The sequence below is a fragment of the Aeromonas sp. 600479 genome, assembly GCF_049175515.1.
Taxonomy (GTDB): Bacteria; Pseudomonadota; Gammaproteobacteria; order Enterobacterales; family Aeromonadaceae; genus Aeromonas; species Aeromonas veronii_A.
In genome coordinates, this window is sequence record NZ_JAAKVF010000007.1 from 114,997 (window position 1) to 164,725 (window position 49,729).

Consider the following 49,729-nt stretch of genomic DNA (forward strand, 5'->3'; position numbering starts at 1 on the left):
AGGGTCTCCTGCATCAGATCGAAGCTGACCAGATCCCCCTCGACCCGGGTGACGGTCAAGCAGCAGCCGTTGTGGGCAACCGAGGCACCGAGGGCCAACCCTTCCCCCCACGCCGGGCTTGGCATGCGGATCACATGGGTACGGAAGTTGGGTTGCTCCTCGATGGCCACCAGTTCGGCGGTCCCCTGCACTATGCCAGTGAACATCTCTCGTCTCCTGCTACGGCAAAAAGGGCAGGTTAACCTCGGGCAGAGGGTGAGACAAGGGTACAGGCTGACAAGCTTGCGCCCGATCGCTATAGTGACGCCGTTCACATCCGGGTAAACAAGGAAAAAGAAATGCAGGTATATCAATGTTGTGAAGCGATCCGCATCGCCTATAACCAGATTGGCTCCGGCGAGCAGGGCTATGTGCCAAACGCCATCGCCGCTACTATCCGCGCCCTCAACGCGGTCGCCGCCGATGAGCGGGTGCCCGCCGAGCTGCGCGAGCAGGCTGCCTATGCCGCTGCCAACCTGCTGATCAGCGATCACGAAGACGCCTGATCCTGCCCCTCGGGGCGGCAACTATTTCGTCCTGGCTGAATTTCAGGCTAGAATGCCTCCCCCACCCTTTGCACTTTCGTCCGAAAGTGCAAAGGCTCTTCCCGATTTCCGCTCTTTTTTACTCTTATCTGATCCACTCGGAGGTGTCAGTGCAACGTTATTGGTCCGAGGCGAAGCAGCTCGTCCGTCTAGCCAGCCCCATTCTGGTCGCCCAGGTGGCCCAGGTCGCCATGAACTTCGTCGATACCGTGATGGCGGGACAGGTGAGTGCGGTCGATCTGGCTGCCGTGTCGGTGGCGTCCAGCTTCTGGCTACCGGTGATCCTGCTGGTGCAGGGGATCATCATGGCGCTCACCCCCATCGTCTCCCAGCTCAATGGTGCCCGTAAACGGGATCAAATCCGCCCGGCCGTCCATCAGGGCTTCTGGCTGGCGCTCATCGTCACCCCGCTGGCGATGATTGCGCTCTATTACAGCCCGCTGGCGTTGCAGTTCATGGATGTGGAACCGGTGATGGCTGCCAAGACCACTGGCTATCTGCATGCCATCCTGTGGGGCCTGCCCGCTTTCGTGCTGTTCCAGGTGCTGCGCAACTTCAGTGAGGGGCTCTCCCACACCATGCCCACCATGGTGATCGGCTTTGTCGGGCTGGCGGTCAATATTCCCGCCAACTACATCTTCATTCACGGCCACTTCGGCATGCCGAAACTGGGCGGGGTGGGCTGTGGCGTCGCTACCGCCATCGTGCTGTGGGCCATGCTGCTGGCGATGATCCTCTATGTGAAGCTCTCCCGTCACTTCACCGAGATCCGGCTCTTCTCCCAGCTGGCTCGCCCCAACGGTAGCCGGATCTGGCGCTTGTTCCGCTTAGGGTTCCCCATCGCCATGGCGATCTTCTGCGAGGTGACCCTGTTTACCGTGGTGGCCCTGATGCTGGCCCCCTTCGGGGCCGAGACGGTGGCGAGCCACCAGATTGCGCTGAACTTCTCCAGCCTGGTCTTTATGCTGCCCCTCTCCATCGGGGTGGGTGTCACCATCCGGGTCGGTCACAGCATCGGCGAAGGGCAACCCCATCACGCCCGGGTGGCGGCTCGTACCGGCTTGATGCTGGGGATGGCCATCGCTGCTGCCACTGCCGCCATGACGGTGCTGCTGCGCGAGCAGATCGCCTCCATCTATACCGATGATCAGCAGGTGATCGTCCTGGCGGCCATCTTGCTGTTCTTCGCCGCCATCTATCAAATCTCCGACTCGGTGCAGGTGGTCGCGGCCGCCGCACTGCGCGGTTACAAGGATACCCAGGCGATCTTCTACGTCACCATCGTCGCCTACTGGGGACTGGGGCTGCCAACCGGCATGATCCTGGGTCTGACCGACTGGCTGGTACCGCGGATGGGGCCGCAAGGCTTCTGGATCGGCTTTATCGTCGGCCTCACCAGTGCAGCCCTGATGCTGGGGGCGAGATTGCGCTACATCTACGGCCGTTTTGCCACGCCGGAGGCCTGCACCACCCTGTCGCGGGCCCAGTAACGGGGCTTGGTAAGCAACAACTCGCCTGCAAAATCAACAGGCTGCGCAAGAACTGGGCAAACAGTCTCCTTTGTGCATATGGCCTGTTGACAGCCTTGGGGGGCATGGGTAGTATGCCGACCACGTCAGCAGCGCTGGCGTAGTGAAGTAAGAGAAAGTGGGTTTATAGCTCAGTTGGTTAGAGCACTACCTTGACATGGTAGGGGTCGTTGGTTCGAATCCAATTAAACCCACCACTTTTTCTGTGATGCGTCCTTAGCTCAGCTGGTTAGAGCACCACCTTGACATGGTGGGGGTCGGTGGTTCGAATCCACTAGGACGCACCATTACAGAATACTGATTATGCGTCCTTAGCTCAGCTGGTTAGAGCATCACCTTGACATGGTGGGGGTCGGTGGTTCGAATCCACTAGGACGCACCATTCAGTTTCAAAACTTTGCAGATATTCCAGATGTGGGTTTATAGCTCAGTTGGTTAGAGCACTACCTTGACATGGTAGGGGTCGTTGGTTCGAATCCAATTAAACCCACCACTTCTGCATAAAGAAATAAAAGTCGCATTGCGCACCCTGCGTCCTTAGCTCAGCTGGTTAGAGCATCACCTTGACATGGTGGGGGTCGGTGGTTCGAATCCACTAGGACGCACCAGATTAAAAAAGCCCGCTCATCGAGCGGGCTTTTTGCATTCTGTCCGCCCCCCTTCCCCGCCAATCCGTTCAGCACTGTTCGGCAATGGCGCAAAGCCTTGTTCCCATAAAAAACCCGTGTCATCCGATAAACGACACGGGCCAGATCGATGCCGCCAGCGCCTCAGCTCTGCACGGCAATCTCGTACTTCTTTATCTTGCGATAGAGGGTGGCAATCCCAATCCCCAGCGCCTGTGCGGCCAGTTTCTTGTTGCCGAGCCGCTGCAGGGTCTCTTCTATCATCTGTTTCTCCATGCTCTCAAGGCCGCTCTCACCCGGAACGGGTTCAGGCAGCTTCTCCGGCGTGGCGGCGAGCGGAGCGGTAGCAGGTACATTGAACGCCGCATCCAGATTGGTCACCGGGATCGACTGGGCCGCCACGCGATGGGGCTCCTGATTGCGGATGATGTTGGGGGGCAGCAGGCTGGCGTCAATCACCTCGCCCGCCTGGCTGACGTTGACTAGATATTCGATGAGGTTGCTGAGCTCGCGCACGTTGCCCGGCCAGCGATACCCCTTGAGCAACGCCATCACCTCGGGCGCCAAACCGGGATAGACGATGCCAATGCGGCTGGTGTGCAGGTTGAGGAAGTAGTGGGTCAGCAGCTCCACGTCCCCTTCCCGCTCCCGCAGCGGCGGCAGGTTGAGGGGGATGACGTTGATGCGATAGTAGAGATCTTCACGAAACTTCCCTTCGGCGATGTATTGATCGAGATGCTGGTGAGTGGCGGCGATGATGCGAATATCCACCGGCACCGGTCGGCTGGCTCCGATGGGGGTCACCTCCCGCAGCTCCAGCACCCGTAGCAGCTTGGCCTGCATGGTAAGCGGCATGTCGCCAATTTCGTCAAGGAACAGGGTGCCCTGATGGGCCGCCTGAATCAGGCCCTGCTTGCCACCGCTGGAAGCGCCGGTAAAGGAGCCCTTCACATAGCCAAACAGCTCGCTCTCCAGCAGTTGTTCGGGAATGGCGGCACAGTTGATGGCGATGAAAGGCTTATCCTGTCGCGGACTCAGGCGATGGACGGCGCGGGCCACCACCTCTTTACCGGTACCGCTCTCGCCGCAAATCAGCACGCTGGAGGGACTCTGGGCGATGCGGTGCAGCAGTCGTTTGAGGGTGCGCATCGGCTTGCTCTCGCCGATCAGCTGATCGATCCGCACATCCGGATCCGGCTCCTGAACCTGACCGGAGTGGGACTGGTGAAACGCCATCAGAAAGAGCTGCTGGCCCTGCACATGGTGTAGCTGGCCGATGATCAGCTCCTGACGACCTTCAAAGGTGATGATGTGCTGAAGATGACCACTCAGCCCCTGTTGGGAGAAGGTGAGCGGGCGGATCCCCACTTCGCGCCCCAGCAGCTGTTCCTGCTGGCAACCCAGATGATGGAGTGCCGCCTCGTTGGCGTAGAGCAGTTGACTCTTGTCATCGAGCAGCAGGCAGCCCTGATCCATGTTGGTCATCAGATTGAGGAACACCTTGTTGACCCCGTCCGACAGCCCGCGTGAATCGAGCAACTTGGCCACAAAGATGGTGGAGATATGGCGCACATAGTCACACACATCTTGCAGATTGTTGTTGAGGCGCGCCTGCTGCTCGTCGCTGAAGGCTACCAGACTGATCACCCCGATACAGCGCTCGTCCACCATGATGGGCACCCCGAGGAAGGCGCGCTCACGACAGCTCTCCTTGCAGGTACAGCCGTCACACACGGGATCATCGCTGGTGTGGGTAACGATCTTCTCCCGTTGGTTATCAATCACATAGCGCAGCAGGCGGGAATCTCCCTCCAGCTGACGTCCGAAGAACTTGCCATAGGGCCCGGTGCCAGCCACCCGAACCATATCGGCATCCACAATCTCGACCTCAAGCTGCAGCACACTCGCCAGCATCTTGGCAAAGCGCAAGATGGTCGGCTGGATCTGCATCAATAGACACTGGTTGCTCACGGATCTCATCCATCATTCCTTTTTGTTCTTGTTATCCTCCCCCTAAAGGGAGTCATGCTGGCCAGATACTAAGGGATATCAGGGGGAACTACTTCGGGGGGGATCACGAAAAGGGAAAATGTTCCGCATCCTCCACGACTTCAGAGGTACAGATAAAATTCAATAAAAACATAAAGATGAAAACATATGCAGTGAGATAAACCACTTGGGTCAGCCAAGCCTGCTGATCTGCGGACGCCATCGACGGATCATGCTGAATGTGGGGAAAACAACCTCTGATATGACATTTGGTTCACGCGCCGCGTACCTGTTTCAGGACTTGGCACTCATGGTCGAAATCCGCTTTATCTTGCGGCTGAATGTAACTTTGCCAGCGGGCAAACAGCTCGGCCGTCGGATAACGATGCAGACGAATACCGGTGCGATAGAGTTTGGGAAAGAGTGGGTCTGGCTGGGATCTCACGACCAGACCTCGCAGCATCTCGCCAGAGGGACTGGCAATCACCAGCTCATCCCCCTCCTTCAACCGTATGGCCCCCAGAATGCCTATGCCGCCGATGGCTATATCACGCACCACCACATAGGGTATCGGATTAAGCAGCTCCAGAAACCAGTTGCGACGGCTGCATTGTGCCTTGTAACCACCGCCACTGAGGATAAAACGGCGGTGTCTGCGCCAGTCATAACCGGTAGGCAATGTCGGGTCATAGCGCGATTTTGTCTGCCCCACAGGATCAGATTGCTCACTTGTACTCATCCGGTTTCCCTCACTGGCATTGGTTAAACAGTGTCAGTCAGCTCTTTTTCAACTATAGCTGTCGCCGTTAGGCCCGTTCTAAGGGGCCGGATACAGGGACGGCACATTCATCACAGAGGTAATAATGAACAAAGAGGACATGGAACAGCTTGCTGATCCTGATAGGCTCACTTTTCTAGGCATTGCTAATGTGCGAGCAGCTTCAACGAGGAGAGTCGCACCGCCGCACCAATGCCATCTGGCTTAGCCGGGCAGATGAAGTGCCAGCCAAACCGCCAGCGGGATCACCAGCACAGAGAGGGCATTGCCACCGAGCACGATACTGGCCACCTTGTCCGGCTGACAGTGATACTGCTCGCAGAGCATGTAATTCAAGACCGCAGGGGGCAAGGAAACCGACAACATCAACAGCGGTATCCACTCCGTCTTGAGCGGCAACAGCCAGATCGCCAGCAGCAGCGACAATCCCCCCGCCAGCAGATAGAGCAGGTTGCACTTGAGCGCGAGGCCAAGGTGATCGAGTTCTCCCTCCATCAGGCGAATACCCAGCGCAAAGAGCATCAGGGGCACCGAGATCTGGCCGAGTAGCGAGGCCGTGGTCACCACATATTCCGGCAGCGTAATGTGCAGGTTGGCCACCAGCAAACCGGCCAGCGCGGCCCACAGTACCGGGCTGCGCAGCCACAGCCAGCGAGAGGTATTGGCCGAGAGGATAAACATGCCGACCGAGAAGTGCAGCAGATTGGAGAGCACAAAGAGGATCACGATGGCCCCCAGTTGCTGCTCGCCAAATGCCAGCACCATCAAGGGGATACCGAGATTGCCGGTATTTCGGAACATGGCGGGCAAGATCAGCGCTGCCCGCTCAATCCCTTTGAGTTTGAGCAGCGCGAGCAGCAGACCGGGTAACAGAATAACCAGCGCCCCCGCCGCAATCAGCGGCATATGCTCCGCCAGCGCCAGCGGATACTTGACCAGCGCGGAGAAGACCAGCGCCGGGGTAAACAGCTCGATATTGGCCCGATTGACGTAACCGAGAGCGGCCCCCGGTCGCAATCGCCCATAGAGGGCGCCGAGCCCGACCACACCGAACACCGGGATGACGATATTGAGCAAGGCGCTGAACATGGGCGGCGTCCGTTACAGTTCGCGGGCCGGCTTGCCCATCAGCACCACCGGATCCAGCGTCACTTCCAGTGCGCCGTTACTGACCCAGAGCTGACCATCGGAGATAGTGCAGGTGAGCTGCATGGTGCGCTCGACCATGGCGGTGAGCGGCAGAGTCTGGCTGTCGGAGAGTTCGATGATGCTGAGGTTGTCATGCTGGCTCAGCTTGCCCTGGTTCTGCTTCCACCAAACGCTGGTGCCACGACCACCGTAGAGATAGAGCACCACCTGACGGGCGCGGTTACAGGCCTTTTTCAGCCGTTTTTCATCGGGTTGGCCCAGCTCGATCCAGAGCTCTATTTCGTCCGAGTAGTTCTTGCACCAGAGCTCAGGTTCGTCATCGGCGCTCAATCCCTTGGTGAACTCCAGTCGCTCAGCGGCGTGCCAGGCAAAAGCCGCCAGCCGGATCATCATCCGCTCATCGGTTTCGGAGGGGTGGCGCGCCAGCGTGAGGGAGAAGTCCTGATACAGATTGCGATCCATATCAGACAAACTGATCTGGGCCTTGAATACGGTTGCCTTGAGAGCCATAGAAAACCTTGAACACCTGATAAGAGAAGGGTGAGTGGGAAATACGGGCGCCAGTGTAATCAAAATCGGCGGCAGGTTCGACCATCCTGACCAAAGATTTCCCCTTCCCTACCGGGATAAGTGCTTTAAAAGACACAAAAAACAAATGCCAGTCCGAAGACTGGCATTTGGCGGCATGGAGAAGCGACTCACTTCTCGGCGGACTGTACCCCGAACGCATTCAGCAGCATGCAACAGGTCACTGCCACCGCCACGAATCCGCTCAGAAAGATAAAGGGCATGGCCCCATATCCCAGTACTGTCCAGATGGTGTGTTCAAGAAGACTCATTGTTGTGTCCTTCATCCGGTGAAAGGTGTGTTCCTTCTGGCGGATATTGGCTCCGCTCTTGATGCCTCCATTTGACCTCAATCAGCGGTTGGGTCCTATGCCACCAAAGTGATAAATGCAGGGTTCATTTGCGCTGGATCAAGCTTTTTGGCCAAATATCCATGCAGTTCAAGCAATTACCACCTCCAATCAAGGATAGACACAAACACGGCAGAATAAAAAAACGCGCCGGATGGCGCGTTTCTTGGAGAGCACAGGCAAGGGATCAGTTGTCGCACAGATCGCTTGGCATGTCCTGACGCAGGCGGGTCCAGAGCTTGCCGGACTCGATACCGTACTGACGCACCGTCATGAACACGGCTTCGTGGTTCTTGGTCTCCGCCAGATTGAGCAGGGTCTTGTAGTAGGCATCTGCGGTCTCGCGAGCCTGCTTGTCGGAGAAGTAGTAGCTGCCGACTCTGCTATACAGCCCTTTGAAACCGTTCAGGATCAGGGCGTAAATCGGATTGCCGGAAGCAAACGCCAGCTGGTGGTGCAGGCGATAATCGAACTCGGCATAAGCCTGTGCGTTGTTCTCGACCCCATCTGCGCCACGCAGGATCTCGGCGGCCTGTTCCGGATTGTGACGGATCGCCCCGCGGATAAAGATGGTGCAGATGTGGGTACGGGCGGAGAGCAGCTGAGCTATCAGATCAGGTACCTTGTCCTGATCCAGACGGGCCAACGTCTCCAGAATATTGAGGCCGGAGGTTTCCCAGAAATTATTCACCTTGGTCGGCTTGCCATGCTGTATGGTCAACCAGCCATCACGGGCCAGTCGCTGCAGCACTTCGCGCAAGGTAGTCCGCGTCACCCCGATCAACTCGGATAATTCACGCTCGGCGGGCAGAATAGATCCGGGAGGAAAGCGATTGTTCCAGATGGACTCGATGATGTATTCCTCGGCAAACCCAGCTGGGCTCTGCGCTTTTATAACCATGAATTGACTCTGTTGTAATGCGTAAAAAGGCTGACGAATGATATCAAAGCGATGATGGCTGGCAAGCATAAGGTCAGTCCTCTGCTCACATATGGCAAATATAGTGTTGGGAATATGTATCTAATCGCCACGAGGGAGCCAGCCAACCCCGACAAGGTGGTTATAAAACAGACAGATGGGCAGAGATCCATCGGCTATCATTTATAATCGTCACGCTTTTTGATTAAAATCACGAGGAATCAGACAGATAAAGGCCAACATCCGGAGGCACAGGTCGAATCATCCTTGACTGCATAGAAGCAGATCCTAACAACAAAGTTGAGACCCATTATCATGCCAATAAGCCTAGGGCAGGCATTCGCCAAGAACTTCTTGGGCAATGCACCACAGTGGTATAAAAGCGCCATCTTGCTATTTCTGGTGATCAATCCGATTGCCTTCCACCTTGATCCTTTCATTGCGGGCTGGTTACTGGTCGTTGAGTTTATCTTCACCCTGGCCATGGCCCTCAAGTGCTACCCCCTGCAACCGGGTGGTCTGCTCGCGATCGAAGCCGTGTTGATCGGCATGACCTCCGCCGATCAGGTCAAGCACGAGCTGGTCGCCAATATCGAAGTGCTGCTGCTGCTGGTGTTCATGGTGGCAGGCATCTATTTCATGAAGCAGTTGCTGCTCTATGTCTTCACCAAGCTGCTGATCGGCGTTCGCTCCAAGATCCTGCTCTCCCTCTCCTTCTGTCTGGTCTCCGCCTTCCTGTCGGCTTTTCTCGATGCACTGACGGTCATTGCCGTGGTGATCAGCGTTGCCACCGGTTTCTATGCCATCTATCACAAGGTCTCTTCCGGCAAGGAGTTTGGTCACAGCCATGACCATACCGACGATAAGGAAGTGGCCGAGCGCAATCGCCAGGATCTCGATGATTTTCGCGCCTTCCTGCGCAGCCTGATGATGCATGCCGCTATCGGGACCGCGTTGGGCGGTGTCTGCACCCTGGTGGGCGAGCCGCAAAACCTCATCATCGGCGAGCAAGCCAGCTGGAACTTCGGCGAATTTGCCATTCGCATGTCCCCCGTGACCGTCCCCGTCTTTATCTGCGGTCTGCTGACCTGCGTGTTGGTGGAGCAGTTTCGCTGGTTTGGCTATGGTGCCCGCCTGCCGGACACGGTGCGCGCCATCATGGAGGAGTACAACCGCTACGAAGAGGCAAAACGCAGCCCGCAAGACAAGGCCAAGCTGATCGTTCAGGCATTGATTGCTGTCTGGCTGATCGTCGGTCTGGCCATGCATCTGGCAGCAGTTGGCCTGATTGGCCTCTCGGTCATCGTGCTGGCAACCTCCCTGACCGGGATCACCGAAGAGCACTCGCTGGGTAAAGCCTTCCAGGAGGCACTCCCCTTCACCGCCCTGCTGGCGGTTTTCTTCAGCGTGGTCGCCGTCATCATCGATCAGCAGTTGTTCAAGCCGGTGATCCAACTGGTACTGGCTGCCAAACCGGAGAACCAGCTGGCCCTCTTCTATCTGGCCAATGGGGTGCTCTCCATGGTCAGTGACAACGTCTTCGTGGGGACTGTCTACATCAACGAAGTCAAGACTGCCCTGCTCAACGGCGCCATCGACCGCGCCCAGTTCGATCTGCTGGCGGTAGCCATCAACACAGGTACCAATCTGCCATCGGTCGCCACCCCCAATGGTCAGGCCGCCTTCCTGTTTATGCTCACCTCGGCATTGGCGCCGCTGCTGCGCCTCTCCTATGGCCGCATGGTCTGGATGGCGCTGCCCTACACCCTGGTGCTGGGGCTGATCGGCTTTTTCTCTGTCGAGTTGCTGCTTGGGCCTGCCACCGACTGGTTCTATCAGCACGGATGGCTGTTGATGGAGAGTACGCTGCCAGCGGTACAGCCGGCGCTGCATTAATCCGTTGCGACGGTTTCCGAGGGCCCTTTCAGGGCCCTTTTCTTTTCTGCCCCGCTCTGCTCTAATTCAGCCACTGTTTTTTCTGAGAGATCAATGAGATGATCGAGTTTCTCCGCCGTATCGCCGCCCATCGGCTGGCTTGGGGCCTGTTGGCAGCATCAGCCCTGTTCCTCGAGTTGTGTGCCCTCTTCTTCCAGCATGTGCTGGGCCTCTCCCCGTGCGTGATGTGCGTGTACGAACGCTTGGCGACCCTGGGTGTGCTGGCCGCCGGTCTGCTCGGCATGGTGGCCCCCGAGAAGTGGTATGTCCGCTGGAGCGCCATGTTGCTGTGGGGCTACAGTGCCTTCCGCGGCTTCCAGCTGGCCCTCAAGCATGTGGACTATCAGGTCAATCCCTCCCCGTTCAACGTCTGCAGCCCGTTTGCCGACTTCCCGAGCTGGGCTCCGCTCGATCAGTGGCTCCCCTGGCTCTTTATGCCGGAAGGGGATTGTGCCCAGATCACCTGGCAGTTCTTCGGTTACTCCATGCCCCAGTGGCTGGTTGTCATCTTCGCCGCTTACCTGCTGGTCTTCACCGTGGTGGTCATCGGTAATCTGGTAAAAGGGCGTTGCTGCAACTAATCATCATGCCCATGTGGAAATAAAGAGGGGGAGCCATGATGGCTCCCCCTTTCTCGTTCTGGCTGACCGTATTTCCGGTTACGCTTTGGCTGTGCCCATCTTGGCCTTGACCGCGCCAATCACCATGGGCAGCAAGGAGATGCCGATAATGCCGAAGATCAGCAGGGTGAAGTTGTGACGCACCACCGGCAGATTGCCAAAGAAGTGGCCGGCATAGACAAAGGAGAGTACCCACAGCAGACCGCCAACCAGATTGAACGCAAGGAAGCGCGGATAGGTCATGGCCCCCATCCCCGCCACGAACGGCGCAAAGGTGCGCACGATAGGCAGAAAACGGGTGATGATGATGGTCTTGCCGCCATGCTTGGCATAGAAGGCGTGGGTCTTCTCCAGATAGTCGCGGCGGAAGATTTTGGAGTCCGGGTTGCGGAACAGCTGCTCGCCGAAGAAGTGCCCAATGGTGTAGTTGACCACATTGCCCAGCACGGCAGCAATGATCAGCACGACCGCCAGGGTATGGACGTCCAGCACGCTACCCACGGTCAGCGCACCGGCGGCAAACAGCAAGGAATCGCCTGGCAGGAACGGCGTCACTACCAGCCCGGTTTCACAGAAGATGATCAGAAACAGGATGGCGTAAACCCAGACGCCATAGTTCTCGAACAGCTCTTTTAAATGCACGTCAACGTGCAGGATAAAGTCGATAGCAAAGAGGATCAGATCCATTTTTTCCATACCCATAGAGTGAACGGCGTGGAGTCTACGCCAATGCGATCCGGGTCACAATCTTCGGGACTGCCTCTTTTTCATTCCGCTGCGGCAGAGGTCAAATAAAACCGTTTTACCGCAGATTGCCATGCGATGCATCGAAGCAACCCGAAGAAGCGGACCGCTCTATCAATGAGGCACCTGTTCCAGATCGCTGCGCACGGCGGGGGGAAGGCAACGCTCCCAACCCCACAGCAACACCAGCAGCAGGGTCACGTCATCGAACCAACCCAGCAAGGGCACCACGTCGGGAACAAGATCCACCGGGCTGATGCCATAGAGCAGGATAAGGATCACCAGGCCCCTTGCCCACCAGGGGGTACCGGGATGGCGAAAGCCATGATAGAGACGACACAGTCGTTGCCAGACAACCCAGCGTTTGCGGCTCATGACTCGATCAGCTCGCCGCGCAACCGCTGGATCTGATCCCGCAGTGCCGCCGCCTGCTCGAATTCCAGATCTCGCGCATGCTGGAACATCTGCTCCTCCATCCGCTTGATCTCTTTGGCAATCTCGCTGGCAGAGCGGACATGGTACTCCCCTTGCGGCTCGGCCGCCTTGCGCATCCCCTTGCCTGCTTTGCCTGCAGTGCGGCTGCCTCCCATGTCCATCACATCGCCAACGGATTTGTTGAGCCCTTTGGGGGTGATCCCATGCTTGAGGTTATAGGCATGCTGCAAGGCGCGGCGCCGCTCGGTCTCCTCAATGGCGACCTTCATCGAGTTGGTGATGGTATCGCCGTAGAGGATGACCTTGCCGTTGAGGTTACGCGCCGCCCGGCCGATGGTCTGGATCAGCGAGCGGGTCGAGCGCAGGAAGCCCTCTTTATCCGCATCCAGAATCGCCACCAGCGACACCTCCGGCATGTCGAGTCCCTCCCGCAACAGGTTGATGCCCACCAGTACATCGAACTTGCCAAGGCGCAGATCGCGGATGATCTCCACCCGCTCTACGGTATCGATGTCGGAGTGGAGATAGCGCACCTTGACGTCGTGCTCCGCCAGATACTCGGTCAAGTCTTCCGCCATCCGCTTGGTCAGGGTAGTAACCAGCACCCGTTCCTCGACGGCGACCCGCTTGCGGATCTCGGAGAGCAGATCGTCCACCTGAGTAGTCACCGGACGCACCTCGATCTCCGGATCGAGCAGGCCGGTGGGGCGCACCACCTGCTGTACCACATCGCCGCCGGACTTCTCCAGCTCGTAGGGGCCGGGAGTCGCCGAGACAAACACTGTCTGCGGCATCAGCGCTTCAAATTCGTCAAACTTGAGTGGCCGGTTGTCGAGCGCCGAGGGGAGCCGAAAGCCGTATTCCACCAGGGTCTCCTTGCGGGAGCGGTCCCCTTTGAACATGGCGCCGATCTGCGGCACCGTGACGTGGGACTCGTCGATGATGAGCAGGCCGTCCCCCGGCAGGTAGTCAAACAGGGTGGGTGGCGGTTCCCCCGGCGCACGGCCGGAAAGGTAGCGGCTGTAGTTCTCGATGCCGGAGCAGTAGCCCAGCTCCTGCATCATCTCCATATCGAACTGGGTACGCTGGCTGATCCGCTGCTCCTCCACCAGTTTGTTGAGGGACAACAGCTGCTCGCGGCGGCTGCGCAGCTCTTCCTTGATATGTTCGATAGCTCCCAGGATAGTCTCTCGCGGGGTGGCATAGTGAGTCTTGGGGTAGATGGTGTAGCGCACCACCGTCTGCTCAATGGCGCCGGTCAGCGGGTCGAACAGGGAGAGCCGCTCCACCTCCTCATCAAACAGCTCTACCCGCAGCGCCAGCTTGTCCGATTCGGCGGGGTAGATGTCGATCACCTCGCCGCGTACCCGGAAGGTACCGCGCTGGAAGGCCATGTCGTTGCGGGTGTACTGCAATTCGGCAAGACGGCGCAGGATATCCCGCTGGTTGATCACATCCCCCACTTTGAGATGCAGCATCATGCTCAGATAAGCTTGGGGATCCCCCAGACCATAGATAGCCGATACCGAGGCGACAATCACCACGTCGCGCCGCTCCAGCAGTGCCTTGGTGGCCGACAATCGCATCTGCTCGATGTGATCGTTGATGGAGGCATCCTTCTCGATGAAGGTGTCGGTGGTCGGCACATAGGCTTCGGGCTGATAGTAGTCGTAGTAGGAGACGAAATACTCCACTGCATTATCCGGGAAGAACTCCTTCATCTCGCCGTAGAGCTGGGCGGCCAGGGTCTTGTTGGGCGCCAGAATCATGGTGGGGCGGTTGAGGGTCGCGATGACATTAGCCATGGTGAAGGTCTTGCCCGAGCCTGTCACCCCGAGCAGGGTCTGGTGGGCCAGTCCTGACTCGATGCCGTCGAGCAGTTGGGCAATCGCCGCAGGCTGATCCCCGGCGGGTTTAAACTGGCTGGCTAACTTGAACAATTTGCTCATGAACACTCCCGACACAAAACAGCAGAGGAGCAGTGTAACCGAGGGTTTGGCAGCGGTATACCCGCGCCATCATCCCGCGAATGGCTTGACCACCTCGGACACCTTCTGTATGATGCCCCTCCTTGCATGATGTTCCCCCGTAGTTCAGTCGGTAGAACGGCGGACTGTTAATCCGTATGTCACTGGTTCAAGTCCAGTCGGGGGAGCCAATTCCTCACCATCTCGGTGCAAGTTATCCACTTTAGTGCCCTCTCCTGCCAAATTTAATGCACAAGATCCTTCTTGCTGCCGATGCTCCCTTTTGTTACCAGTTCCGGCTCGACAGAGTTTTCTCCTGTCACACCTAACTATTTGATTTTTATGCAAACATTTTTCTTCCGGTATTTTTTGAACAGCCCTTGCATCCCAGTACTGGCGCGGCTTTGAGGGCGATGAACAAGATTCATAAACAGGGTTATCCACAGATTCTGTGGGTAAGTACAGCAAACCCTGTCAGGACGCGGGATTGCCCGTGATAGCCCCCGACGAAGAGTCATTTTGCTGGCCAACCTGATTTTATGCTGTTTTTTTGCCCCCTCAGGAACAGCGGGGTGACAGGCTCTATTGGCACTTTTCGGAGGTATCTTTTTGCCAACCCTTTCCCCGAGGGCGGGTGAGTAGATATCAACCTGATTTGGCCCTCTGCCAGCAATGACTGCTATCGGTTGAATCTGCTGAAACTGATCCCTGTCGACCGGCTGGACAGCAGAATCTAAAATATCTGCCTGCGCCAAAGAGCTTCGGTAGCGGGCAGCATATTTCACTAATTGACATCGGCAATGGCAGTAAAAATCCCCTGATTTCATTCGCGTGTCTCCCTATCACGCCACCAGCGTCATAAATAGCGCCCAATAACAACCGATTAATCGTCCCTTTGCGCTTCTTTATTGGGGATAGATCCGGCACAATATCGGCCCCACTTTTTTCCTCGGTTTTTCCGGGCATGACCATAGATTTTGTGACACTGCTACATCAAAGCGACTCCCTGCTGCTCTTCGTGGTACTGGCTTTTGGCCTGCTGCTTGGCAAGGTGCGAATTGGCAACTTTCAGATTGGCAACACCATAGGTGTGCTGTTTACCGCCCTGCTGTTTGGTCAGATGGGCTTCGAGTTCACCGCCACGACCGAGAACGTCGGCTTCATGCTCTTCATCTTCTGCGTGGGGATCGAAGCCGGGCCCCACTTCTTCAGCGTCTTCCTGCGCGATGGCATCCACTACATCACCCTGACTCTGGTGATCCTGCTGACCGCCCTCTTTCTGACGGTAGGGCTGGCCAAGTTCTTTAATCTGGGGCCCGGGATGGCGGCCGGCATTCTGGCGGGATCGCTCACCTCGACTCCTGCGCTGGTCGGTGCCCAGGATGCCCTGCGCAGCGGTCTGCTCAACCTGCCCCATCAAACCGACATGCAGGCGGTGCTCGACAACATGGGTATCGGCTACGCCCTGACCTATCTGGTGGGTCTGGTTGGCCTGATGCTGGTCGTGCGATACCTCCCTTCGCTGGCACGGCTCGATCTCAACACCGAGGCGCAAAAAATTGCCCGTGAGCGGGGTCTCTCCGACAGCGACAGTCGCAAGACCTACCTGCCCATCATCCGCGCCTATCGGGTTGGCCCCGAATTGGCAGCCTGGATCGGTGGCCGCACCCTGCGCGAGACCGGCATCTACCCCCACACCGGCTGTTATGTGGAGCGGATCCGCCGCAACGGCATTCTCGCCAGTCCCGATGGCGATGCCGTCATTCAGGAAGGGGATGAGATCGCTCTGGTGGGCTATCCCGAGAGCCACGAGAAGCTGGACGTTAACTACCGCAACGGTAAAGAGGTGTTTGATCGCAACCTGCTCGACCTGCAGATCGTCACCGAAGAGATCGTGGTAAAGAACGACTCCGTGGTCGGCCGTCATCTGGTGGAACTCAACCTGACCGAGAAGGGGTGCTTCCTCAACCGGGTGGTGCGTTCCCAAATCGAGATGCCGTTCGATCGCAACATCATGCTGCAAAAAGGCGACGTGTTGCAGATCAGCGGCGAAAAACAGCGGGTCAAACTGCTGGCCAACAAGATCGGCTTTATCAGCATCCACAGCCAGACCACGGATCTGGTGGCGTTCACCACCTTCTTTGTGCTGGGGCTGCTGATCGGTTCCGTCTCGCTGGTGTTCGGCCAGATTGAATTTGGCCTCGGCAACGCGGTCGGTCTGCTGCTGGCAGGCATTCTGATGGGGTATCTGCGGGCCAACCACCCGACGGTCGGCTACGTGCCTCCGGGCGCCCTGCGACTGGCCAAGGATCTTGGTCTGGCGGTCTTTATGGTGAGCACCGGTCTCAAGGCGGGTGGCGGCATTCTGGACCACCTGAGCGAAGTGGGTGCCGTGGTGCTCTTCTCCGGCATGCTGGTCACCACCCTGCCGGTACTGGTCGGCTACCTGTTCGGGGTCTGGGTATTGAAGATGAACCCGGCCCTGCTGCTCGGCGCCATCACAGGTGCCCGTACCTGCGCCCCCGCCATGGATGTGGTCAACGAGGCCGCCAACAGCTCCATTCCGGCGCTTGGCTACGCTGGTACCTATGCGGTGGCCAACGTGATGCTGACGCTGGCAGGCTCCTTTATCATCGGCTTCTGGTTCTAACCAACTGCCATCAAGTTACCGCTAACAAAGAAGGGAGCCTCAAGCTCCCTTCTTGCTATCTGCCTTTCTCCCAAGATGCGGAGCTGGCTCATTGGTGTGATCTCACCTGACACCAACCATCTGCGCTGTCTGCCCCCTACCCACAATGGTTGATGCTCTGCTCTGCTCTGCTCTGCTCTGCTCTGCTCTGCTCTGCTCTGCTCTGCTCTGCTCTGCAATGAGTGATGGCAGATCACGGAAACAAAAAAAGCGCCCTGAGGCGCTTTTTTCATATCAACCGGATGATCAGCCTTTGAACTTGCTGAACACCAGAGAAGCGTTGGTACCGCCAAAGCCGAAGCTGTTGGACATGACGGTGTTGAGCTCGGCCTCTTCGTACTCGCGCACGATGGGCAGACCTTCCGCTTTCTCGTCCAGAGTCTCGATGTTGATGCTGGGGGCGATAAAGCCGTGCTCCATCATCAGCAGGGAGTAGACAGCCTCGTGCACGCCGGCAGCGCCCAGCGCATGACCGGTCATCGCCTTGGTGGCGGAGATCTTGGGACCGTTGGCGCCAAACAGAGTCTGGATAGCTTCCAGCTCCTTGGTATCGCCAACCGGGGTGGAGGTACCGTGGGTGTTGATGTAATCAACCTTGCCGACACCCTGCATTGCCATCTTCATGCAACGCACAGCACCTTCACCACTCGGGGCAACCATGTCGTAGCCATCAGAAGTAGCACCGTAACCTGTCAGCTCGGCATAGATGTGAGCACCACGGGCCAGAGCATGTTCCAGCTCCTCAACCACCAGGATGCCGCCGCCACCGGAGATAACGAAACCATCGCGGTTCGCATCATAGGTACGGGAGGCTTTTTCCGGCGTGTCGTTGTACTTGGTAGAGAGCGCGCCCATGGCATCAAACTGGATGGTAGAGGACCAGTCCAGCTCCTCGCCGCCACCAGCGAAGACCACATCCTGTTTGCCAAGCTGGATCAGCTCCAGCGCGTGACCGATGCAGTGGGCAGAGGTTGCGCAAGCTGAGCTGATGGAGTAGTTAACCCCCTTGATCTGGAACGGGGTGGCCAGACAGGCAGAGGTGGTGGAAGACATGGTGCGCGGCACCATGTAAGGGCCCACACGCTTGACCCCTTTCTCACGGGCGATGTCCACTGATTCGGAGGTATTCTTGCCGGAGGCACCACCAGAACCGACCACCAGGCCGGTACGCTCGTTGGATACCTGATCTTCCGCCAGACCGGCATCTTCAATGGCCTGCTGCATGGAGAGATAGGCGTAGGCCGCAGCGTCGCCCATGAAACGCATGACTTTACGGTCGATCAGTTCAGACGGATCGAGTTTGATGTTACCCCAGACACGGCTGCGCAGGTTGTGCTGCTCGAACTGCTCGGAATAGGTGATGCCGGATTTACCTGCTTTCAGGGAGGCCAGCACTTCTTCCTTGTTGTTGCCGATACTGGAGATGACGCCGATACCGGTGATCACTGCTCTTCTCATTAATTCATCTCGTCTGGAAAAACTGGCGCCAAGTCTACCCGCTTTCGGCTGCCAAACTGGTCTGCTTTCACGTAGAATGCCCGCGATTTTGTGACGCGAGCCGAGGAAAACGTGAGTCAAACATCCTTACATCATGCCCGATTGGACTGGAATGAAGCGGGAACTCCTGTCTCCAGTGACTTCGGGGATGTGTACTTTTCCAATGATAACGGTCTAAGTGAAACCCGCTACGTCTTTTTGCAGCAAAACCGGCTACCTGCGCGATTTTCGCACCACGATAGTGACAGTTTCGTGATAGGTGAAACAGGTTTCGGCACAGGCCTTAACTTTCTGGCGACAATGCAAGCCTTCCTGGAACAGGCGCCTCAATCCGGCAACGGCTCCCGTCTGCACTTCATCAGTTTCGAGAAATTCCCCCTGACCCGGGACGATCTGCGCAAGGCGTTGGCCGCCTGGCCTGAACTTGGCCACTTGAGTCAGGATCTTGTCGCCCAGTGGCCGCTGCCGGTCTCCGGTTGCCACCGCCTGCATTTTGCGGATGGCCGCATTCGCCTCGATCTCTGGTTTGGCGACATCAAGGATATGCTGCCGCAAGTGCCTCACTGGGCAGAGGGGCTGGTGGATGCCTGGTATCTGGATGGTTTCTCCCCGGCCAAGAACCCGGAGATGTGGACACAGGAGCTGTTTGATGGTCTCGCTCGCCTCGCCCGTCCCGATTGCTCCATCGCCACCTTTACCTGTGCCGGTTTTGTCCGTCGCGGCCTGATTGCCGCCGGTTTTGCCATGAAGAAGGTGAAGGGCCACGGTAGCAAGCGGGAGATGCTGGTGGGGGATCGCACCGACAAGCAGCCGCAGCAGACCATAGTCCCTTGGTATGCCCGTCCTGCCGGACGCGCTGGCGAGGTGGTGATCATCGGCGGCGGCATCGCCTCGGCCATGACGGCGCTCTCTCTGGTGGAGCGGGGTCGCAAGGTGACGTTGCTGTGTGCAGATGGCGAACAGGCCACCGGCGCCTCCGGCAACCGCCAGGGGGCGCTTTATCCGCTGCTCAACGGCGAGCACGATGCCCTGTCACGCTTCTATTCGCTCGCCTTTGGCTATGCCCGTCAGCGGCTGCTGGCATTGGCCGAACGTCATCCCATCGCTTTTGCACTGTGCGGGGTAACCCAGCTCGGCTATGACGACAAATCGGCCGCCAAGCTGGCGAAAATGAGTCAGGGCCCCTTCCCGTCCGAGCTGATGCAACCACTCTCGACCGCGGAAGTAGAACAAGTCGTCGGCCTGCCCTGCGGCCACAGCGGCGTCAGTTACCCGCTGGGGGGCTGGCTCTGTCCGGCCGATCTCACCCGAGCCGCTATTAAAGAAGCACAAGCCAGCGGCCTGCTTGAGGTGGTGTTCAACAGCGAGGTCGTTGCCATTGCCGAGCAGACAGATGCTTGGCACATAGAGAGCCAGGATGGCCGCCACTGGCAGGCCCCCAATCTGGTGGTCGCTGCCGGTCATAAGTTGCCAGCACTGCTCCCCTTTGCCGAGCTGCCGCTCTATCCAGTGCGCGGTCAGGTGAGCCATGTGCCGACCTCGGCCAGCTTGCGTCAGCTCGAGACCGTGCTCTGCTACGATGGCTACCTCACACCTATGCACAACGATCAACACTGTATTGGTGCCAGCTATGGCCGCAACCAGAGCAGCCTTGAGTTTCGTGCCGAGGAGCAAATCCAGAATCAGGTGCGGTTGCAAGCCTGCCTGCCGGAGCAAACCTGGCCCGCCGAAGTGGATGTGAGCGGCAACGAGGCGCGCGTAGGGGTGCGTTGTGCCAGTCGGGATCACCTTCCGGTGGTGGGGCCAGTGGCCAGATTGCAAGGTCTGGCGGATCACTATGCGCAGCTGCAGCATGATCAGCACAATGCCCAGCCACTCCCCCTTCACCCCGGCCTCTATGTGCTGGGGGCGCTCGGCTCACGGGGCCTCTGCTCGGCGCCGCTTTGTGGCGAGCTGCTCGCCAGCGAGATTTGCGGCGCTCCGCTGCCGCTGGCCGCCGATCTGCTGGAAGCGCTCCACCCAGCCCGTTACTGGGTACGCAAGCTGCTCAAGGGCAAAGCGCTGGTCTAAACCGGACTCTGTAAACAAATAGAATGGCCGCCCATCGGGCGGCCATTCTATTTATCAAATCGTGCGATGCTGGATATTGCGTCTTGAGATAGCGCTCACTTGGGCCAGTGCACACCCAGCTGCTCGCCGTAACCCGTCTGACGCTGGAAATCGTCTACCCTTGCCTTAACCTTGTTCAATTCGCCACTGCCCGCAGCCCAGGCGGCATAGCGCAATGCCTGGCAATCTGCATGGCCTGGTAGTGCCGCAATCGCCCCGCCCACCTGATTTCCGCCTTGCAGCACCATCTCTTTGAAACGGGATTCATAGTCAAACATGCTGGAGAGCAGCCGCCCCCAGCGTTGGCGAGCAGGGTCACTCCCCTCCGAACTCTGACGCCAGCGGGGCAACAATACGGTGGCATGAGTCGTTACCGTAACCCGTTTGAGCTGGCAGCGTCCCGGCAACTGGTCGGTTTCCAACTGCCACTCCATCTGATAACTCGCCTTGCCGAGAACAGGCTTGCCATTCACCTTGGGGGCACTCTGGGCAATCGCCCGGGCAAGCTGCTCCGGACTGGTTGCATTGACCTCATAAAAACGGACATTGATGCGGGACTCTGGCACCACTTGCGGCCGGCTCGGCTGAGCCTGACTCATCAGGGGTAACAGCAACAGCACGCTCCCCACTACTCCATAAACCTTGCTGACCATGCCAGACTACCTTCCTTGATTGCACGGGCGGAGTACCAACCTTGGTGAAACTCACCGCCACACAGATGACGGGTATAGCCTATGTGTGACCAAGAGGCGGCGCAATACAATGATGAGCCCAGAAATCAGAGCAAGCTCACAGGTTGCGTGAGCAAAGTATGGCACAAGGATGAAACTGTATTTTTATTGAGCAGCAGGACTGATGCGCTGCCAGTTGAGGTGATAGTTTTTCACATTGATGTCATGACCATCTATCTGAATAAAATGATCATTTTTAAGACGATTGGCAAAAAAGTCCTGATCTGCCCCCTCATTGAGCCACAGTTCGCAAAGTCCCCGTTTTTCCTCTTTGGCATAGAATCTCGGGGTGACCAGCAGCGCGACCCCATCTACCCGAATGGCATGACGGGCCAGGCAGTTTGCTTCGGTGGTTTTGGATGCCAGCGCGGCAAAACGGGGTTTCTTCCCCTCGGCAACCACCAGTACGCCGTAAGAGTGAGGAGCCATGAGACGCCGCATGGCGACCGCCTGATGAGGACCGGTTTGATGAAAACCGTCATTGGTTACTGCAAACACGCAAGTAGGTGAAAATAGCATCGCGAGCAGGAAAAGAGAGCGTTTAATGCCTGAAAAATCACCAACCACCATATAAAAGCCTCAAAAGACAACCAAGGCTGGCAAGGGTAGGTAACCAAACCCGCTGGGTAAAGTACCTTTACCTTTCTTTAATTCTGTTCATGGGGTTAAACGTTGATTTAGTTCACACAACATCCTGTTTCCAGTCGCCACTCTACCCCTATCGGAATAGACTCCCTCCACTCTCATCCAATCAGAAGGCAACATATGCTGGAACTCATCGTTGGCACCCTGGTCACCCTGGTGGTGGGCCGTGCCATTTTCAAAGGATACTCCGCGACCGGGGTGCTGCTGAGCGGCGGCTTGCTGCTGCTGGTCATCACCGCCATGATGGGCAAGCCGGTGCTGCCGAGCAAGGTAGTCAGCACCGGTTATATCGCAACCGATATCTTCGAATACGTCCGCTTCCTGCTCAATGACCGTGGCGGTGGACTGGGGATGCTGATCATGGTGCTGTGCGGCTTTGCCGGCTACATGAGCCATATTGGCGCCAACACCATTCTGGTCAAGCTGGCCAGCAAACCGCTCGGCATCATCAAGTCCCCCTATATCCTGCTGGTGGCTGCCTATCTGGTGGCCTGCGCCATGTCGCTGGCGGTGAGCTCCGCTACCGGCCTCGGCGTGCTGCTGATGGCCACCCTGTTCCCGCTGATGGTCAACATGGGGATCTCCCGTGGCGCGGCTGCGGCCGTGTGCGCCTCGCCAGCCGCCATCATTCTGGCACCGACCTCAGGGGACGTGGTGATGGCCGCTCAGGCCGCCAACATGCCACTGCTGGATTTTGCCTTCAAGCTGACCCTGCCCATCTCGCTGGTGGCGATCGCCTGCATGGCGGTGACCCACTTCTTCTGGCAGCGCTACCTTGACCAGAAATCCGGTGAGCACAACGAGCCGGTCGCACCGGGTGATCTGGTGACGACTGCGCCTGCCTTCTACGCCATCCTGCCCTTTACCCCCATCATCGGGGTGCTGGTGTTTGACGGCAAATGGGGTCCGCAGCTGGACATCGTCACCATCATCGTCATGTGCATGGTGCTGGCCAGCCTGCTGGAGCTGGTGCGGATCCGCAATGGCAAGGAGCTGCTGGACGGTCTGCAGGTCTGCTGGCGCAACATGGCTGACGCCTTTGCCGGTGTGGTCATGCTGCTGGTCGGTGCCGGCGTCTTCGCCCAGGGTCTGATGACCATCGGCTTTATCGACACCCTGCTGGCTCACGCGCAGGATCTCGGCTCAGGTGGCCTGATCATGATGCTGTCGCTGGTGGTGATCACCACCCTGGCCGCCTTCACTACCGGCTCGGGCAATGCCCCCTTCTACGCCTTCGTGGAGCTGATCCCCAACCTGGCCAGCAGCCTTGGCATCAACCCGGCCTATCTGGTAATCCCGATGCTGCAAGCCTCCAACCTGGGTCGCACCATTTCTCCGGTCTCCGGGGTGGTGGTCGCCTGTGCGGGGATGGGCAAGCTCTCGCCGTTCGAGGTGGTCAAGCGCACCAGTATGCCGGTCGCCGTCGGCCTGCTGGTGGTGATCGTCGCCACCCAGATCATGGTACCCGCCTGATCATTGACCAGCCCGGCACCCTGCCGGGCTGGTATCCTCCCCCCCCTTTGCAGTAGACTCGGTGCTCATTTTCCCCCTAAGGAGGACCGAGATGAGTATTACGGTTCAACTTGCCCATTTCAGTGATTGCCACTCCCACTTCGATGGCGCGCCCATGAGCTTCTCCCCTGTCGGTGAAGGCCAATGGCGCACCCAGTGCGGCGGTTATGCCCGGATCCTGACCCGACTGACCCAACTGCGTGCCAAAGCCGCAGCAGCCGGCCAGCGTTTTCTGTTTCTGCACGGTGGCGACTCCTTTCAGGGCTCTCTCTATTTCAACCGCTTCAAAGGGCGTGCCAACGCCGACCTGCTCGCCATGCTGGCCCCCGATGCCATGGTACTTGGCAACCACGAATTCGATCTGGGCAACGGCCCGCTGGTGGAGTTCTTGCGCCAGCTCGATTTTCCGGTGCTGGCCGCCAATCTGGATAACAGTCAGGAGCCTGCCGACACAACCCTTGGGCTGTGGGATATTCCCCATCTCTACGACGCCCATCAGCCCTGGCATCGCCGGGTGATCGATGGGGTTCCCTTTGCGCTGCTCGGCATCACCCTCGCCCAGATGGCTGCCATCGCCAACCCGGATCCCCACACCCGTTTCCACGCGGTCGCCGAGACCCTCACCCGGGTGTTGCGGGAGATCAAGCGCGAAGGGATCCACCATATCGTGCTGCTGAGCCACCTCGGGCTGGATCAGGACAAGCTGCTGGCCGAGCGCTTCCCCGAGCTCAGCCTCATCATTGGCGGCCATACCCACAGCCTGCTCGGCGATCTCGCGCCGCTGGGTCTGCCAAGTGAAGGCAGCTATCCGCTGATGAACAACGGGGTGGCCATTTTGCACGCTGGCCACAGCGCCCTCTGCCTCGGTGTGTGCGAGCTCACCTTCGATGAGACAGGCCGCGTCGTGCAAAGTGAGGGGCAGCTGGAGTGGCTCCCCTGGCAGCCCTGGCCATTTGCCTCCACGCCACCCGCCGGGCTCACCTTCTGCGAGCCGGATCCACAACTTGAACAACATCTGGCCAAACGCTACCGGCCGGAGATTGAAACCATGAGCCAGCGCATCGTCACCCGACTGGCGGCGCCACTGCCCCATCAGCGGCTGCCGGATGCCACCCTGCCCCACGGCAGCCAGCTCGCCCCGCTGGTGGCCCGCGCCATGCTGACCGCCGCCCGTGAACAGGTAGGCGAGGTGGACTTTGCCCTGCACAATGCTGGCGGAGTGCGCTGCTCGCTGGAGCCGGGCCCCCTGAGCGAAGCGGATATCGCCGGTCGCCTGCTGCCGTTTGCCATTCCCCTCACCCTCTATCGGGTGCACGGTCACGAGTTGGCGGAGGCGCTGGAAAATGCCATCGACAATGCCACCAACAATGGCGTGGTCGGCAATGGCAACGGCAGCTTCCCCTACACCGCGGGGGTGCGATTCACCTATCAGGCCGATCGGCCCAAGGGCCAGCGCATCACCCGACTGGAGTGGGAAGCCGCTCCCGGCCAGTGGCAAGCGGTCAATGCCGAACAGGTCTATCGCGGGGTGTCGAGCGCCTATACCGCCTCCGGCAAGGAGGGCTACACCGCACTGGCGCGGACCCTGACCCAGCACAATCAGGAGCTCGGCATCACCCTGGCCGACGCTTTTATCCGCTGGGCCCGTCACCTGCCGACACTGGAAGCGCAGCCGCCCCTGCTTGAGTACTTCAGTTGATATCGGAGGGATGCCTTTGCCACATCCCCTGACGGCCAATATTGCCGCAGCCAGCGCCCGGTTCCCTGCAAGAACCGGGCTTTTTCGAGAATATTTGCCCCACACGGGCCCGCCCCATTGCATCGCACTCACTAGCTCGGCAAGATAGGCCCGCTTTCAAGACCAGCTGCAGGAACAGGCGACTTCATGAATCACTCCATCCGTTTCACTCCCCCTCGCGTCAACCCGGGTATCAAGCCAGCCATCGTGCTGCTGACCGCCCTGCTGGCGCTGCTCTTCTGTCTGCGCAACCCGCTCTTCCACGCCATGGCGCCGGGCTTTGATGCCTCGCTGTTTGCGGTGATGGGCAAGATGTGGAGCGAAGGGGGCGTGCTCTATCGCGACATGATCGACATCAAGGGGCCGATGATCTTCGCCCTCGACGCGCTGGGCTATGGACTGGGGGGATTTGTCGGGATCTGGGCGCTGGAGTGGGTGCTCTGCTGGCTCGGACTGCTGGCCAGCTGGCAGGCCTTTGCCCAGCTCGGACTCTCGTTCAAGGCGCGGCTCGGCGCCATGCTGGCGGTGCTGGCTCTCTACGGCACCCGTTACTACTACGGCAACATGACCGAGGACTGGACCTTCCACCTCGCCCTCATCGCCCAGTGGGCCTTCATCACCCTGCTGCTGGACAAGGAATTTCGCTGGTGGCCGGCGCTGGTGGCGGCCCTTACCTTCGCCATCGTCGCCTGGATGCGTACCAACAACGGCGCCTTCTGGGGCGCCTGGTATCTGGTGCTGTTCTGCCACTGGTGCCTGCACGAAAAGTGGCGTGACGCCATCTTGCTGCTCATCTCCAGCCTGCTGGGGCTAACGCTGATTGGCGGCCCGCTTTACGCCTACTTCCAGCAGCATGATCTGCTGGCGGCCTTCAAATACTACGCCTTCGACATCTTCTTCGAGGGGAGCTATGGCAACGGCTTCTCCCCCATGGTGGGCGCCGTCGGCCTGCTGCGCACCGGCCTTGTGATGCTGCTGCCCGCCTTCATCATTCTGATGCTGAGCCGCCGTCAGGAGTGGTATCTGCCCGCCCTGCTGGCGACCCTGTTTGGGGTGCTGTTCACCCTGATCGCCAACTCGGTCTCCGGCCATGTGTTCGATCACTACGACGTGCTCTATCTGCAACTGGCAGTGCTGCCGCTGGCGGTATTGCTGGATCGCAGCGAACAGCAGGCTGATGCGATCGGCCTGCTCTGCATCTCGCTGGTGGTACTCACCGCCAGCTGGCTGCTGGCCCAGCAGCTCGCCTTTGGCTGGAGCACCAAGGAGTGGTCCCTCGAGCGGGTCAACGAGGTGCTCGGCACCAGCCTGCTGTGGGCGCTGCCGGTGCTGATCCTCATCCCCCTCTGGCGCGCCTGGGATGTGCGCAGTGCCACCCCCTGGCTGGCAACGCTGGCCATGCTGCTGCTGATGATCAACAACGCCTGGGAAGGCACCCTCAAGGGTCGCCCTTTCAATCCGGCCGCGCAGGTACGGGTTGATCGCATCAAAGCCGAGACAGTCCCGAGCGACAAGATCTGGGTCGATGGCATCCAACCGCAATATTATCTCTGGACCGATCGCCAGCCGGCTTCCGCCTACCTCTTCTTTGCCAACGTCAATCCGCCCTATGACGTGCGTGAGCGGGTACTGGCCGATATCCAGCGCCAGACTCCGAAGTTCATCATCGCCAAGCCGGACCGGGTGAGCGAGGAGCTGAAAAAACCGAGCTCCCCTTCCCATCTCGCCTTCTATCAATACCTGACCAGCCACTACGAAGAGGTGGATCCGGGTCTCTATCGCCGACGCTGATCGTCAATACGCCCCGCAGGGCGGCCATTGTTGCAATGGCCGCCCTTTTTCTTGCGCCAAAGCCCCTTGCAGCAGCGGCCCGCAGTAGGCAAGCCCGCCCGAGATAACTACAATGACGCTCTTTTTGATGTAACGAGTGACACCATGGCGGAACTGACTTATCTGGGCGGCTATCCAGACCCCCTCAAGGCACAGGTACAGCAGCTGATTGCGGCGGGCAAGCTGGGGGAGATGCTGGCCAAGCGCTACCCGGATAGCCACCCGATCCAGAGCGACAAGGCGCTGCTTGCCTACACCATGGAGCTGAAGAACCGCTACCTCAAGAGCTCGGCGCCCCTGTCAAAGGTAGTGTTCGATGGCAAGATCAACGTCATCAAGGATGCACTCGGCCTGCACACCTACGTCAGCCGGGTGCAGGGCAGCAAGCTCAAGGCCAAGAACGAGATCCGCATCGCCGCCCTGTTCAAGGAGGCGCCGCCCCCGTTTCTGAAAATGATCGTGGTGCACGAGCTGGCCCACATCAGAGAGAAGGATCACAACAAGAGCTTCTACCAGCTCTGCCAGCATATGGAGCCGGACTATCATCAACTGGAGTTTGATCTCAGGCTCTGGCTCACCTGGCGCGATATCGGCAAGGCCAGCCGCTAGGCTGACACCCGTTTCAGGGAGGAAACATGTCATTTGCCGCCACCCGCTTTATTGCCACTTTGGTAATGACCAGCTTGGGCCGCGCAGCCCATCCCCGCTGCGCGTCACGCGGGCTGCTGGCCCTGCTGCTTCTGCTCGCGGGACACAGCGCCTGGGCCGATGAGCGCTGGCAGAGCGACAGCTATCTCACCGAGAGCTTTATGGCCATCGCCATGGAGCGGGAGTATGGCGAAGCCAGGCAGACCCGTTTTGCCCGCTGGCAACAGCCGATCCGGCTGCAGCTTGTCAACGAGTCGGGCGACAAACCCCTGCAGGCCGATGTGGTGAAGGTACAGGCGGCCCATCTGGCTCGCATCACCGGCCACCCCATCAGCATGGTGACCGCAAAGCCCAACCTTACCCTGATCATGACCGACTACAGCAAGATGAAGAGCTGGGCCAACCGCACCATGGGGGGCGCTCCGTCGGTCGGGATGGCACTCAAGGAGGGACTCTGCCTGGCCAACTTTGCAACCAATGCAAAACACGAGATCAGCCGTGCCACCATCATCATTCCGGTAGACTACAGCCGGGCCAAGGGGCGCTTTCTCGACTGCGTGGTGGAGGAGTTCACCCAGGTGATGGGGCTACCCAACGACTCGGACAAGGTGTTTCCCTCCATCTTCAATGACAACAGCATCGACAGTTTCCTGACCGGCCTCGACTATGTGCTGCTCAAGCTAGCCTATCACCCAGCCCTCAAGGCCGGGATGAGCAGCGATGAGGTACGCGCAGCCCTGCCGCTCGCAATCAAGGATCTGCGCGCCAAAGGGGAGATCCGCGAAGCCAATCGCCGGGTGCAGCAGCAGAGCCTGAAAAGCTGGGCGGGGTTGTAACGGGCCTGGCTCACCCCAGAGCCAGACAAGCCACCGCGAACCTCTCACCACCCACAAAAAACGCAGCCACCTGGCTGCGTTTTTTGTTATCCGAGGATCAACGGTGCGTTATCGGGCATGCACGTTTATACGCCGCCCATGTATCCAACGCCCGTGTTATCCACTGACCGAGCGGGATCAGGATGCGACATTCTCTTCCGGCATCCAGCTCTCGGCGTTCTCCCACACCTCCTGCACCATGGCTTCGGCCAGCTCTTTGTCTTCCTTACTGGCACGGCTGACGGTCAGAGCCATGGCACTGCCCGGCGCGACCCGCACATGGATGTCGGGGAATTTTTCACCAAGCTGCTTGAGCAGCTCCTGACGCAGCGCCTCCATGGTCGAGGTCGGGATCTGATGTTTTCTGTCGATGATGATTTCAAGACGCATAGGAAACTTCTCCATGATTTATAACTGTATTTTTATACAGTATTCATGGGAAGTAAAGTGCCATCTTGCACCAATCAGAAAAGATCCAGCTGCTGACCACAGATCCGGTCGAACGACTCGCCGATAAAGGGCAGAATGGCATCGGCAATGGGCCGCAACTGCTTGTCTATGTAGTGTTCGTAATCGATGGCGCTGCGCCGGTACTCCAGCGGCTCTGGGCCATTGAGGGTCATCAGATAGGCGATGGAGCCCCGATGCTGATAACGCAGGGGCAAACCGCGACGCAGGTTCTCCTCATCGGCCAGCCGCGCCGCCCGCACATGGGGTGGCACGTTCTTCTGATACTCCTCGAGCTTCTGGCGCAGCCGTTTGCGGTAGATGAGCAGATCGTCGTGACGACCGGCGCGAGTCTCATCCACCATGGTGCGCACATAGCCGCTGGGATCTTCATCGTGAAACACCAGCTCATAGAGGCGGGTCTGGAATTGCTTGGCCAGCATGGTCCAGTCGGTACGCACCGATTCGAGCCCCTTGAACACCAGCTGTTCACTCCCCTCGCTGGCCTTGCCAACCAGCCCCGCATAGCGCTTCTTGCTGCCCTTCTCCAAGCCGCGGATGGTGGGCATCAGAAAGCGGCGGTAGTGGGTCTCGTACTGGATCTCCAGATAGCTCGGCAGATCGAACTCGCGCTTGATCAGTGCAGCCCAGTTATCGTTGATCATTTGCGCCAGTCGCTGGCCGATCTCGTCCGCCTCATCGGGGCTGGTCTCGCGCCCCAGATGAACGAAAGTGGAGTCGGTATCGCCATAGATCACCTCGAACCCCTTCGCCTCAATCCACTCGCGGGTCTGCTGCATGATGCTGTGGCCACGCAGGGTGATAGATGAGGCAAGGCGCGGATCATAGAAACGGCAGCCCCCCGACCCCAGCACGCCGTAGAAAGAGTTCATGATGATCTTGATGGCCTGGGAGAGCGCCTTGTTGCTGGCGGCCTTGGCCCGATCCCGCGCCGCCCACAAGGTAGCGATGAGCTCCGGCAAGAAGTGCCGCTCGCGGGAGAACATGGCGCCGCGAAAGCCCGGAATAGCGTGCTCGGGATGCTGCAGCCCCTCGATGAGCCCCATGGGGTCGATGCAGAAGGTGCGGATGATGCTGGGATAGAGGCTCTTGAAATCGAGTACCAGCACATGGCGATAGAGACCGGGTTTGGAGTCCATCACATAGCCACCTGGGCTTGCGAGCCCACCGTCGGCTGGCAGATTGGGGGCCACGTAGCCGCCGCGATGGAGCCGCGGCAGATAGAGGTTGGTAAAGGCCGCCACCGAGCCCCCCACCCTGTCCAGCTCCAGGCCGGTGAGGGAGGCGCGTTCAATGGCAAACGGGATGAGGTGGCAGAAATCGAAGATCTCCCACACCAGCTTGCAATCTTCCAGGTTGTAGCGGGCGAGCGCCTCCTTGTCGGAGTGGAACAGTTCGGTGATCTTCTCCCCCCGATTGGCCACATCTTCGATATCCTTGCCACGGCCGAGCAGTTCGCTCGCCACCGCATCCAGGCTATAGCTGGCAAACTGCCAGGTGGCGCTTTTCAGGGTATCGATGCCATCGAGCACCATGCGCCCGGGGATAATGACGTTGCCAGTCTGGGGATCGCCCCGTGACGAGCGCCAGAAGCAGAGCTCGCGCCCCCGCCCGAGCCGCAGCCGCCGCTTGTTAAGCTCGGCGCGGCGTAGCAGCAGGCGAAAGTCAAAATTGACCACGTTCCAACCAATCACCAGGTCGGGGTCATGCAGGCTGAACCAGTTCTCCAGCGCACTCAGCAAGGCGCTCTCGTCCTCTACCCACTGGACCTGAGTGCCCCAGCTCTCGGCATCCGATTCCGGGGTGCCGATCATGATGACCCGCGCATCCTGTTCACTGTAAAGGCCGACCGAGAAGAGGGCACCGTCCATGGCGCACTCCACGTCGAGGGACACCCAGGAGAGGGTTGGCGTCACCGCCTGCGGCGCGCAGCGCGCCTCGTTCACCTCCCAGTAGCCCTGCTTGCCTCCCTTCTTCACCGCCCGGCCATCGAAACGCACACCAGCTGTGATGAAACGCTCCATCAGAAACCGCTCCGGCAGCCGGATATCCGCCTCAAAGTGCTCCAGCCCGCGAATAAGCAGCAGCTCGATGGCGCGGTGAAAGGCACTCAGGGTGGCGAAATAGCAGCCCACCACAGGGCGGCCATCGAAAGTGTGCATCGGCAGGCGGCGAAACCGCCCGCTCACCCCGGCCCCTTTGAATAGCTCGGCGGCTTCTGCCATATGGCTCTGTGGCAAAAAGAACACCGGCTCCTGCCCCGGCACCACCACCCGCACCGGCCCCTGCGCGCTCCAGAGCCACATCACGATTTCGGTGGTTGCAGCCTGCCCGTTGCGACCGCGCACGTCCCGACCGTGGCGGGTCAGGATAAAACCGTCGAGGGGCGGAGTGGCGGGTACGGTGGGCTGGGTTGCAGTCATGAAGCGTAAAGGGGCTGTCCGAGAATAGCACCATTGTACGTTCATACAGTACCTGCTCGCAATCGTCACGCTGGCTGCGAGGCGGGAGTCAAACTGGTAAGCTCGATCCGGTCGTTATTCCCGCCCATCCCGTTCTGACCACTCTTCGCCGACAAAAGGAGTCTTTGTGGCAATCTATTCCCTGCTGGATCAGCTGGCTATCCCCTACCAGCGTGTTGAACATCCCCCGGTGTATACCTGTGAGGAGGCGAGCAGGCTGCTGCCCGACCTGCCCGCCGCCAAGACCAAGAACCTCTTTTTGCGCGACCCGAAAAGCGAGCGGCTGTTTCTGGTGGTGAGTCCGGAGGAGAACCGGGTCGACCTCAAGGGGCTGGCAGCCATGCTCGGGGTCAAACGGCTGAGCTTTGGCTCACCCGAGCGACTCGATGCGGTGCTCGGCCTCACCCCGGGCTCGGTGACCCTGCTCGCCATGGTGCGCGATAGGGGAAAAGCGGTAGAGCTGGTGGTAGACGAAGCCATCTGGCAGGCCGAACAGGTGCAGTGCCATCCGCTGGTCAACACCGCCACTCTGATCATCCGCCTCGACGACGTGCGCCGTCTGCTGACCCATCTGGGCAGGGAGGCCATCGTAATGCGCTTGCCTGCTGCAACCTGCGATTAACACGAGGGCTGGCGGTGGGGGCAACAGTGTCGCCAACACGGCCATATTTCTCGCAGCACAATTGCCCGATAAAACAATAAGATCTCCCTTTATCCCCTGATAAATCGAGTCAGCTGTGGCCATCGTGCAAGAAGTAGAGAGCAAACAGATTCGACCATTTAACCAATTGATCATAGGTTGAATTCATGTTGTGATCGGATCCTGCCAGCGGGCGATACCCCATCGCCCGTTCGTCCACAGGTGACTTCCCAGAGAGCCCCTTGATGCCAAGTCTGTTTTCCTCGGCCCAGTTGTTGAGTCTGGTGCTGTTTGTCACGCTGTCACATGTGGGGGTCGCCACCATTTTCGCCGCCATGTGGCACTCCCATCGCCATATCCGAGCGTTGAGCTACTGGTCTGCGGGGGAACTTGTAATCGCGGGGGCATTCAGTTGCCTGCTGCTGCGCCCCCTTGAGGGAGATGCTTCCCTTGCCAATATTCTCTGCACCAACTTGCTATTGATGACGACAATCCCGCTCTATGAAAGGGGGATGCGTCATTTCTTTCGACGTGAAGCGGACCAGCTGGGCTGGCTGCTTCCCGCCGTTACCCTCGGCGGTTTCGCCCTGTTTGCCCTGACCGCCCTGCAGCACCCCCTCTCTGATGTTCACAGCCGGATCATCGTACTCTCCGGCGTGCTCTCGCTGCAGATTGCGCTGCTTATCTGGCAGCTCTGGCGCTACCAGCGGCTGGTCCCTGTCTATCGGGTACTGCGCTTTGCCATCCTGTTGCTCGGCCTGCAACTGTTATTGCAACTGCTGCGGATCGCCAAACACCTCTGGTACCCCGAACTGGCGGCCAATACCTTCACCGACCCCCTGCTCGGGCCGGTGATACTGCTCAGCCTGCTCTTTACCATCGCCCGCAGTTATCTGCTGCTGAGCCTGGTTCATACACGCCAACAGCACGCGTTAATGCAGGCTCAGCGCAAACTGGAGCTGCGCGCCAATCAGGATGAACTGACCGGCCTGTTCAGCCGCCACTATTTCGAACAACAAGTGGCACAGCGCGGCGGCACAACATCCCCTTGCCAGCTGCTGCTGATCGATCTGGACAACTTCAAGCAGATCAACGACCGCCACGGCCACCCCGCCGGTGATGACATGCTGCGGGCCGTGGGGCAGGTGATCGCCAATACCCTGCCTGCCGAGGGGGTGGCCGGTCGGCTTGGCGGCGATGAGCTGGCGCTGCTGCTCGCGCAGCCACTGGATCTCACTCACTACTGCCACACCCTGCAGCAACAGATCGCCGATGCGACGCGGGAGCTGGCCGGTGGCCCCATCAGCCTCAGCATCGGCCTCACCTCGCTGCATCCTGACGAGGGATTCGAGCACGCTTACCTGCGGGCCGATCGTGCGCTTTACGCCGCCAAACAGACAGGAAGGCAACGGGCCTGTGTGCAGGAGCCCCACCACAGCGAACCGCAGCCACTGCAGCCCGATCATCTTCTCTCATGAGCCCTGCTGGCCGGATAGAATAGATGTCTCCACCATATTGCCAACTCTCTGTCATGCCATCACCCCGACAGGAGTCAACCAGGCAGATAGCACAATAAAAAGAGCGCCCCGGAGGCGCTCTTTTTGCGAACGTGGCAAAACCGTTAGTAGCTGTCTTCCTGCTCAGCCTTTAGCCTGGCCTGACGTGCATAGGCCTCCTCTTCGGCGCTCTCGATCTCCTGCAGCACCGAATCGAGATCGATGGCGGCGCGGCTCTCTTCAAAGTGACCGGTCAGTTCGCTCTCGGGGGTCAGTTTGCCATCTTCAAACAGCGCCCACATCTCCTGGGCATAACGGGTCTTGAGCAGCTCGGGTGCATACATGCCGTAGTAGTTGCGCATGTTGTTGACGTCGCGCTCCAGCATCGCCTTGGCCTGGTTGTTGGCGGCGGCATCCACCACCTGGGGCAGGTCGATGATGACAGGGCCATGTTCATCCACCAGCACGTTGAACTCCGAGAGATCGCCGTGAATAAGGCCGGCGCAGAGCATCCGCACCACATAGCGGATCACCTTGTGGTGATCGATGACCGCCTGCTCGGGAGTGAGCGCCACATCGTTGAGGCGTGGCGCGACATTGCCATCCTCATCGGTGATAAGCTCCATCAAGAGGACGCCATCGAGGCAGATATAAGGCTGTGGCACCCGCACACCGGCCGCCGCCAGCTTGAACAGGGCATCGACTTCGGTGTTCTGCCACACCTCTTCATGCTGCTTGCGACCGTACTTGGAGCCCTTCTCCATGGCGCGAGCATCTCGGCTGCCCCGCACCTTGCGCCCCTCCTGATAGACCACGGCCTGCTTGAAGCTGCGCTTGGATGCCTCTTTATAAACTTTGGCGCAACGGATCTCGTCGCCGCAGCGCACCACATAGACATCGGCTTCTTTGCCGCTCATCAACCGGCTGACGACCTCATCGACCAGGCCGTCATCAACCAGAGGTTGGATTCGATTTGGAATTTTCATGGCCGCCCTTCTACCCTATTTCCGCTCTCGAAGATAGCTCCGCGCACACGCACCTGCCTATCCCTGACATAAGACACCCTGTTATCCCCTGTTTGCGCTGTTTTTGTCCACCCGTTCACCTTAAAAACCACCGGCAACAGACCACATACGAAAGATCTCGATGCCAACAAAATTGGCCCGCAAGCGGGCCAATTTTCAAGGCTCGGGCGGCAAGCCCTGACGAATACGCTGAATACCCGCTTCATAGAGTCCGTCATCCCCCTCCTGATGCTCCAGGGTTTCGAAGATCTTGAGAAACCACATGTACTGCTCGGGATGACGTGCCACCTGCATCTCCACTACCCGGTTCATGGCGTTGACGTCTGCCAGCAGATCGGCGGTGGGATAAGGGTCAAACGGCGGCTCGATCTCCAACAGATAGCACCCCTCATCCTCGTCATAGCTGGCGAAGATGGGCACCGCTCTGGCGCCAGTCAGCTTCACCAGCTTGGGCAGCGCCGGCAGGGTTGCTTTGGGGCGGCCGAAAAAGGGAACAAACACGCTCGCCTCGCGGCCGTGATCCTGATCCGGCAGATAGAAAAAACTGGCGCCAGCGCGGATCGACTTGATCGCCGGCTTGATACCGACACTGCGCTCATAGACCTTGCCCCCTTTGGCCCGCTCGCGGTTGATGTACCAGTCAAAAACCTGATCTTTCGGGCTCTTCATCATGGTGCACATCTCGATGCCCATCATGGAGAAGTAGCGACCAATCATGTCGACCGCCCAGGTATGAGGCACCACCAGGATCACCGGACGGCCTGCGGTCTGCTCCGCTTGCACATGCTCCCAGCCGCTCACCTTGACGCGGCGGGTCAGGCGAGCCTTGCTGCGCCAGCTGAGCTCGCCAAAGCCCATAAAGGTCTTGAGACCGACCCGGATCGATTTGAGCAGCAGTGCCTGCCGTGCGGCGGCGTCCAGCTCGGGAAAACAGATCCTGAGGTTGGTGTCGGCAATATAGGCCTGCTTTTTCGAGAAACGCAGCAGGGTTGGAGAGACCAGATCGGCAAAACGATCCCGCAGCCTTGCAGGAGTAAATGCCAAAAGGGAGAGCAGGCCCAGCGCGCACCAGCTGCCCCACCATTTGGGATGCAGCAGGCGAATATGAAATGAGGTATCAAATACCGGATCTAACGGGGACATGGCGGCCATCAAGTCATCAAAAACAAGCGGTTATTGTAGTTATCCTGACATTTTTTTCTACCCTGAGCAGGCTGTCCGCCGATCAGCAGGTACTGATCAGACGAGTGACCATAAAAAATGGCCCACAACGGGCCATTTCAATAAATCCGGTGTCAGGGTCAACCATGGGGCGACAATCCCTTGCGGATCCGCTGGATCCCCGCTTCGTAGAGGCCATCCGGCCCCTCCTGATCTTCACGGGTATCGAAGATCTTGAGGAACCACATGTACTGGCCCGGATGGCGCGTCAGCTGCTGTTGCACCATATCGTTCATCCGACAGGTATCGGCCATCACCTCCTCGGTGGGATAGTTGTCAAACGGCGCATCTATCTCCAACCGGTAGCAGTGGTGCTCTTCGTCATAGCAGGCGAGTAGCGGCACCGCCTTGGCGCCGCTCACCTGCACCAGACGGGGCAAAGCTGGCAGGGTCGCCTTGGGGTGGCCAAAGAAAGGGGCAAAGATGCTCTTCTCGCGGCCATGATCCTGATCCGGCAAGTAGAAGAAGCTGCGACCACTCTTGATGGTTCGGATCACCGCCTTGATCCCGGCGCTGCGCTCATAGACGCGGCAACCGTTCTTGGCTCGCGCCCGGTTGAGGTGCCAGTCAAACACCGGATTGCGCGCCCGTTTCATCATGGTGCACATCGGCACCCCACGCTGGGTGAAGCAATAACCGGCCGCATCCACCGGCCAGGTGTGGGGAACCACCAGGATCACCGGCCGACCGGCAACCCGCTCAGCCTCGATGTGTTCCCAGCCACTCACCTGCATCCGGCTCATCAGATAACGCTGACTGCGCATGGTGAACTCGCCAAATCCCAGCAAACTCTTGAGGCCGACCCGGATCGAGGTCAGCGCAATGGCATCCCGCTCTTCCGGGCTCTTGTCCGGGAAGCAGATTTCTAGGTTGGTTCTGGCGATATAGATCTGTTTTTTAGAGACGCGAAACACCAGCGGCGCCAGGGCATCGGCCAAACGATCGCGCAATCGTACCGGCACAAACGCCAGCAGCATCAATACGCCGAGGGCCAGCCAACTGAACCAGTAACGGGGATGCAGAAAACGGGTTTCAAAGGAGGAATTAAATACGGGATCTTGGGGAGACATGATTCGGGGTCAAGCAAAAAAGTTGTGCTGCATTGTAGTCATCCTGACAGGTAATACCAGTTAATTCCATGGCCAGCAGCCCGACACGAGCGCGAGGTCAAAGAACCACAAAAAAATGCCCCGCACTACGGGGCATTTTGTTCGTTACACAACCAGAGTGGTGGCTCTTGGTCCAACCATCGTATGACTGGCCGTTTATCCCGTCGCTCTCGGAGCGCACTGCTTGACCATTTTTCGATATCACATCGTCAAGCGTCAGCGATGAGCACCCTGGCGGGTAATGCCGTTATTCATTTCGGTATCACGCTGCGGCAGAAAAAACATCAGGTAACGCAGCGCCACATACCCGACGATCACGGTAGCAACCCCAAGCTCGAAGTGGGCCAGCAATCTTATCTGCTCAACGTAGTGACTCCCTTGCGCAAACCCTTCAACCAGATGGGCTACTTTGAACAGGGCAGTGGCACCGATCACCAGCGGGAAGGTGAAGGCGGCATAACCTGGCGAGAAGGGCAGACGCAGCAATTTGATGAAAGCCAGATAGATGATACCGGTCATCAGAATGGCAATCCCCAGCAGCACGGCCACCAGCAGCAGTGACGGCTCCTGGTTGACGGTCAGGTAACCGGCCAGAGAGAGGCTGGCAGGGGCAGCCAGAATGGCGATGGTCGGTTTGGCGGCATCCGGCACTTCATGACTGAAGATCAGGCGATAGAGCATCAGCGGCAGCATCAGGCCGTAGCAGATGATCCCGAACCAGAGCAGACCGTTGGCCAGCGGCGCAAACTGACCGCCCGGGAAGGCGACGTCAGCCACGATGATCCCCACCGGCGGCACGAACCAGCTCGGCACCATGTGGTGGATTTCAAACTCTTTGGCGCGATGCCAGATAAAAGTGGCCAGGAACAGCAGGTGAACTGCCACGGCAAACAGCCAGAGGGCTTCGCCCGCTTGCGGTGCAATCATACCCAGCGCTTTCGAGACCACCATGGTGCCCATGGCATAGGTCGGTACCACACTACCCACCACGGGGTGAGCGAGATCCTGCAACAGCAGGCGGGGGTGAAGCAGAAACTTGAAGGTCAGGATCACCAGCAGCACGGCCGCAATGGCGGCGCCCAGCAGCTGCATCCGGCCATCGAAGTGACCGGCATTTTCCCAACACCAACCAAGGCTGGCGATGCCCAGCGCCAAACCCGCCATAGGGGTTGGGGCGGCAGCCAGTGATTTACGGGTTCTTGCGATCATGATGACACCTTTCTATTGATGACGATGGCGATAGGATAATGGCCCCTTATCGTTTACGATATCTAAATGAATTGAATCAATCATTCAGGAAAACCAAACACAATGAAACTGACCCTGCAGCAGCTGAAAGTGTTCGCCACCATTGCCCGCTATGGCAATCTTGGCCTTGCCGCCAACGAGCTATGCCTGAGCAAGGGGGCTGTCTCCCAGTCGCTGCAGGAGCTGGAGCGCCAGCTCTCCACCCCGCTGTTTGACCGCATTCACCCCAGATTGCAGCTCAACAACGAGGGGCGCCTGCTGCAACCGGCCGCCGAAGAGCTGCTGACCCGGATGCAGGATATCGAGAACCTGTTCAGCCCCGATGCCGAGCCGAGCGGCCAGTTGCGCCTTGGTGCCAGCCAGACCATCGGCAACTACCTGCTCCCCACCCTGCTCGCCAGCAGCAAACAGGAGCTGGGGCTCCCCCCCAAGGTGACCATCAACAACACTCACCTGCTCTGTCATGCGCTGGCCAACTTCGAGCTGGATATGGCGCTGATCGAGGGGGAGAACCACCACCCCGACCTGCTCGCCGAACCTTGGCTGCAGGACGAGATGCTGGTGGTGGCCCCACCCGGTCACCCGCTTGCCAACAAGAAGGAGCTCTCCCTCTCCCGTCTGGGGGGCGAGACCTGGGTATTGCGTGAAGCGCAATCGGGCAGTCGCGAGCAATTTATCCAGCAGATCCAGCCCGAGCTGCCCCGCTGGCAACCAGGGCTTGAACTCAACACCCTGGAGGCGGTGATGCTGGCGGTGGAGAAGGGGCTTGGCATCTCCTTTATCTCCCGGCTGGCAGCCTCGGATCGCCTGGCAGATGGGCGACTGATCGCCCTGCCCCTCTCCCGTCGCTTCCCGCGCCAGCTCTCCCTTATCTGGCACAAGCAGAAGTACCACTCCACCTCCCTGCGCCACTTTATCCACTTCTGCCGAGCTCAGGTGAAGGATGCCGAGGTGAGCCACGCAGAGTAACGCCCGCTCGGAGCGCCGCTGGCCGGCCCGCCCGCCAATGACAGAAAAAGCAGAGAGGGAGCCACGGCTCCCTCTCTTTGATTCACCTGTTCGGTATCACTGCGCCAGACTGCGCAACCAGCTGATCTCCTCACCCCAGATGGACTCGTCTATAGTTTCGAGGATAAGCGGAATGCGATCGAAGCGATCATCATTCATGATGTGGTGGAATACCGCCTCCCCCAGATTGCCCTCGCGCAAGCTGTGATGGCGATCGACCCGGCTGCCGAAGGTGCACTTGGCACCGTTGATATGCATCCCCTTGAGATAGTGAAAACCCACCGTGCGGTCGAACTCGGCAAAGACGGCGGCACAGCTCTCGGCGGTGCGCAGATCGTAGCCGGCGGCAAAGGCGTGGCAGGTATCGAAACAGATCCCGACCCGGCTCTTGTCCTCCACCCCCTCGATGATGGTGGCGAGGTGCTCGAACGACCAGCCGAGATTGGTCCCCTGCCCGGCGGTGTTCTCGATCACCGCCGTTACCCCTTCACTGCGCTCCAGTGCCCAGTTGATCGACTCGCTCACCAGCTTGAGGCTGGCCGCCTCTGGGATCTGCTTGAGATGGCTACCTGGATGGAAGTTCAGATAGCAAAGCCCCAGCTGCTCACAGCGCTTCATCTCATCGAGAAACGCATCGCGGGATTTTGCCAGAGCATCGGGATCCGGGTGGCCCAGGTTGATGAGATAGCTGTCGTGGGGCAGGATCTGCTGCGGCAGAAAACCGGCCTTGTCACAGGCCGCCTTGAAGGCGCGGATGGTGGCATCCGACAAGGGGGCCGCCTGCCACTGACGCTGATTCTTGGTAAAGAGGGCAAACGCGTTGGCCCCGATGGCCTGGGCACGGGCGATGGTATTCTCCACCCCGCCGGCCGCACTGACGTGGGCTCCGATATATTTCATACAATCTCCTCAATACGGCAAGCCGCCATTATGCCGATCCCGCCCCTCCGGGCCAAACCGGGATATCCGATAGCAGGTATCGACAAATAGCGCCCCCTTCTGCGAGGCGTAGCAATTCACGACGTAATTTACCTGTGTGGTGGCCACCTCTCCCCACAAGGGGGCTGATCCATCCGGTCCATACCTGCATAGCATGCATAAAAAACGCAGCGCTATCGCACGGGCGATAACTGCTGCGTTTTGGGGTCCCTCGGACGTATCCCTTGCCATGGCCAGAATGGCTAGCGACAAGGGAGCAAGAATGCGCGGGGAAAGTCGCCTTAGAACGGCATCTTGAACCCTGGCGGCAGTTGCATGCCACCGGTCAGTTCGCCCATTTTGGTCTTATTCTGCTCTTCCACGCGGCGCACGGCATCGTTGCAAGCGGCGGCAACCAGATCTTCCAGCAGCTCTTTGTCATCTTCCATCAGGGAGGGATCGATCTCGATGCGACGGACGCTGTGGCTACCAGTCATGGTGACCTTGACCATGCCGGCACCGGCTTCACCGGTCACTTCCATCTGGGCAAGCTGCTCTTGCATCTTCTGCATACGCTCTTGCATCTGCTGGGCCTGTTTCATCAGGTTACCCATTCCACCTTTACCAAACATATGTCGTCTCTCGTCTTGAAATCCGGCATCCAGCGCCGGGCTGTGGGCTTGTCTGTCCTAGATGGGGACAGCCAAACTGCTTTTCAACCGGGAGCCAGCTCCCGGCCACGGAATTTAGCGGTTGAGGGGCTCGATGCTCTCGTGATGGAGCACGGCACCAAACCGCTGAACTAAAAACTGTACGTTGGGATCCTGCTCCAGATCCCGGGTCACCTGCTCGCGTACCCCCAGATAGAGGCGATGCTCGATCTCAAGGGGAGTCTCCTTGTCAGGCACCACACCGAGCGTTACCTCGACCTGTACCGGTTGCCCCAGCGCAGGCCCGATGATCTCGGCCAGATCGGCGCGCGCCTTGTCGCTCACCAGATGGCGCTGCTCGGGCTTGAGGGTTAGCAGGACTTTATCCCCTTCCCGCGTCATCACCGAGTTGATGGCGAGCTGGCGCAGCCGACCACCCACCTGGGTGTGAGCAATCAACTCGGCCCAAGCGTCACCACAACCATTGAGCAACGAGGAGGGAATAAGGCGGGTCGCCTCCCCCTCTTGCGGCTCGCTGTCGCTCTCGAGCTCATCCCAGTCGATGGTCTCCATCACCGGCTGAGGAGGAGCAGGCTCACTCTCGAGTTGAACCTGGGGCAGTAGAGCTGGTGCCAGCGGTGCTGGTTCCTGACGAACGCTATCATGCCAAGCAGGCTGCCCCTCCAGATCCCAGGGTGGCAGATCGGTCGGCTGCGCGGGTTGGATCGCAGTAGGTGTGGTGTGATTGGATGAACTACGAACAGGATCCGGCACTGGCGAGGCCATAAAGCTCTGGCTGAGGTACTCCTCGTAATCCCCGTTATCGCTGGACTCGTCGTAGCTGTCGGTATAGAGATCCACCGGTGGCTGCTCGCCAAACTGCCCCATGGCGGAGCCACTTGGGGTTGCAGCCTGACTGATAGCAGACGACGCTGCACGCTTCGCATCTGGCGCAGGGACAGCAGCCTGACGCACAGGCACAACCGGCACCGCACGGGGCGCAGGTGCTGGCGCGCTGCTCTCTCCACGTTGACGACTACGCAGCATATTGCGCTTGCCCAGCAGACTCTGCATGGTCGACACCGCCGAGACTGGCTCAAGCACTTCCGGAGCTGGCGCAGTCGAAGCGCAATTCATCTGTACAGGCGCCATCTCCCCTGCAGCCATCTGAGCGGCGTCACTTGGTACCGAAAGTGTCGGGTTTGCAGCAGCCCTCTCTCCCCAACTCGCAGCGTCAACCGCCATGCCGCTATTCACGCCAGAGAGCGTGGCCGACTCGGCCTGATAACCCATACCGGTCGCCTCGCGCAGCAGCTCATCCTGCTGACTGAACAGCTCGGCGGCTTGCGCCTCTTCCTCGCTGTCTGCGAGGTTGCCGGTGTCATCAGTCATCGCAGGCAGGGAAAGATCCACCACGGGCACAGCACTGGTAGCAACAGGGCTGGCTAACGGTGCAGGCACGGCGCCGCTGATCGGTGCCGGAGCGGCCGATTCAGCGGCCGGGCGCTTTCCCGGCAAAGAGACTACCGGAGTTGCACTGCTTGTCATTGACGGGGGCAATGCGGTGAGGCTGGCAGGATGCAGGGCATCGCGCCTTGGCGAGAAGGCGAGCATCCGCAGGCAGGTCATCTCCAGCGCGGTGCGGCCATCAGGTGCCCAGGGCAGATCTTTGCGGCCACCCAGCACAATCTGGTAGCAGAGCTGCACCTCTTCCGGGCTCATCGCCTTGGCCAGTTGCAGCAGGGCATCAGCATCCGCCCCCTGCTCCTGCACGCTGGCAGGTAGCAGCTGGGCCATGGCTATGCGATGGAGCAAGCCTTCCAGCTCTGCGTGGAGCTGATCAAAATCGGGACCAAGGGTGGCGATCTCGGTGATCTTGGCCATGGTTGCCGGCGCATCTTGCCGCAAAATGGCTTCCAGCAGCTGGTGCAGATGACGGTGATCGAGCGTACCCAGCATGGTTAGCACGCTGTCGAGGCGGACACTACCATTGCCGTGGGCCAGCGCCTGATCGGTCAGGCTCAGGGCATCGCGCATACTACCGTCAGCCGCTTTGGCCAAGGCCAGCAGGGCGCGCGGTTCGAAGGGTTGGCCCTCCTGATCCAGCACCCATTCGAGCTGCTTAGCGATCTGGGTCTGATCCAGACTCTTCAGATGAAACTGCAGGCAGCGCGAGAGAATGGTAATGGGCAGCTTCTGCGGATCCGTGGTGGCCAGCAGAAACTTCACATAGGGGGGCGGCTCTTCCAGGGTTTTCAGCAGCGCGTTGAAGCTGTGGCGCGACAACATGTGCACTTCGTCGATGAGATAGACCTTGAAGCGACCGCGGGCCGGACGGTACTGCACGTTGTCGAGCAGCTCGCGGGTATCTTCCACCTTGGTGCGGGACGCCGCGTCAATCTCCAGCAGGTCGACAAAGTTGCCCTGATCGATCTCGCGGCAGGTATCGCAGACGCCACACGGATGGCTGCTGATCCCCTGCTCGCAGTTGAGGCTCTTGGCCAGAATACGGGCGATGGTGGTTTTGCCGACGCCGCGGGTGCCGCTCAGCAGATAGGCGTGATGCAGCCGTCCCTGATCCAGGGCGTTGGTCAGGGCAGTCAGCACATGTTGCTGACCAACCACTTGTTCAAACGTATGGGGGCGCCATTTACGCGCCAGAACCTGATAGCTCATAAATCCATCATGCAGGGAAGACAGGGCATTGAGGCCGGATGCTAACACAAATGGCGGGCTGGCTGTATCGGCTATCGGTCAGAGCGGGAGGGATCGCTTGATTTTCAAACCGATGCCCACATAGGCATCGGTTCAACGCAGGCCCGATGCAGAGGATCGGGCCGAAGAGGCATTACTCGCCAGCCAGTTCGACCAGTGAGACCACCTTGATACCAGAGGCAGTCAGGCGGGCATCACCACCGAGAGAGGGCAGGGAGATGATGAAGGCCGCATCGGCCACTTCACCACCGGCACGGCGGATCAGCTTGACGGTGGCATCGACGGTACCGCCAGTGGCGAGCAGATCGTCCACTACCAGTACCTTGTCACCGGGCACGATGGCATCGGTGTGCAGTTGCAGAGTATCGGTGCCGTACTCGAGGGCATAGGACTCCTCGATCACTTCGCGGGGCAGCTTTCCCGGCTTGCGGACCGGCACAAAGCCCAGCCCCATGGCATAGGCAACCGGCGCGCCAAAGATGAAGCCGCGAGCTTCGGTGCCAACAATCTTGGTGATCCCTTGATCACGATAATGATTGGCCAGCAGATCGATGGTGGCCTTGAAGGCCTCGGCGTTCTCAATCAGGCTGGTGATGTCACGAAACAGAATGCCCGGCTTCGGATAGTCGGGAATGGTCTTGATGCTTGCTTCGATAAATTTCAGGGTTTCCGGATTCATGTGTTGACCGCTTATTTTTTTGACCCAGGGGTGGCCATTTTTTCTCAATTCCCTTCTGCGGGAAATAAAAAAGCCTGTCACGCAAAAATGACAGGCCGACTCCATAGCATTATTGCTGCAATAGCTTAGGGACTTCACTTCACCATTGCAACTGGCTCCAGCACCGGCAGGCGCATTAACCAAGTGAGCAGGATCACCATTATGATAACCAGCAACCCCTTGACCCACAGCAGTGGCACCACCGCCAGCGACACCGAGAAGGTGAGCAGAATGAAGATAATGGCGCGCCGCCGTGCATGACGGCGAATACCGCGATACTGCTGCCAGTCTGCAATGGGTGGGCCAAACCAGGGATGGGCCAGCAGCCAGTGGTGAAAACGGGGGGACGAGCGGGCAAATAGCGCCGCCGCCAGCAGCATGAAGGGCGTGGTCGGCAACAGGGGCAGCACTATGCCGATGATGCCAGTTACGAATGCCAGCCAGCCCAACCCCATCAAACACCAACGTTTCATCGCAGCCCCTCTTGCATGCTCTTGCGCCATCCTAACAGGATCAGCCCCCATGTTGACAACGATTCCCATTATCACGGCAACTGATGCCCCGGATTACAGGGCTTGTGAACCAGTAATGACCTGAACCTGCCCATTCCCATGGCGTGACGGCTGACAACCAGCCCCGTTACCACTACAATCTGCGCTCTTTTTTCTCTGTTTGTCCTTCGGAACCGGTTATGCGCGTTATTTTGGCCCCCATGCAAGGGGTGCTGGATCACCTGATGCGGGAGGTACTCACCTCCGTCAATGATTACGACCTCTGCGTGAGTGAATTTATCCGGGTGGTCGACCAACTGCTGCCCGCCAAGGTGTTCCATCGCCTCTGCCCTGAACTGCTGCAAGATGGCAAAACCCGCGCAGGCACCCCGGTGCGGGTGCAATTGCTGGGGCAACATCCCGAGTGGCTGGCCGAGAACGCTGTGCGCGCCATCGAGCTCGGTTCCCCGGGGGTCGATCTCAACTTCGGCTGCCCCGCCCCCACGGTCAACAAGAGCAAGGGCGGTGCGGTGCTGCTCAAAGAGCCCGAGACCATCTACCGCATCGTCAAAGCGGTACGCGAGGCAGTGCCCGCCCATCTGCCGGTGAGCGCCAAAATTCGGCTCGGTTACGATGACAAGGAGCTCTATCTGGAGAACGCCCAGGCTGTCTTCCAGGGGGGCGCCAACGAGCTGGCCGTTCATGCGCGCACCAAGCGCGAAGGGTACAAGGCCCCCGCCCACTGGGAGTATGTGGACGCCATTCGCCGCGCCCTGCCCATCCCCGTCACCGCCAACGGCGAAATTTGGGATCACAAAGATGCCCTCACCTGTGCCAGCGTCTCTGGCTGCGATGCCCTGATGGTAGGGCGCGGCGCCATCTCCCTGCCCAATCTGGCCAATGTGATGAAAACCGGCTGCCCGCACATGAGCTGGGCCGAGGTGCTGCAGCTGATGGTGAGCTACACCGAGCAGGATCTGGCCAGCGAAAAAGCCGACTACTACCCCAGCCGTATCAAGCAGTGGTTCAGCTATCTCAAGCGGGAATATCCCGAAGCGGACCTGCTGTTTCAGGAGATCAGGATACTCAAAGAGACCGACCCCATCCGCGATGCCCTGCTGCAAGCGGCCAAAAGCCACGGCTAACCACGTTTAACTTGACGCATGTCATCTTGATAGAGTTATCGGATCCCTATACTGCCCCGAAACTGCTGTCTGTCCTGTGGGGGATAATGTGTGTGAAATGACGCAAGCACAGCTGGCTGGCTGGCGTAATCGCCTGCTGTCCGACTGGGCCCAAGAACGAGAAACGCTGATCGGTCAGCTCAAAGCCTGCCGCCGTGATGAATGGGCCGAACAGGTCGGTCACTGCGAGCAGGATCAACTTGTAGAACTGACCAGTCGGCTTGATCTGCCGAAGGTAGAGCAGAGCGTGGCCCGCCTCAAGCGGATCGATGCAGCACTCTGCCAGATGGATCTCGGCCTCTATGGCCTCTGCTCCGATTGTGAAGAGCCGCTGGCCATTGAACAGCTGGAACAGGATCCGACCCTGCAACGCTGCCCGCGCTGCGAAGCCCGTTATCGCAAGGGATTCCACGCCCACGAGCTCTGAAAGATGCACCTGCCGGTGCATCCTCTCTTTACCGTATCACTGGTGACACTCCCATTCCTGTCCAATACTCGACTATATGAGCCGGTTCGAGGGGATGAGTCGTGTACAGACTCTTGTTGTTATGGTGTTTATGCTGCCAGGTTACTGCACAGGAGTCTTTGGTCGTTGGCTGGAGCAACTGGCAACCGTTCAGCTATCGCAACGAACAGCATCAGTTGCAAGGGTTGGATATCGAACTGCTCAACGCCATCCTGCAGCGGGCTGACTATCAACCCCGTTTCATTGAAATGCCATGGACCCGGGTACTGCACGAATTAGAATTTGGCACGGTACAACTGGCCATGTCAGCCAACATCACCATCGAACGGCAGCAATATGCCCGCTTCAGCCACCCCTATCGGGAAGAGGAAACGGTCATCATCATCCGCAAAGAGGATGAACCGCGCTGGCGCAAGATCACGACTCTGGAGCAGCTGATCAACACTCCCGATTTTCATATCGGCCTGCTCAAGGGGTTTGACTACGGTGAGGCGTTCCGCCGCCTTGTCGCCGACCCCAAAGTTCAACCTCGGCTGCAGGAACGGTTCACGTTGGAGCAACTGCTCAAGATGCTCAATGGCGGGCGGATCCAGGGGTTTATCCTCGACCCGAACAGCTTGCAAGAGTGGAAAGATCAGGGCATTACCTTGAAACAGCTCCATATCCTGCTTCGTATCGAGCGCACCCCAGTCCATCTTATGCTCAGCAAAAAGAGCACATCGCAAGCACAGCTGGATCGACTCAATCAGGCGATTGACCAACTCAAGCAAAGTCCAGAATATCAACAGATCCTGACCCGCTACACCCATACCTCGCTCGCAGAATAACAACAGGAGAGCCGATGGCTCTCCTGTTCTCTAAGCGGGTTCCTTTCAACGGCACATCATGCACAACTTAATCTTCACTCCTGACCGAGCACGATGTCAGTTAGATGGGAGAAGTGATGGATCTCGTGGGTGGCATCACATTCGTCACCCTGCTTGCGCGGGTTATACCAACAGGTAGCAAGCCCCTGTGCAGCCGCACCGGCAATATCGGTCTTGGGATTGTCACCCACCATCAGCACTCTGGCAGGATCCGGAGCCCCCATCAGCGAGAGGGTGTGCTGGAAAATGGCTGGCGCCGGTTTGGTCACCCGGATCTCGTCGGAGATCACCAGCGGCTCGAACCATTCGCTCCAACCCAGTTTACCGAGCCGCCCCCGCTGAGGCACGCTGAAACCATTGGTGATGATCCCCATCCGCACCTTGCTGCGTAGCTGCTGCAGGGTCTCGACCACCCCTTCGAGAGGCATGCTAAGGGCAATGATCTGCTCCAGAAAGGTGTTGTTCATCGCCATGGGATCGGCGGCAACCTGCTGGGCAAAGAGGGAGAAGCGGGTCTGCTGCAACGCCGTTGCATCGATCTCGCCGTCGTTGTATTGCTGCCAGAGCCCGTGGTTGAGAGCGTGGTATTGCGCCATACTGGCGTCATCAGCCTGTACGCCATAGATCTGCAGAGTGTGCGTCAGCGCAGAGGCGACCGGAAAATCGAGCAGGGTTTCATCCAAATCGAACAGCACCCAGTCATAGCTTGGTTGTTTCACATAAATCCTTGTTATCATTCAGATTGTTCAGAGGCTTGGCGACCTACTCTGCCAAGCGGGCTGGCCAGCAGATCCAGCGTGAGACGCACACCAAAGCCGGTCACTTCGCTGGAGACCACCCCATTGCCCCCCTTGTTGCGAAAACCGCTCAGGTCGAAGTGCAGCCAGGGGGTCTGCTCGGGCACGAAGTGGGCGAGGAAACGGGCCGCATCAATGTGATCCGGCGAACTGCCCGGCGCACACTGCAACAGATCGGCCCACTCGCTCTCGATGTTGTCGTCGAAATCGTCATCAAGCGGGAAGGGCCAAACTCGCTCGCCACTGTGCTGACCCAGCTTGACCAGTGATGCCAGCCATTCACTGCGATTGGTAAAGACGCCACTATAGCGGCTGCCCAGCGCCCGCTTGCACGCCCCGGTCAGGGTCGCATAATCGATCAGCAGATCAGGGGTATCCTGCGCCGCCATTACCAGGGTATCGGCCAGCACCATTCGCCCTTCAGCATCGGTATCAACCACCTCTATGGAGATGCCATTGATAGCGGTCACCACTTCACCTGGACGATAGGCGTGAGGGCCGATATGGTTCTCGGCAATGGCCAGCCAGCAGTGCACCTCGTAGGGTAATTGAGCACGGCTGATGGCGTAGAGAGCACCCAGCGCCACTGCGCTACCCCCCATATCGAGATGCATGCCATACATGCTGCCGGAAACTTTGAGGTTATAGCCCCCGGAGTCATGGCAGATCCCCTTGCCCACCAGCGCAATACGGCGCACCGGCTTGGGTGGGTAGTAGCTGAGCTTGACCATGGCACCCTGATTATCTTCCGAGCCACGGGCGACGGCCAAAAAGGCGCCGGCCCCCAGCTCGGCCAACTGTGCCTGATCATAGTGATGGCACTGCCAACCTTCGTCATGGGCAAGCTGGCTGACAAACTCGCGATAGCTGGCCGCCGTCAGCTCGGAGGCGGGCAACACCGCCAGATGACGGGCCAATCCATTGCCCCCCGCTTCGCTATAGATACGAGCCAGATCCAGCACCACCGCAGGAGAAACAGACAACTGCTGATAGCTCCAGCCACTTCCGCTGCGGCTTTTGCTGGTCGGCAACGAAAGGTTGGCGGCCAACAGAGCGGACAACATCAATTCTGCCAGCATCACCCGCTCGGAGGGGGAAAAACCTTCCAGATGCAGCCCGAGCCGTTCAACCTTGAGCCCGGAAAGAGGGGCTATCCAGCCTCTGACCTGCTTATAAAGACGGTGATCCCGCGTCACATTGCCAGCCACAAATATGACCAGCAACAGGGTGGAACCATGCATCAGGGTGAAGGGTGCTTTTTGCCCAAGCGCCAACTGGGTGTTGATCCCCGACAGGGCTGGTAACGACAGTAATGCCTCCTTCTGCTCTTCGGCGATCAGCAGCAGTTGCAACGGCAGTCCCTGGGCAAGGGCTTCGGCCAGCGTGGCATCCCGGCTTTCAATAGCAGGAGGAAGATAAGTGAAGGGTGTGATCACAGGCGAGAGCCTCATCCATGAAGAGATACCTGATGATACCCAACAAATGGTTGATACGACCAGTTTTGGTCTTGAAAAAGCGTCAGAAATAGCAGCAATCACCAGATGGTGACGAGCATCAAGAAGGATTGTTCAATGATTGGCAATGCAGGAAGGTAACGTTCAGAGAATTGGTTGCGGGGGCCGGATTTGAACCGACGACCTTCGGGTTATGAGCCCGACGAGCTACCGGGCTGCTCCACCCCGCGTCCGAATTGTCACCCTCAAGCCGAGCAGTAGCTTGATGGCGTTTGTCTACTTTCGATTCTTTACACAATCGCAAGCTGACGAAAAGTTGGTTGCGGG

44 protein-coding genes and 7 tRNA genes (1 of these 51 cut by a window edge) are annotated in these 49,729 nt (G+C 58.9%); 23 read left to right on the forward strand and 28 right to left on the reverse strand.

All coding sequences use genetic code 11. The features are described from left to right. Window positions 1-206, reverse strand: partial view of a riboflavin synthase subunit alpha gene (locus G5149_RS09985; RefSeq protein WP_204419050.1) — the beginning only. It extends 412 nt beyond the left edge of the window; the window shows 206 of its 618 coding nt (coding positions 1-206); its start codon is at window positions 204-206; its stop codon lies beyond the left edge, outside the window. Window positions 207-338: 132 nt separating this feature from the next. Here G5149_RS09985 and G5149_RS09990 point away from each other — a divergent pair, with 132 nt between their 5' ends. From G5149_RS09990 to G5149_RS10020, 7 genes are all read left to right on the forward strand, one after another. Further along, the gene (locus G5149_RS09990; protein ID WP_005345813.1) at window positions 339-545 is read left to right on the forward strand and encodes a YaeP family protein; all 207 of its coding nucleotides are present in this window, start codon (window positions 339-341) and stop codon (window positions 543-545) included. Between the two features lie 149 nt (window positions 546-694). Beyond that, complete coding sequence (locus G5149_RS09995; protein WP_335818456.1) at window positions 695-2,074, forward strand: MATE family efflux transporter; 1,380 nt, start codon at window positions 695-697, stop codon at window positions 2,072-2,074. A gap of 159 nt (window positions 2,075-2,233) precedes the next feature. Further along, window positions 2,234-2,310, forward strand: a tRNA-Val gene (locus G5149_RS10000). A gap of 13 nt (window positions 2,311-2,323) precedes the next feature. Then, a tRNA-Val gene (locus G5149_RS10005) sits at window positions 2,324-2,400 on the forward strand. 18 nt (window positions 2,401-2,418) lie between these two features. Further along, a tRNA-Val gene (locus G5149_RS10010) sits at window positions 2,419-2,495 on the forward strand. Window positions 2,496-2,529: 34 nt separating this feature from the next. Continuing rightward, window positions 2,530-2,606, forward strand: a tRNA-Val gene (locus tag G5149_RS10015). A gap of 38 nt (window positions 2,607-2,644) precedes the next feature. Then, window positions 2,645-2,721, forward strand: a tRNA-Val gene (locus G5149_RS10020). A 162-nt stretch (window positions 2,722-2,883) separates the two neighbouring features. On the opposite strand, the gene G5149_RS10025 is transcribed toward G5149_RS10020, so the two are convergent. From G5149_RS10025 to fadR, 6 genes are all read right to left on the reverse strand, one after another. Next, the gene (locus tag G5149_RS10025) at window positions 2,884-4,719 is read right to left on the reverse strand and encodes a sigma 54-interacting transcriptional regulator (RefSeq protein ID WP_421212374.1); all 1,836 of its coding nucleotides are present in this window, start codon (window positions 4,717-4,719) and stop codon (window positions 2,884-2,886) included. A 283-nt stretch (window positions 4,720-5,002) separates the two neighbouring features. Continuing rightward, a complete protein-coding gene (locus tag G5149_RS10030) occupies window positions 5,003-5,467 on the reverse strand; it encodes a hypothetical protein (protein ID WP_421212375.1) in 465 nt (154 codons plus the stop codon). A 243-nt stretch (window positions 5,468-5,710) separates the two neighbouring features. Then, window positions 5,711-6,595 carry an AEC family transporter gene (locus G5149_RS10035; protein ID WP_005360972.1) on the reverse strand — a complete coding sequence of 295 codons (885 nt, stop codon included), beginning with the start codon at window positions 6,593-6,595 and terminating at the stop codon, window positions 5,711-5,713. 12 nt (window positions 6,596-6,607) lie between these two features. Then, window positions 6,608-7,165 (reverse strand): YaeQ family protein, encoded by a 558-nt coding sequence (locus G5149_RS10040; RefSeq protein ID WP_005336887.1) that lies wholly within the window; start codon window positions 7,163-7,165, stop codon window positions 6,608-6,610. 188 nt (window positions 7,166-7,353) lie between these two features. After that, on the reverse strand, window positions 7,354-7,494 hold the full coding sequence (locus G5149_RS10045; protein ID WP_005345965.1) for a TIGR02808 family protein: 141 nt from the start codon (window positions 7,492-7,494) through the stop codon (window positions 7,354-7,356). Window positions 7,495-7,759: 265 nt separating this feature from the next. After that, on the reverse strand, window positions 7,760-8,473 hold the full coding sequence (gene fadR / locus G5149_RS10050; RefSeq protein ID WP_026034983.1) for a fatty acid metabolism transcriptional regulator FadR: 714 nt from the start codon (window positions 8,471-8,473) through the stop codon (window positions 7,760-7,762). A gap of 333 nt (window positions 8,474-8,806) precedes the next feature. On the opposite strand from fadR, the gene nhaB reads away from it, so the two are divergent. Together nhaB and dsbB are read left to right on the forward strand one after the other, a co-directional pair. Further along, window positions 8,807-10,387 carry a Na(+)/H(+) antiporter NhaB gene (gene nhaB, locus G5149_RS10055; RefSeq protein ID WP_421212376.1) on the forward strand — a complete coding sequence of 527 codons (1,581 nt, stop codon included), beginning with the start codon at window positions 8,807-8,809 and terminating at the stop codon, window positions 10,385-10,387. Window positions 10,388-10,485: 98 nt separating this feature from the next. Beyond that, window positions 10,486-11,007 carry a disulfide bond formation protein DsbB gene (dsbB, locus tag G5149_RS10060; RefSeq protein WP_236348296.1) on the forward strand — a complete coding sequence of 174 codons (522 nt, stop codon included), beginning with the start codon at window positions 10,486-10,488 and terminating at the stop codon, window positions 11,005-11,007. Between the two features lie 78 nt (window positions 11,008-11,085). Here the strand turns inward: dsbB and G5149_RS10065 are convergent, their stop codons facing one another. The 3 genes from G5149_RS10065 to uvrB all read right to left on the reverse strand — a co-directional run bounded on the left by G5149_RS10065 (window position 11,086) and on the right by uvrB (window position 14,174). Then, window positions 11,086-11,733, reverse strand: coding sequence for a DedA family protein (locus G5149_RS10065; protein ID WP_041234281.1), 648 nt, complete (start codon window positions 11,731-11,733; stop codon window positions 11,086-11,088). A 171-nt stretch (window positions 11,734-11,904) separates the two neighbouring features. Then, window positions 11,905-12,165: a YkvA family protein gene (locus G5149_RS10070; protein ID WP_005345974.1), complete on the reverse strand. Its 261-nt coding sequence runs from the start codon at window positions 12,163-12,165 to the stop codon at window positions 11,905-11,907. Continuing rightward, on the reverse strand, window positions 12,162-14,174 hold the full coding sequence (uvrB, locus tag G5149_RS10075; protein ID WP_005345976.1) for an excinuclease ABC subunit UvrB: 2,013 nt from the start codon (window positions 14,172-14,174) through the stop codon (window positions 12,162-12,164). Before uvrB ends, G5149_RS10070 begins: the two co-directional genes overlap by 4 nt. A 133-nt stretch (window positions 14,175-14,307) precedes the next feature. On the opposite strand from uvrB, the gene G5149_RS10080 reads away from it, so the two are divergent. After that, a tRNA-Asn gene (locus tag G5149_RS10080) sits at window positions 14,308-14,383 on the forward strand. A 138-nt stretch (window positions 14,384-14,521) separates the two neighbouring features. Here G5149_RS10080 and G5149_RS10085 read toward each other — a convergent pair. Next, a complete protein-coding gene (locus tag G5149_RS10085; RefSeq protein WP_005345978.1) occupies window positions 14,522-15,019 on the reverse strand; it encodes a hypothetical protein in 498 nt (165 codons plus the stop codon). Between the two features lie 137 nt (window positions 15,020-15,156). Here G5149_RS10085 and G5149_RS10090 point away from each other — a divergent pair, with 137 nt between their 5' ends. After that, window positions 15,157-16,842, forward strand: coding sequence for an aspartate:alanine antiporter (locus G5149_RS10090; protein WP_033115819.1), 1,686 nt, complete (start codon window positions 15,157-15,159; stop codon window positions 16,840-16,842). 285 nt (window positions 16,843-17,127) lie between these two features. On the opposite strand, the gene fabB is transcribed toward G5149_RS10090, so the two are convergent. Further along, a complete protein-coding gene (gene fabB / locus G5149_RS10095) occupies window positions 17,128-18,339 on the reverse strand; it encodes a beta-ketoacyl-ACP synthase I (protein ID WP_421212377.1) in 1,212 nt (403 codons plus the stop codon). 90 nt (window positions 18,340-18,429) lie between these two features. Here fabB and mnmC point away from each other — a divergent pair, with 90 nt between their 5' ends. Next, window positions 18,430-20,448 carry a bifunctional tRNA (5-methylaminomethyl-2-thiouridine)(34)-methyltransferase MnmD/FAD-dependent 5-carboxymethylaminomethyl-2-thiouridine(34) oxidoreductase MnmC gene (gene mnmC / locus G5149_RS10100; protein ID WP_421212378.1) on the forward strand — a complete coding sequence of 673 codons (2,019 nt, stop codon included), beginning with the start codon at window positions 18,430-18,432 and terminating at the stop codon, window positions 20,446-20,448. 95 nt (window positions 20,449-20,543) lie between these two features. Here the strand turns inward: mnmC and G5149_RS10105 are convergent, their stop codons facing one another. Together G5149_RS10105 and G5149_RS10110 are read right to left on the reverse strand one after the other, a co-directional pair. After that, window positions 20,544-21,140 carry a DUF922 domain-containing protein gene (locus tag G5149_RS10105; protein WP_421212379.1) on the reverse strand — a complete coding sequence of 199 codons (597 nt, stop codon included), beginning with the start codon at window positions 21,138-21,140 and terminating at the stop codon, window positions 20,544-20,546. A gap of 183 nt (window positions 21,141-21,323) precedes the next feature. Next, window positions 21,324-21,788, reverse strand: a complete 465-nt coding sequence (locus G5149_RS10110) for a hypothetical protein (protein WP_005345994.1) — start codon at window positions 21,786-21,788, stop codon at window positions 21,324-21,326. A gap of 195 nt (window positions 21,789-21,983) precedes the next feature. On the opposite strand from G5149_RS10110, the gene dcuC reads away from it, so the two are divergent. The 5 genes from dcuC (at window position 21,984) to G5149_RS10135 (ending at window position 28,427) form a co-directional block, all read left to right on the forward strand. After that, window positions 21,984-23,336 carry an anaerobic C4-dicarboxylate transporter DcuC gene (gene dcuC / locus G5149_RS10115; RefSeq protein ID WP_005336914.1) on the forward strand — a complete coding sequence of 451 codons (1,353 nt, stop codon included), beginning with the start codon at window positions 21,984-21,986 and terminating at the stop codon, window positions 23,334-23,336. Window positions 23,337-23,427: 91 nt separating this feature from the next. After that, window positions 23,428-25,074, forward strand: coding sequence for a bifunctional metallophosphatase/5'-nucleotidase (locus G5149_RS10120; protein ID WP_421212380.1), 1,647 nt, complete (start codon window positions 23,428-23,430; stop codon window positions 25,072-25,074). Window positions 25,075-25,260: 186 nt separating this feature from the next. After that, entirely contained in the window at window positions 25,261-26,904 is a 1,644-nt protein-coding gene (locus tag G5149_RS10125) for a hypothetical protein (RefSeq protein WP_337073815.1), read from the forward strand. Window positions 26,905-27,048: 144 nt separating this feature from the next. Continuing rightward, window positions 27,049-27,552, forward strand: a complete 504-nt coding sequence (locus G5149_RS10130; protein ID WP_216978865.1) for a M48 family metallopeptidase — start codon at window positions 27,049-27,051, stop codon at window positions 27,550-27,552. Window positions 27,553-27,617: 65 nt separating this feature from the next. Continuing rightward, on the forward strand, window positions 27,618-28,427 hold the full coding sequence (locus tag G5149_RS10135; protein ID WP_421212385.1) for a DUF2927 domain-containing protein: 810 nt from the start codon (window positions 27,618-27,620) through the stop codon (window positions 28,425-28,427). A gap of 177 nt (window positions 28,428-28,604) precedes the next feature. Here G5149_RS10135 and G5149_RS10140 read toward each other — a convergent pair whose 3' ends face one another. Together G5149_RS10140 and G5149_RS10145 are read right to left on the reverse strand one after the other, a co-directional pair. After that, window positions 28,605-28,856 (reverse strand): DinI family protein, encoded by a 252-nt coding sequence (locus G5149_RS10140; protein WP_005333426.1) that lies wholly within the window; start codon window positions 28,854-28,856, stop codon window positions 28,605-28,607. 74 nt (window positions 28,857-28,930) lie between these two features. Continuing rightward, window positions 28,931-31,357: a DNA polymerase II gene (locus G5149_RS10145; protein ID WP_270904849.1), complete on the reverse strand. Its 2,427-nt coding sequence runs from the start codon at window positions 31,355-31,357 to the stop codon at window positions 28,931-28,933. A gap of 166 nt (window positions 31,358-31,523) precedes the next feature. Here G5149_RS10145 and G5149_RS10150 point away from each other — a divergent pair, with 166 nt between their 5' ends. Both G5149_RS10150 and G5149_RS10155 read left to right on the forward strand, forming a co-directional pair. Further along, on the forward strand, window positions 31,524-32,018 hold the full coding sequence (locus G5149_RS10150; protein WP_421212381.1) for a prolyl-tRNA synthetase associated domain-containing protein: 495 nt from the start codon (window positions 31,524-31,526) through the stop codon (window positions 32,016-32,018). Between the two features lie 263 nt (window positions 32,019-32,281). Next, window positions 32,282-33,514 carry a GGDEF domain-containing protein gene (locus G5149_RS10155; RefSeq protein ID WP_337073819.1) on the forward strand — a complete coding sequence of 411 codons (1,233 nt, stop codon included), beginning with the start codon at window positions 32,282-32,284 and terminating at the stop codon, window positions 33,512-33,514. A gap of 143 nt (window positions 33,515-33,657) precedes the next feature. On the opposite strand, the gene G5149_RS10160 is transcribed toward G5149_RS10155, so the two are convergent. The 4 genes from G5149_RS10160 to G5149_RS10175 form a co-directional block, all read right to left on the reverse strand. Further along, window positions 33,658-34,518 carry a PA4780 family RIO1-like protein kinase gene (locus tag G5149_RS10160; protein ID WP_005346020.1) on the reverse strand — a complete coding sequence of 287 codons (861 nt, stop codon included), beginning with the start codon at window positions 34,516-34,518 and terminating at the stop codon, window positions 33,658-33,660. Window positions 34,519-34,713: 195 nt separating this feature from the next. Beyond that, a complete protein-coding gene (locus G5149_RS10165) occupies window positions 34,714-35,709 on the reverse strand; it encodes a lauroyl-Kdo(2)-lipid IV(A) myristoyltransferase (protein ID WP_337073820.1) in 996 nt (331 codons plus the stop codon). A gap of 149 nt (window positions 35,710-35,858) precedes the next feature. Continuing rightward, window positions 35,859-36,848: a lauroyl-Kdo(2)-lipid IV(A) myristoyltransferase gene (lpxM, locus tag G5149_RS10170; RefSeq protein WP_337073821.1), complete on the reverse strand. Its 990-nt coding sequence runs from the start codon at window positions 36,846-36,848 to the stop codon at window positions 35,859-35,861. Window positions 36,849-37,103: 255 nt separating this feature from the next. Beyond that, entirely contained in the window at window positions 37,104-38,096 is a 993-nt protein-coding gene (locus tag G5149_RS10175) for a TDT family transporter (RefSeq protein ID WP_216978873.1), read from the reverse strand. A 102-nt stretch (window positions 38,097-38,198) separates the two neighbouring features. Here G5149_RS10175 and G5149_RS10180 point away from each other — a divergent pair, with 102 nt between their 5' ends. After that, the gene (locus tag G5149_RS10180) at window positions 38,199-39,104 is read left to right on the forward strand and encodes a LysR substrate-binding domain-containing protein (protein ID WP_335840825.1); all 906 of its coding nucleotides are present in this window, start codon (window positions 38,199-38,201) and stop codon (window positions 39,102-39,104) included. A gap of 96 nt (window positions 39,105-39,200) precedes the next feature. On the opposite strand, the gene nfo is transcribed toward G5149_RS10180, so the two are convergent. The 5 genes from nfo to G5149_RS10205 all read right to left on the reverse strand — a co-directional run bounded on the left by nfo (window position 39,201) and on the right by G5149_RS10205 (window position 44,617). Then, window positions 39,201-40,043, reverse strand: a complete 843-nt coding sequence (gene nfo, locus G5149_RS10185) for a deoxyribonuclease IV (protein ID WP_216978875.1) — start codon at window positions 40,041-40,043, stop codon at window positions 39,201-39,203. A 320-nt stretch (window positions 40,044-40,363) separates the two neighbouring features. Then, the gene (locus G5149_RS10190; RefSeq protein ID WP_041210739.1) at window positions 40,364-40,693 is read right to left on the reverse strand and encodes a YbaB/EbfC family nucleoid-associated protein; all 330 of its coding nucleotides are present in this window, start codon (window positions 40,691-40,693) and stop codon (window positions 40,364-40,366) included. A 114-nt stretch (window positions 40,694-40,807) separates the two neighbouring features. Further along, window positions 40,808-43,387 (reverse strand): DNA polymerase III subunit gamma/tau, encoded by a 2,580-nt coding sequence (gene dnaX / locus G5149_RS10195; protein ID WP_421212382.1) that lies wholly within the window; start codon window positions 43,385-43,387, stop codon window positions 40,808-40,810. Between the two features lie 172 nt (window positions 43,388-43,559). Continuing rightward, on the reverse strand, window positions 43,560-44,105 hold the full coding sequence (gene apt / locus G5149_RS10200; RefSeq protein ID WP_288728721.1) for an adenine phosphoribosyltransferase: 546 nt from the start codon (window positions 44,103-44,105) through the stop codon (window positions 43,560-43,562). A 134-nt stretch (window positions 44,106-44,239) separates the two neighbouring features. Then, window positions 44,240-44,617 carry a YbaN family protein gene (locus G5149_RS10205; protein WP_236348754.1) on the reverse strand — a complete coding sequence of 126 codons (378 nt, stop codon included), beginning with the start codon at window positions 44,615-44,617 and terminating at the stop codon, window positions 44,240-44,242. A 218-nt stretch (window positions 44,618-44,835) separates the two neighbouring features. Here G5149_RS10205 and dusC point away from each other — a divergent pair, with 218 nt between their 5' ends. The 3 genes from dusC to G5149_RS10220 all read left to right on the forward strand — a co-directional run bounded on the left by dusC (window position 44,836) and on the right by G5149_RS10220 (window position 47,112). Next, complete coding sequence (gene dusC / locus G5149_RS10210; RefSeq protein ID WP_288728722.1) at window positions 44,836-45,780, forward strand: tRNA dihydrouridine(16) synthase DusC; 945 nt, start codon at window positions 44,836-44,838, stop codon at window positions 45,778-45,780. Between the two features lie 97 nt (window positions 45,781-45,877). Continuing rightward, window positions 45,878-46,246: a TraR/DksA family transcriptional regulator gene (locus G5149_RS10215; RefSeq protein ID WP_005346040.1), complete on the forward strand. Its 369-nt coding sequence runs from the start codon at window positions 45,878-45,880 to the stop codon at window positions 46,244-46,246. Between the two features lie 158 nt (window positions 46,247-46,404). Beyond that, entirely contained in the window at window positions 46,405-47,112 is a 708-nt protein-coding gene (locus G5149_RS10220) for a substrate-binding periplasmic protein (protein WP_232307774.1), read from the forward strand. A gap of 74 nt (window positions 47,113-47,186) precedes the next feature. On the opposite strand, the gene yjjG is transcribed toward G5149_RS10220, so the two are convergent. From yjjG to G5149_RS10235, 3 genes are all read right to left on the reverse strand, one after another. Next, window positions 47,187-47,870 (reverse strand): pyrimidine 5'-nucleotidase, encoded by a 684-nt coding sequence (yjjG, locus tag G5149_RS10225; protein ID WP_421212383.1) that lies wholly within the window; start codon window positions 47,868-47,870, stop codon window positions 47,187-47,189. Between the two features lie 14 nt (window positions 47,871-47,884). After that, complete coding sequence (locus G5149_RS10230) at window positions 47,885-49,384, reverse strand: leucyl aminopeptidase family protein (RefSeq protein ID WP_337073826.1); 1,500 nt, start codon at window positions 49,382-49,384, stop codon at window positions 47,885-47,887. A gap of 171 nt (window positions 49,385-49,555) precedes the next feature. Next, window positions 49,556-49,632: transfer RNA gene (locus G5149_RS10235), tRNA-Met, on the reverse strand. Window positions 49,633-49,729: the final 97 nt, after the last annotated feature.

What these genes read in the sequence shown, in the direction of transcription:
- G5149_RS10160 (WP_005346020.1), bottom strand. Translation starts at nt 34,518, where the DNA reads ATGAAAATTCCAAATCGAATCCAACCTCTGGTTGATGACGGCCTGGTC.
- G5149_RS10205 (WP_236348754.1), bottom strand. Translation starts at nt 44,617, where the DNA reads ATGAAACGTTGGTGTTTGATGGGGTTGGGCTGGCTGGCATTCGTAACT.
- dcuC (WP_005336914.1), top strand. Translation starts at nt 21,984, where the DNA reads ATGCTGGAACTCATCGTTGGCACCCTGGTCACCCTGGTGGTGGGCCGT.
- G5149_RS10120 (WP_421212380.1), top strand. Translation starts at nt 23,428, where the DNA reads ATGAGTATTACGGTTCAACTTGCCCATTTCAGTGATTGCCACTCCCAC.
- fabB (WP_421212377.1), bottom strand. Translation starts at nt 18,339, where the DNA reads ATGAGAAGAGCAGTGATCACCGGTATCGGCGTCATCTCCAGTATCGGC.
- G5149_RS09990 (WP_005345813.1), top strand. Translation starts at nt 339, where the DNA reads ATGCAGGTATATCAATGTTGTGAAGCGATCCGCATCGCCTATAACCAG.
- nhaB (WP_421212376.1), top strand. Translation starts at nt 8,807, where the DNA reads ATGCCAATAAGCCTAGGGCAGGCATTCGCCAAGAACTTCTTGGGCAAT.
- dsbB (WP_236348296.1), top strand. Translation starts at nt 10,486, where the DNA reads ATGATCGAGTTTCTCCGCCGTATCGCCGCCCATCGGCTGGCTTGGGGC.
- G5149_RS10110 (WP_005345994.1), bottom strand. Translation starts at nt 21,788, where the DNA reads ATGGTGGTTGGTGATTTTTCAGGCATTAAACGCTCTCTTTTCCTGCTC.
- G5149_RS10190 (WP_041210739.1), bottom strand. Translation starts at nt 40,693, where the DNA reads ATGTTTGGTAAAGGTGGAATGGGTAACCTGATGAAACAGGCCCAGCAG.
- G5149_RS10065 (WP_041234281.1), bottom strand. Translation starts at nt 11,733, where the DNA reads ATGGATCTGATCCTCTTTGCTATCGACTTTATCCTGCACGTTGACGTG.
- G5149_RS10165 (WP_337073820.1), bottom strand. Translation starts at nt 35,709, where the DNA reads ATGGCCGCCATGTCCCCGTTAGATCCGGTATTTGATACCTCATTTCAT.
- G5149_RS10105 (WP_421212379.1), bottom strand. Translation starts at nt 21,140, where the DNA reads ATGGTCAGCAAGGTTTATGGAGTAGTGGGGAGCGTGCTGTTGCTGTTA.
- nfo (WP_216978875.1), bottom strand. Translation starts at nt 40,043, where the DNA reads ATGAAATATATCGGAGCCCACGTCAGTGCGGCCGGCGGGGTGGAGAAT.
- G5149_RS10130 (WP_216978865.1), top strand. Translation starts at nt 27,049, where the DNA reads ATGGCGGAACTGACTTATCTGGGCGGCTATCCAGACCCCCTCAAGGCA.
- G5149_RS10070 (WP_005345974.1), bottom strand. Translation starts at nt 12,165, where the DNA reads ATGAGCCGCAAACGCTGGGTTGTCTGGCAACGACTGTGTCGTCTCTAT.
- G5149_RS10175 (WP_216978873.1), bottom strand. Translation starts at nt 38,096, where the DNA reads ATGATCGCAAGAACCCGTAAATCACTGGCTGCCGCCCCAACCCCTATG.
- G5149_RS10045 (WP_005345965.1), bottom strand. Translation starts at nt 7,494, where the DNA reads ATGAGTCTTCTTGAACACACCATCTGGACAGTACTGGGATATGGGGCC.
- G5149_RS10135 (WP_421212385.1), top strand. Translation starts at nt 27,618, where the DNA reads ATGACCAGCTTGGGCCGCGCAGCCCATCCCCGCTGCGCGTCACGCGGG.
- G5149_RS10180 (WP_335840825.1), top strand. Translation starts at nt 38,199, where the DNA reads ATGAAACTGACCCTGCAGCAGCTGAAAGTGTTCGCCACCATTGCCCGC.
- uvrB (WP_005345976.1), bottom strand. Translation starts at nt 14,174, where the DNA reads ATGAGCAAATTGTTCAAGTTAGCCAGCCAGTTTAAACCCGCCGGGGAT.
- G5149_RS10215 (WP_005346040.1), top strand. Translation starts at nt 45,878, where the DNA reads ATGACGCAAGCACAGCTGGCTGGCTGGCGTAATCGCCTGCTGTCCGAC.
- G5149_RS10030 (WP_421212375.1), bottom strand. Translation starts at nt 5,467, where the DNA reads ATGAGTACAAGTGAGCAATCTGATCCTGTGGGGCAGACAAAATCGCGC.
- G5149_RS10140 (WP_005333426.1), bottom strand. Translation starts at nt 28,856, where the DNA reads ATGCGTCTTGAAATCATCATCGACAGAAAACATCAGATCCCGACCTCG.
- G5149_RS10125 (WP_337073815.1), top strand. Translation starts at nt 25,261, where the DNA reads ATGAATCACTCCATCCGTTTCACTCCCCCTCGCGTCAACCCGGGTATC.
- lpxM (WP_337073821.1), bottom strand. Translation starts at nt 36,848, where the DNA reads ATGTCTCCCCAAGATCCCGTATTTAATTCCTCCTTTGAAACCCGTTTT.
- G5149_RS10025 (WP_421212374.1), bottom strand. Translation starts at nt 4,719, where the DNA reads ATGAGATCCGTGAGCAACCAGTGTCTATTGATGCAGATCCAGCCGACC.
- G5149_RS10085 (WP_005345978.1), bottom strand. Translation starts at nt 15,019, where the DNA reads ATGAAATCAGGGGATTTTTACTGCCATTGCCGATGTCAATTAGTGAAA.
- dusC (WP_288728722.1), top strand. Translation starts at nt 44,836, where the DNA reads ATGCGCGTTATTTTGGCCCCCATGCAAGGGGTGCTGGATCACCTGATG.
- G5149_RS10145 (WP_270904849.1), bottom strand. Translation starts at nt 31,357, where the DNA reads ATGACTGCAACCCAGCCCACCGTACCCGCCACTCCGCCCCTCGACGGT.
- fadR (WP_026034983.1), bottom strand. Translation starts at nt 8,473, where the DNA reads ATGGTTATAAAAGCGCAGAGCCCAGCTGGGTTTGCCGAGGAATACATC.
- G5149_RS10155 (WP_337073819.1), top strand. Translation starts at nt 32,282, where the DNA reads ATGCCAAGTCTGTTTTCCTCGGCCCAGTTGTTGAGTCTGGTGCTGTTT.
- G5149_RS10040 (WP_005336887.1), bottom strand. Translation starts at nt 7,165, where the DNA reads ATGGCTCTCAAGGCAACCGTATTCAAGGCCCAGATCAGTTTGTCTGAT.
- G5149_RS10090 (WP_033115819.1), top strand. Translation starts at nt 15,157, where the DNA reads ATGACCATAGATTTTGTGACACTGCTACATCAAAGCGACTCCCTGCTG.
- G5149_RS10035 (WP_005360972.1), bottom strand. Translation starts at nt 6,595, where the DNA reads ATGTTCAGCGCCTTGCTCAATATCGTCATCCCGGTGTTCGGTGTGGTC.
- apt (WP_288728721.1), bottom strand. Translation starts at nt 44,105, where the DNA reads ATGAATCCGGAAACCCTGAAATTTATCGAAGCAAGCATCAAGACCATT.
- dnaX (WP_421212382.1), bottom strand. Translation starts at nt 43,387, where the DNA reads ATGAGCTATCAGGTTCTGGCGCGTAAATGGCGCCCCCATACGTTTGAA.